The sequence below is a fragment of the Cryobacterium sp. TMT1-62 genome (assembly GCF_004403145.1).
Taxonomy (GTDB): domain Bacteria; phylum Actinomycetota; class Actinomycetes; order Actinomycetales; family Microbacteriaceae; genus Cryobacterium; species Cryobacterium sandaracinum.
On record NZ_SOGZ01000036.1, the window covers coordinates 1 to 56,383 of the forward strand.

The following is a 56,383-nucleotide window of genomic DNA, read 5'->3' on the forward strand; positions in this document are numbered from 1 at the left end:
CGTTGCATCGTGTTGAGTGTGGTAACCCAATCGATACCGGAGGTCCTCACCTTTTTAGCTCACGCCACGCTCACAACCTGTGTGGGAACAACAGCTAGCACCCTCGCGGGGCCCCGGCTACAATATTGGCCATGGAACGCCTGAGCGGAACCCAGAATCAGGGCCCGCGTCGGCGTGCAGCCCCGCCGCTCGACGCGCCGGGGCCCGCCCACCCTGAGATCGCCCGGTGGCGTCCGGCAACGGTGTCGGACGCCGACGACCTGTGGCAGTTCACTTGCGCGGTCGGCAAGGCGGACCATCCGTACCACCTGACGACGCGGGAGGGAATCGAGCGGGACTTCGGTCTGTCGTACTTCCATCCGGAGCGGGATTCCCTGATCGGGTTCGCCGCCGACGGCACCCTCGTGGCGATGGGGATGGTGATGGCGCCGCCGGGCGAGACGCTGGCCCGCGCGATCCTGGTCGGCGGGGTGCACCCCGACTACCGCGGACGCGGAATCGGCCGCGAGCTGCTCGCGTGGCAGCTGGGCCGGGCCGAGCAGCAGCTCGCCACCGACGATCCCTCGGTTCCACGCTGGATCCTCGCCTACACCGAGGAGACCGCGTACCGCAGCACCCGTCTGTTCCGGCGCCTCGGCATGGAATGCGCCCGGTACTTCCAGTCCCTCGAGCGGCGCCTCGACGAGCTGATCCCCGAGATCGACCTTCCGGTTGACATCCGCGTCATCCGGTTTACCTCGGAGCTCTCTGCGGCCGTTCACGAAGCGCGCGACTCGTCGTTCCGGGATCACTGGGCCAGCCAGCCGATGAGCGACGATGCTTGGGACTCCTTCGTGACGAGTCGCAAATTCCGCCCCGACCTCTCATACCTGGCCCTCGCGGCCGGCCCCGACGGCACCCCGAAGGTCGTGGGCTTCACCCTGGCCACGGTCAACGAGGACGACTGGCTGAACCAGGGCTACACCGGCAGCCACGTCGACCTCGTCGGCGTCATCGACGGATGGCGGGGCAAACACATCGCGCGGACCCTGCTGGGCCTGCATTTGCATGCCGCACGCACCGAGGGTCTGGCCCGGGCGACCCTGGTCGTCGACTCCGAAAGTCCGACCGGCGCGCTGAACCTGTACCTCGGCATGGGTTTCACGCCCACCACCCGCAGTCTCGCCTTCACCATTGAGCTCTAGTCCCACCCGGGACCCGCACCCGCCGACCCGGTCGACCCGGCCGACCCGGCCTTGGTCACGGCAGCAGCGGCGGCCGGAAAGAGGGTGACCCGGCAGGGTCGGGCAGGCGATACGCCTCGAGGCCCGGCTGCGGCGGCGGCTCGGCGAGCCGTTCCAGAGCGGCCCGGATGACGTCGGCATAGATCCGACCGCCGGCCGGACCGGGATGGATGTTGTCGTTTGCGAGCACATCCGTGTGCGAGGCGATCGCCGTGCTCCAATCGGCCAGCTCGACCGTGCGGTGCCGGGCAGCGTACTCGGCCAGGCTGGCGTTGACCCCGGCCGTCCAGTCACGTTCGGCGAAGGCAGTGATCAGGATCAGCTCCCGGTCCGGGCCGATCACCGCGCGGATGGCCGCCAGCTGACTCGAACGGATCGGCCCGTTGGTGCCGAGGCCCACGACGACCACCGGCCGGAGCGTGCCGGCCTCGGCTTGGGTGGCCAGGATGTCGGGGGCAGCCCCCATGCCCCGTGAGACGGTGGCATCGATCGCGATCCCCGGGAAGCCGGCCTGCAGCTCGGGGGCCGAGGCGAGCATCACCGAGTCGCCCACGGCCGTGATCAGGTCCCCGGGCGCCGCGCGTTCAATGGCGCTGACGGCCGGCCGGGACGCGCGCCGTGCGTTCTGCACGGCCTGCCGCTGCGCAGCATCCAGTGCCTTCTGGCCGCGTTCGATCTCGCTCTGGGCGCTCGTCTGGGCGGGAGCGGTGAGCAGCGCCGCGGTCGTGCCGGTCGCCAGAAACAGCGCGGCGGCGCCGAACAGGCCGAACCAGACGAGCCTGCCGGGCATGCGGATCGTGCGCGCACCGCTCGTGCTCTGCCGCAGGCGACGGATGCTGCCGCGCACCCCCTTCGTGCGCACGGGAAGTTCCAGCCAGCGGTACGATCCACCGGCCGCCAGCAGCGTCAGCGCGCCCGCCAGCACCCCGACTCCGATGCTCGTCAGCACGGTCGGCGACGCGGCGGCCGCCGGCCACGCCCCCTGGGCGAGCACGAGCACCGGCCAGTGCCACAGATAGATGCCGTAGGAGCGTTCACCCAGGTAGCGCAGCGGCGCGGTATCCAGCGCCTGGCCGAAGCCTGGCCCGCGCACGGCCGCCCAGATCACGACCGCGGTCAGCAGGCTCACCAGCATCAGTCCGCCTCGATAGGTCGCCAGGCCGGTGTCGGGCAGGGCGAACGCCGCCGCCAGAACCCCGGCCAGGGCGAGCCGACCCAGCCACGGCCGCCAGCGGTCGCGCAGGGCGGCGAGGCGGGGTGCCGTGCCGTCCGGGAGGCCCGAACGGCGCAGCAGCAGCGCGAGCGCGGCACCGGTGAAGAGCCCGAAGCTGTGCGTGTCCGAGCCGTAGTACACCCGGGTGGGGTCGGCGGGGTCGTATAGCAGCCCCATCCAGACGGCAGAGGCCAGGGCCAGGCCGGCGACGAGTGCCAGGCGAAGCCGGCCGCTCCTCACCAGCAGCAGGCCGAGGAGAGCGAACGGCCAGATCAGGTAGAACTGCTCCTCCACCGCCAGCGACCACAGGTTGCGGAACAGTTCCGGCGCCGTGGCGCTGAAGTAACTCGCCGACCCGGCGATCGACACCCAGTTGTAGCCGAAGGTGATCGCGCCGAGCAGCTGCCAGCCGAGGCCCACCAGCACGTCGCCGCCGATCAGCCAGGCGGCAGTGCACAGGATCAGCACCAGCGGGACCAGTGCCGGCACCAGGCGCAGCGCCCGCCGTTTCCAGAATCGACCGAGCGCGATCCGCGAGGTTTCGTCCCGTTCGGTGATGAGGAGGCCCGTGATCAGGAACCCGCTGATCACGAAAAAGACGTCGACCCCGATGAATCCGCCGGGAAGCACCGCGGGGAAGAAGTGGAACACCACGACCAGAACGACGGCGATGCCACGCAGGCCGTCGAGACCGGCCAGGCGTTTGGTGGGCACGTTCACGGAGTCCGGATGAGCGTCAGAGGGCGGGGGCGGCAGATTTTCATGACAGGTGGGGACCGAGGTCCGGGTTCTACGATAACCCGGACCGGACCGTACACTTACCTCCGTGATTCTTCCCCCGGCGCCCGACGAGAGCCAAGCAGCGGGCACCACCCGGATCAGGCTCGACATCGCCTATGACGGCACCGGCATGAGCGGCTGGGCGACGCAGCCGGGCCTCCGCACCGTGCAGGGTCAGATCGAGGCCGGGCTGGCCGGCATCCTGCACAGCCACCCGCCGACCCCGATCCTGACCGTGGCCGGGAGAACGGATGCCGGTGTGCACGCGACCGGGCAGGTCGCCCACTTCGATCTGAACCCCGACCAGGCCGACGGCCTCGTGCGCATCTCCCGCGGCAAGGGGCGGCCCCCGACGCCTCTGGCGGTCATGGTGCAGCGGCGGCTCAGCGGCATCCTCGTCACCCAGCCCGAAATCGTGATCACATCCTCCGTGCTCGCCCCGCCCGGGTTCGACGCCCGGTTCTCCGCACTTTACCGGCGCTACGAGTACCGGATCGCCGACTCCGTCGTCGGGCACGACCCGCTGCAGCGGTTCCGCACCACCTGGCACGGCTTCGCCCTCGACGTGGACGCTATGGACGCGGCTGCCGCGACGCTGATCGGCCTGCACGACTTCGCCACCTACTGCAAGCCGCGGCCCGGGGCCACCACGATCCGCACCCTGCAGGAGTTCCGCTGGTACCGCGATCCGGATGGTGTGCTCGTCGCATCCGTTCAGGCTGACGCCTTCTGCCACAGCATGGTGCGCGCGCTGGTCGGGGCCTGCGTCGCGGTGGGGGAGGGGCGGCTGTCCGGGGACCGCCTCGTCGACCTCCGGATCGAGCGGGCCCGCACCAGCGAGTTCAAGGTGATGCCCGCCCAGGGTCTCACGCTGCTTCAGGTCGGCTATCCGGCCGACGAACTGCTCGCCCTGCGGGCCCGCGAAACGCGCGCGCGCCGGGAGCTCATCGACGACACCGAATAATGGTTGAATTGCGCTGCCGGGCCGACGGCGTTAGTGTTATTCCTTGGTGTCTGTGCGTTGCAGCCAGACACACGAACGTGAGCCCTCCATCGATCGTGTTCCCTCTCTGGGAACACACCCGGAGCGGGATTCACGAACACCTCCGTTCGAATAAGAAAGCAGCTAAATAGTGACGCGCACTTACACTCCCAAGGCAAGCGAAGTCCAGCACGACTGGGTCGTCATCGACGCCACAGATATCGTGCTCGGTCGTCTTGCCAGCCACGCCGCCATTCTCCTTCGCGGGAAGCACAAGGCAACGTTCTCTCCCCACATGGATATGGGCGACTTCGTCATCATCATCAACGCCGAGAAGATTGCCCTTACCGGCAAGAAGCTCGACCTGAAGATGGCGTACCGCCACTCCGGTTACCCGGGCGGCCTCACGGCCACCAACTACTCGGAGATGCTCGAGAAGCACCCGACCCGTGCGGTTGAGAAGGCCATCCGTGGCATGCTGCCGAAGAACACGCTCGGCCGCGCCCAGCTGGCCAAGCTCAAGGTCTACGCCGGCCCGGAGCACCCGCACGCCGCGCAGCAGCCGAAGCCGTACACCCTCGCCCAGGTCGCTCAGTAGCGCCGGCCTCCAGACTTTTCGATTCTAAGAAAAAAGGATTCACACCATCGTGGCGAAAATCGCAGATCAGATTGACCAGGCTCCGGAGAGCTACTCGACCGAGACTCCGACCGAGACTGTAACCAAGGCGCCCCGCGCCATCCTCAATGTCCCCGGCGCAGCCGTCGGACGTCGCAAGCAGGCCATCGCCCGCGTGCGCATCGTCCCCGGCTCCGGCACGATCACCGTCAACGGCCGCGAATTCGGGGACTACTTCCCGAACAAGCTGCACCAGCAGCTCATCAACGACCCGTTCAAGGTGCTCGACCTCATCGGCAGCTACGACGTCATCGCCCGCATCACCGGTGGTGGCCCCTCCGGCCAGGCCGGTGCCCTGCGTCTCGGTATCGCGCGTTCGCTGAACCAGATCGACGAAGAGAACAACCGCGCCATCCTCAAGAAGGCCGGCTTCCTCAACCGTGACGCTCGCGTCAAGGAGCGTAAGAAGGCCGGACTCAAGAAGGCCCGTAAGGCTCCGCAGTTCTCCAAGCGTTAAGTCGATTGGCACCGTAGAAAAATGCCTCGACTATTTGGCACGGACGGCGTCCGGGGTCTGGCTAACCGTGATCTCACGGCTGGCCTGGCTCTGGCCCTCGCCCAGGCCAGTGCGGCGGTCCTGACTCAGGGCCGCCGCGCGGAGTTGCGTCGCGCAGAGGGCCGTCGGCCCGTTGCGGTGCTCGCCCGGGATCCTCGGATCTCCGGTGAATTCATTTCGGCCGCGGTCGCGGCCGGACTGGCGAGCTCCGGTGTGGACGTGCTCGACGCGGGCGTCATTCCGACGCCCGCCGCGGCTTTCTTGATCGCCGATATCGGCGCAGACTTCGGCGTGATGATTTCCGCCTCGCACAACCCCGCTCCCGACAACGGCATCAAGTTCTTTGCCTTCGGGGGAACCAAACTTCCCGACGACGTTGAGGACCGCATCGAAGAGCACCTGTCGCTCGACATGCTCACGCCGATCGGCGGAGACGTCGGTCGCATCAGCCGCTTCGCGGACGCCGAGGACCGCTATGTCGTGCACCTGCTCGGAACGCTGCCGCACCGCCTGACCGGCATCCACGTCGTGCTCGACTGCGCGCACGGCGCCGCCGCCGGCGTATCGCCGCAGGTCTTCACGGATGCCGGTGCCACGCTCACGGTCATCGGAGCCGACCCCGACGGCAACAACATCAACGACGGGGTGGGCTCCACCCACCTCGACAACCTATCCCGTGCCGTCCTCGAGGCCGGTGCCGACGTCGGAATCGCCCACGACGGCGACGCGGACCGGTGCCTGGCCGTCGACCGCGACGGCAACATCATCGACGGAGACCAGATCATGGCGATCCTCGCTGTCTCCATGGCCGAGCGCGGGGTTCTGAAGGACCGCACGCTCGTGGCCACGGTGATGAGCAATCTCGGTTTGCGTAAGGCCATGGCGGCCAACGACATCCGCCTGATTGAGGCCAAGGTCGGCGACCGGTACGTGCTCGAAGAGCTCAACGTCGACGGGCTGTCCCTCGGCGGCGAACAATCCGGTCATGTGATCATGACCAAGTTCGCCACGACCGGTGACGGCATCCTGACCGGGCTGCACCTGGTCGCCGAGATGGCACGCACCGGCAAGACCCTCGCAGAGCTCGCCTCGGTGATGACGGTCTACCCGCAGATCCTGGTCAACGTGCGCGGCATCGACCATCACGGGCTGAAATCTAACGAGGTCATCGCGGAGGCTATCCGTGCCGCTGAGGCCGAGCTCGGGGACACCGGACGGGTGCTGCTGCGACCCTCGGGCACCGAGCCCATGGTGCGCGTCATGGTCGAAGCGGCCGATCAGGGCACCGCCGACCGGCTCGCGAACGAGCTGGCCGACATCGTGCGCCTGCAGCTCGCCCTCTAGAGAGTTCTCGCCGCGGCCGCACCCGCGGCCGCACCCTCGGCCGCACCCTCGTTCTCGGCCGTGCCCCGCGCGCCCGCTCCGCCCCGCGCCCCTGACGAATTCGACGGAGATTGTGGCCGAATCGTTCCGAAACAGCCACAGAAACCGGCTTTTCGTCAAAATCTCGGTCGAATTGGTTCACGGCCGGAGTGCCCGGACGTCGAGGGTGCCCGGACGTCGAGGGTGCCTGTGCGGTGACACCCGGCGGAGCGCACTGTGCGGTGACAAACGGCGGGTCACACCTTGCGCAGCAGCACCTTGGAGACGGAGTGGTTCGGATCCTTGCGCAGCACGAGGGTCGCCCGAGAGCGGGTCGGACGGATGTTGCGCAGCAGGTTCGGTTCGTTGATCTCGGTCCAGATTTCCCGGGCCCGGCTCCGCGCCTCGGCCTCGGTCATACTCGCGTACCGGTGGAAGTACGACTTCGGATTACTGAATGCGCCGCGCTGCAGCTTGAGAAAGCGCTCCTCGTACCAGCGAGCGATGTCCTGCGTGCGGGCGTCCACGTATACGGTGAAGTCGAAGAGGTCGCTGACGGCGAGGCCGTGGCCCGGTCCGGGCGGCTGCAGCACGTTGAGACCCTCGACGATCAGGATGTCCGGCTGCCGCACCACGATCTGGGCGTCGGGCACGATGTCATAGCTGAGGTGTGAGTAGAACGGCGACCGCACTTCGGCGGCACCGCTCTTGACCGCGGCCACGAAGCGTAGCAGGGCCCGCCGGTCGTAGGACTCGGGGAACCCTTTTCGGTCCATCAGGCCCCGGCGGGTGAGTTCGGCATTGGGCAGCAGGAAACCATCGGTGGTCACCAACTCGACCCGCGGGGTGTCCTCCCAGCGGGCCAGCAGCTCCCTCAGCAAGCGGCCGATGGTGGACTTGCCCACCGCGACCGATCCGGCGACCCCGATCACGAACGGCGTGCGCTGGGCGCGCTCCCCGAGGAAGTCGCTCGTGGCGCGGTGCAGCTGCCGTGCACCGGCGGCGTAGAGGTTGAGCAGGCGGCTGAGCGGCAGGTAGACATCCGTCACCTCACTGAGGTCGAGCGGCTCACCCAGCCCCCGCAACTGCACGATCTCCGTCTCCCGCAGCGGAAGCCGGGTGGTTGGCGCGAGGGCGGCCCAGTCAGCCCGGTCCAGTTCGACGAAAGGAGTGCTGTGGCCGTTGTTCCAGGGACTCGCAACCGGATCGGACATTTCACCGAGCTTACTCGGACTAATATCGCAGTCATGTGTGGAATCGTTGGTTACGTCGGAGATAACAAGAGCGTTCAGGTCCTGATGGGAGGTCTGCGGCGACTCGAGTACCGGGGGTACGACTCCGCGGGGATCGCTGTCATCGACAGCGAGGGTGCTCTCAATACCGCTAAGCGAGCGGGCAAGCTGGCCGTTCTGGCCGCCGAGCTTGAGACGAACCCGATCAATAATGGGAACACCGGGATCGGTCACACTCGGTGGGCCACCCACGGGGCGCCGAATGACGTGAATGCGCACCCGCACCTGGGTGACAACGGCAAGCTGGCCCTTATTCACAACGGAATTATTGAAAACTTCTCCGTGCTCAAGGACGAACTCCTCGCCGAGGGATTCACCTTCGAGAGTGAGACCGACACCGAGGTCGCCGCGATCCTGCTTGGCCGGGAATACCAGCGCGTCGGCGACCTGGGCGAAGCGTTCCGCGCTGTCGTCTCCCGCCTCGACGGTGCCTTCACCCTACTCGCCGTCCACCAAGACCAGCCCGGCATCGTCGTCGGCGCCCGCCGCAACTCCCCGCTCGTGATCGGCTTGGGCGACGGAGAGAACTTCCTCGGCTCCGACGTCGCCGCTTTCGTCGAGTACACCCGCCGCGCGGTCGCCATCGGCCAGGACCAGATCGTCACGATCACGCCGGACCTCGTCACCGTGACCGACTTCGACGGCAACGCCGTCGAAGTGGAAGAGTTCGACATCGCCTGGGATGCCTCCGCGTCCGAGAAGGGCGGCTGGTCCAGCTTCATGGCCAAGGAGGTCTCCGAGCAGCCGGATGCCGTGCGCAACACCCTGCGCGGGCGCATCCATGAGGGCCAGGCCGTCGTTCCCGAGCTGACCGAATTCGGAGACGACGTGCTCGCCGACATCCGTCGCATCGTGGTCGTCGCCTGCGGCACCGCGGCGAACGCCGGCTACGTCGCCAAGTACGCCATCGAAAAGTGGACCCGGGTTCCGGTCGACATCGAACTCAGTCACGAGTTCCGTTACCGCGACCCGGTGCTGAACCCCGAGACCCTGGTCATCTCGATCAGCCAGTCCGGCGAAACCATGGACACGCTGATGGCGGTCAAGTTCGCCCGGGAAGCGGGTGCGAAGGCCATCTCGATCTGCAACACGCAGGGTGCCACCATCCCCCGCGAGTCGGACGCCGTCATCTACACCCACGCCGGCCCGGAGGTCGCCGTGGCCTCAACGAAGGGCTTCACCGCCCAGATCGCCGCCCTCTACCTCTTCGGCCTGCACCTGGCCCGGGTGCGCGGCAGCCTCAGCGAAGCCGAGTGCGCCGTGCAGATCGCCGAGCTCCAGGCCATCCCGGACAAGCTGGCGACCACGCTGCTGCAGGAGTCGACCGTGCACGAGCTGGCCACCTGGATGGCCGACACGCGTGCCGTGCTCTTCCTCGGCCGCCACGTGGGCTTCCCGATCGCGCTCGAGGGTGCGCTCAAGCTCAAGGAGCTCGCGTACATCCACGCGGAGGGCTTCGCCGCCGGTGAGCTCAAACACGGCCCGATCGCGCTGATCGAGCCCGGCCAGCCGGTCTTCGTCGTTGTGCCGAGCCCACGCGGCTCCGCGCACCTGCACCCCAAGGTGGTCTCGAACATCCAGGAGATACGGGCCCGCGGCGCGCGCATCATCGCGATCGCCGAAGAAGGGGATGTCGCGGTGCTGCCGTTCGCGGACACCGTCATCCGCATCCCGCTGGCCTCGCCGCTGTTCGAACCGCTCCTCGCGGTCGTGCCGCTGCAGATTTTCGCCATGGAACTCGCCACGGTGAAGGGCCTCGACGTCGACCAGCCGCGCAACCTGGCGAAGTCCGTCACGGTCGAGTAGCGCCAGTCCTCGAGTCGGAGTAGCCGGAGGGTGCAGCACAGGGTGCAAGGGTTGACCGGATGATCCGGGGCATCGGGGTCGACATCGTCGACCTCGCTCGCTTCGAACGGCAGGTCTTGCGCACGCCTGGGCTTATTCCCCGGCTTTTCACGGAAGCCGAGCGCGGGTTGCCGATGCACTCCTTGGCCGCGCGCTTCGCGGCCAAGGAGGCACTGATCAAAGCGCTCGGCGACAGTGCCGGCGCCAGCTGGCAGGAGATGGACGTCGTGACCGACGCGCACGGCAACCCGGGATTCGTGCTTCACGGGGCTACCGCGGCGGCACTGACGGCCCGCGGCATCGACACAGTGCACTTGACCATGACTCACGACGCCGGGGTGGCCTGTGCGTTCGTGGTCGCGGAGGGCGGGGCATGACCGGATACCGCGAGGCCGTCGTCGACCTGGGCGCGGTCTACGCCAACGTCGCGCACCTCAGGCAGGTGGCCGGCACCCCGCACCTGATGGCCGTCGTCAAGGCGAACGCCTACGGCCATGGGGCAGTGCCGGTCGCCCGCACCGCGCTCGCCGCGGGCGCCGACTGGCTCGGGGTGGCCGACGTCGACGAGGCGCTCGAGCTGCGGGCCGCCGGCATCGACGCGCCCGTCCTGGCCTGGCTGCACGATCCGGATGCCGATTTCACCGTCGCCATCACCCGGAGCATCACCCTCGGGCTGTCCTCGGCGCGGCAGCTGCGCCAGGTCGCCGAGGCCGCCGCCGCTCTCGGTCGCGTGGCCGACGTGCACCTCAAGCTCGAGACCGGGCTCAACCGCAACGGCGTGAACGAACCGGACTGGGCCGAGACGTTCGCTCTGGCGGCCCAGCTCGAGCAGGCCGGCCGCCTGACCGTGACCGGCATTTTCAGCCACCTGTCGAATGCGTCCCCGGTCGACGACGCCGAGGCGATCGAGCGCTTCGAACGCGGTGTCGCTCTCGCCGCCGACACCGGGCTGACCCCGTCTCTGATCCACCTGGCGTCCACCGCGGCGGCGGTGCGCGTGCCGGCCGCCCGCTTCTCGATGGTGCGGGTGGGCATCGGCATCTACGGTCTGTCGCCGTTCGCGGACCAGACGTCGCAGGATTTGGGCCTCACCCCGGCGATGACGCTGCGGGGGCGCGTCGCCGCCGTGCGCCGCGTGGCTGCGGGGGCCGGGGTGTCCTACGACTACCTGTGGCGGGCACCGGTCGACGGCTACCTCGCCCTCGTGCCACTCGGCTACGCGGACGGCGTGCCCCGCCAGGCCTCCGGAACCGCGTGGGTCGACATCTCTGGACACTCGCATCCGCTGGTCGGGCGCATCGCGATGGATCAGTTCGTCGTCAGCGTCGGCCAGGAACGCGTGGCGGTCGGCGACGAGGTCGTACTGTTCGGCAACCCGGAGACCGGTGTGCCGAGCGCGACCGACTGGGCCGACGCCGCCGGCACCATCAACTACGAGATCGTTACCCGGATCGGCCGCCGGGTTACCCGCAGCTACCGGAACGCGGTCGACGGCGCGGCGGGCGGCACGCGGCCCGGCGGCGGCGTTCGGCCCGGCGGCGGTTCGCGCTGATGCGCGCCGTCATCCCCGACGCCGACAGCATGCACGAGTTCGGCCGCACGGTCGCGGGGCTGCTGCAGGCCGGCGACCTGATCGTGCTGACCGGGCCCCTCGGCGCCGGAAAGACGACCTTCACCCGCGGCCTGGGGGAGGGTCTGCAGGTGCGCGGCTCGGTCACCAGCCCCACCTTCGTGCTGGCCCGCACCCACCCCAGCACGATCGGCGGACCCCCGCTCGTGCACGTCGACGCCTACCGGCTCGGAAGCGCCCTCGAGCTGGATGACCTCGACATCGATTTCGTTCGGTCGATCGTCGTGGTCGAGTGGGGTCGCGGGATGCTCAACGGTATCGCCGACTCCTGGCTCGATATCGAGATCGAACGGCCCGTCGGGGCCTCGCAGGCGGCCGCATCCGTCGTCGCCGACGAGGCCGAGGTGCTTGACCTCGACGAGCCGCGCACGGTCACGGTCACCCCGCACGGCCCCCGCTGGCCGAACGAATTCGACGGAGATTTTGCTCCTACGGGCCCATAGTGGGCCCGATCCGGCTCCAGAGCCCAAAATCTCCGTCGAATTCGTTCAGGGCGGCCGACGAGCAGGCTTGGCGGAGCAGGATCGGCAGCACAGCCCGTCGGCGGCACAGCGCATTAGCGGCACAGCGCATCGGACACAGCGAATAGGCTGGTGAGGTGCTTCTCGCCATCGATACTTCCGCCGGAACGAGCGTCGCGGTCGTGGATCTCGCCCGAGGCGTCATCGCCGAACACGCCACCGACGACACTATGCGCCACGCCGAGGTGGTCGGCCGCCTGATCGCCGACTGCCTCAGCGACGCGGCCGTGCCGATCAGCGGCCTCTCCGCGGTGGTCGGCGGCATGGGTCCCGGCCCCTTCACCGGTCTCCGTGTGGGCATCGCCGCCGCGCGGGTCTTCGCGCTGGGCGCCGGGGTGCCCTTCGTGCCCGTCGTCAGCCACGATGCGCTCGCCTTCGGCCGCTACCAGGCCGGCCACACCGGCCCGCTCGTCGTCGTCACCGACGCCCGTCGCCGCGAGGTGAACTGGTCCGTGTATAGCGGGGCGGATGCCGTGGGTCTCCCGATCCGGGTCGACGGTCCTGGTGTGGCCCGGCCAGCCGTGCTGCGGGAGCCCGGCTGGGCGCACGCTGAGGTGCCCCGCTTCGACGCGGTCGCCGTGTCCGCCGGGGAGCTGGGGCAGGTTGCCGAGCTGATGTGGGCCCACCAGCGCCCGTTCGACGCCGACACGGCGCTCTACCTGCGCTCGCCGGATGTCACCGTGTCCAACGGCCCGAAACGGGTGAGTTGATGATGTGGCAGCTGCGGCGCGCCCGAGCCGCCGATGTGGACGCCATCATGGCGCTCGAGACCCGTATCTTCGTCAACGACGCGTGGTCCGCCGAGGCGATGGCCCAGGACGTGGTCAACCCGAACTGCTACTACCTGGTGGCCTTCCCCCCCGATGAGCCCGACCGGATCGAGGGCTACGCCGGGCTGCAGGCCCTGCAGGGAGCGCGCGAGGGCGACATTCAGACCATCGCGGTCACCCAAGAGACCCGCGGCCACGGCCTCGGCCGAACCCTGATGCTCAGCCTGATCGCCGAGGCCCGGAAGCGGGGCGTGCGCGAGGTGTTCCTCGAGGTGCGCGCCGACAACCCGCCGGCCCAGGAACTCTACCGCCGACTCGGCTTCGAGGAGTTGGGCATCCGCCCTGGCTACTACCAGCCCGACAACGTCGACGCGATCGTGATGCGACTGCACGTGCCTGACGCCGAGATGCAGATGACACCGGCAGAGGCCGCACTGGAGGCCACCGAATGACCGCCCTGAACGCGCAGACCACCCTGAACGCGATGACCGCGCAGAACCGCGCCAACCCGCTCGTGCTCGGCATCGAGACCTCCTGCGACGAGACCGGAATCGGAATCGTGCGCGGAACCACCCTGCTCTCTAACACGATCGCGTCGTCGATGGACGAACACGCCCGCTACGGCGGAGTCGTGCCGGAGGTGGCCGCGCGCGCACACCTTGAGGAGCTCGTTCCGGCGATCCGGGCGGCCGCGCTGGAGGCCGGCATCCGTTTGGAGGACATCGATGCGGTGGCCGTGACCTGCGGCCCCGGTCTGGCCGGCGCGCTCATGGTCGGAGTCGGCGCGGCCAAGGCACTAGCCATCTCGCTCGGCAAACCGATCTACGCGGTCAACCACCTCGTCGGTCACGTCGGGGCCGATGTGCTTCGACTCGGCGCAGACGACTCCACGAAGCCGCTGGAATACCCCACCGTTGCGCTTCTCGTCAGCGGCGGTCACACCTCACTGCTGCTGGTGCGCGATCTGGTCTCCGACGTCGAACTGCTCGGCGAGACCATCGACGACGCGGCCGGCGAGGCCTTCGACAAGGTGGCCCGCCTGCTCGGCCTGCCCTACCCGGGCGGACCCCAGATCGACCGGGCCGCGCGGGAAGGCAATCCCGCGGCCATCCGTTTCCCCCGCGGTCTCAGCCAGACCAAGGACATGGCGAAACACCGGTACGACTTCTCGTTCTCCGGGCTCAAGACCTCGGTCGCGCGCTGGGTCGAGCAGAGACGCGACGCGGATGAGTCGGTGCCGCTGGCCGACGTGGCCGCCAGTTTCCGAGAGGCGGTCGTCGACATCCTCCTGACCAAGGCCGTCGCGGCCTGCGTCGACCTCGGTGTGCCGAGGCTCCTGCTCGGGGGCGGCGTGATCGCCAACGCCCGGCTGCGTCAGGTGGCCCAGGAGCGCACGGATGCCGCCGGCATCGCCCTGCGCATCCCGCCTCTGTCGCTCTGCACCGACAACGGCGCCATGATCGCCGCCCTCGGGGCGCAGCTGATCATGGCCGGGCATGCGCCTTCGTCACTGGAGTTCGGGGCGGACTCCACCCTTCCGGTCTCCGAGATCCAGGTCTGAAACCCCCTCCCACCGGTATTTCGCCACCGGACGGGTATTCTGGCTTCGGCAGGCGACGTTTGTTCGTGCGATCAACACCTTGTCCGACTGGGAGCCAGATTGGCAGCCCAGATGCACCATTCCCGAAGGAGCAATCGACATGACCGACCCCAACGAGCCGCCGGTTAACCCGCCCATGTTCCAGCCGCCGGCGGCGCAGGCCGCTCCGGCCTACGCCCAGCCGGGCTACCCTCAGTCCTACGCGCCGCAGGGCCCGTCCGAGAAGTACAACGTGCTGTCCATTGTGTCGCTCGTGACCTCGGTGCTCGGGATCTCCCTGGTCGGCATCATCACCGGCCACATCGGTCTGAGCCAGATCGGGAAGACCGGAGAAAAGGGACGGGGACTCGCGATTGCCGGCCTCATTGTCGGCTACGCCGGCCTGGCGGCTCAGCTCCTGGCCGTCGTCCTGCTGATCCCGTTGATGATCGCGATCGCGAACGACCCGACCCTGCTCAATACCTACTGACCTGGAGGCCACGGGCAGAAACCCTGCGCGTCGATGACCCGTGACCCGATATGCAATTAGCGACGCCACCCCGTCGTCCGGAAAGGAATGAATTCGCATGAGCGATTCCAACAACCCCAGCAACTCTGACGTGCCCCGCGTGCCTGACGTGCCCCAGGTGCCCGGCGTGCCGGAGGTGCCTGACGTGCCGCAGGTCCCCGATATCCCGCGCGACGAGCAGGGGGCGTCCGCCGCCCCGCCGGCGTACAACGGCCCGACCCCGCCGGCCTCCGTTCCGCCCGCCTTCGGCGCCGCGACCCCGCCGCCCGGCTACGACACCCCGGCGATGACCCAGGCGCCTGCCCATGGCGGCGCGTATTCGTCGCCCTTCGGTGCGGTCGCCGCGAAGCAGCCGATTTTCAGCATCTTGGCGCTGGTCGCCGGCGTTATCGGCGTGCTCGGCTCGCCGATCGTGTTCCTCCCGATTGTGGGTGGCATCCTCGGACTGTTCATCCCCGCCGCCGCGGTCGTCCTGGGCTTCCTCGGTAAGTCGAAGGAGCCGCAGGCGAGGGGCTTCTGGCTGACCGGGCTGATCACGGGGTTCATCGGCGTCGGTCTGGCACTGGTCAGTATCGTGATCTGGTCTGTCTTCTTCGCCACCATCCCCACCTCGTCGTACTGAGCGGAAGATAGCAGCGGGGATGGTTGGGGAGGAACGGGACTGGTCCCGCAACGATGACTTCCGGGTCGACCTCACCCGGCCTCCGGCGCCCGCTCCGGGGGAGCTGGACTACGCGTCGACCATCACAGCCCCTACCGAATGGGTGCCGTACGTCTACACCGACAGCGAGCTGACCGCGCAGGCAGGCCAGGGCGGGCTGTCCATCGCATCGCTCGTCTTCGGGCTGCTGGGGCTGCTGATCGCGGTCTTCGGCGTCTGGGGTGCGGCGCTCTCCCTGGCCGCGGTCGTGCTGGCCGTGATGGCCCGCGTGACCGAGCGCCGTGCCGGCACCGCGTGGGCCTACGGGCTGTGGACCGGGCTGGCCGGGCTGGTCCTCGCGGTCGGGTGGGTGTTGATCGTCACACAGGTGCTGACGGTCGTGCCCGGCTGAGCCATGCTGTCCTTCGCCGCTGGCCTCAGTCGAGTGGCGGAATCCGCTCCACCAGCAGAGCCACCCGGTGGCCGGCGGCCCGGGTGAGCACGAGCGTCGCCGACTCGGGGCCCTTGAGCTTCAGTCGGGTGCGCAGGGTGGCCGGGTCGACGTCCACGCCGCGTTTCTTGATCTCGAGAGTGCCGATGCGGCGTTCTTGTAGGCCCAGCCGCAGCTTCTTCTCGTCGACCGGCAGCACCTCGAGCACCCGGAATGCGGTGGCGAAGGGCGTGCGTTGCAGGGTCTCGGAGGTGAAATACGCGATCCCCTCGCTCAGCATCGACGCGTCGAGCGACCGGGCCAGGTCCCCGATCAGACGTGCACGGATGATCGCGCCGTCCGGCTCGTACAGGTAGTCGCCCAGCACTCCCACCGGGGCATCCGTGCTGTCGTGGGGCGCGGTCAGTTCGTGGATCCCGGTCCGGCCGAGCAGCAGGGCGGAGCGACGGATGCCGGCGCGCGCCAGTGCTCCGAACCACAGCCCCATCTCCACGAGCTTGCCGTCCACGGAGACCCACTGCGACTCGGCCTCCGCGGGGATCAGCTCGCGGTCGTGGCCCGGCCCGAGCTTGACGCCGACGGGCATCCGCTCACTGAGACCGAAGACAAAATCGAGGTGCGGGGAGTAGTCCTCCGGCCGGGTCAGGCGCGAGGTGTTGGAGTGCCCGGCGGTGCGCCGGGCCGGGTCGAGCCAGGCGGCGTCGAAGCCGGCCAGGTCGACGTCTTCCGCGGACGAGTGCAGCACGCTCGCGTTCTCGAACGGAGCCAGGTTGTAGCTGGCGACGGTCGCGGTCACCTCGTCGGCGTCCACCCCCGTCACCGTGAGGTCCATGGCGGCCAGGGCCATGGCGTCGCCTCCGATGCCGCAGCCGAGGTCGACGACCCGGTTCAGGGACGCGCCCGCGAAGCGGCCGGCGTGCAGCGCCGCCACCCGCAGCCGGGTGGCCTGCTCGAGGCCGGCCTCCGTAAACAGCATGCGGCCGGCGAACTCGCCGAACTTGGGCACGGCCCTGGCTCGGAGCCGGGACTGGCTGAGCACCGCGGTGACCAGCTCGGGGCTGTGTCCGGCCTTGCGGAGTTCGCTCACCACCCGCACGACGTCGGCGGCCGCGTCGTACGGCGGCAACGAGTCCAGCAGGCGTAAACCGCCCGGCGATAACAGCTCGACGAGCTCTGAGCGTTCCATCGTGTAAACCTATCAACACGACGCATCTGGCACTCACGTTGCGTGAGTGCCAGATGCGCCCTAAACTCGTCTTGGCACTCTCGCTGTGAGTCTGCTAACTATGTCTTAGCTAAGAAAGAGGTCAACCGTGTCGGTCTCCATCAAGCCGCTCGAGGATCGCATCGTCATCAAGCAGGTCGACGCAGAGCAGACCACCGCATCAGGTCTGGTCATTCCTGACACCGCCAAGGAAAAGCCCCAGGAGGGCGAAGTTGTCGCAGTCGGCCCCGGCCGCATTGACGACAACGGCAACCGCATTCCACTCGACGTCGCCGTCGGCGACAAGGTGATCTACTCCAAGTACGGTGGAACCGAAGTCAAGTTCGGTGGTGAGGACCTCCTCGTCCTGTCGGCCCGCGACGTGCTCGCAGTCGTCGTTCGCTAGCCACACCCACGCAACGGTAGAATCCCGGATGGCCCTGGCCATCCGGGATTCGTCGTTAAGAAAGGTCCGCTGTGGCGCAAGACCCTCTTCCACCCGGGAAAATCCGCGCGGCCCGCCCGGCGCGGTCGGAGCAGAGCAAGGGACTGATCTACGCGGTCCTCGCCTACACCCTCTGGGGCACGCTGCCGCTCTACTTTCTGCTCCTCGCGCCCAGTGGTGCCTTCGAGATCGTGGCCTGGCGGGTTCTCTTCTCCCTGGTGTTCTGCGCACTGCTGATCACGGTCACGCGCAAGTGGAAGTCCTTCCTCGCGCTGCTGCGGAGGCCTCGAATCGTGTTCACCATGGGTCTGGCCGGCCTGCTGATCTTCGTCAACTGGCAGACCTACGTCTTCGCCGCCCTCAGCGGCCACGTGGTCGAGGCAGCCCTCGGCTACTTCATCAACCCGATCGTGACCGTGTTCCTCGGCGTCATTCTGCTGCGCGAGAGGCTGCGCCTGCTGCAGTGGGTGGCCGTGGGAATCAGCCTCGGGGCCGTCGTCGTGCTCACCGTCGGCTACGGCTCGCTGCCGTGGGTGTCGCTCATCCTCGCGTTCTCGTTCGGATTCTACGGATTGATCAAGAAAAGGGTCGGCCGCGACGTCGATGCCGTCGCCGGACTCACCCTCGAAACGGTCTGGCTCGCACCCATCGCCGTGGTGCAGCTGATCGTGGTGGCCTCTGTCTCCGGTCTCACCTTCGGAAGCGTGTCCATCTGGCATACCGTGGGGCTGCTGGCAGCAGGTGTTGTGACCGCTGTGCCGCTGTTGTTCTTCGCCGCCGCGGCCCGGCGCCTGCCTCTGACATACATGGGTCTGATCCAGTACTTCGCTCCGATCCTGCAGTTCCTGGTCGGCGTCTTCGTGCTGCTCGAGCCCATGCCGCCCGAGCGCTGGGTCGGTTTCGCACTGGTCTGGGTGGCGCTGGTCGTTCTCACGACCGACATGGTCCTCACCGGACGCGCGCCCCGGCGTGCGTCCCTTGAACCGGTCTGAGCCCCGCTACGCTCGGGGACGCACCTCGTATGTGAAAGGACACCGGATGCGCACTGCGTCGACTTCCCTGCCCGTCATCCTCGTCGGGGCGCTGGCCTGCGTGCTCCTGCTGTCCGGATGTAGGGCTGAGGTCGCGCCGCCCTCAGTCGAGCCCGCTGCCGCCGCGTCCGTCGTGGTGGCTCCGTCCGGTGACGGGACCGTGCGCCTCGGAACTCTGTTCCCCATGACGGGCCCGGCGGCGGCCAGTGGTGCGGCACAGGTGGCCGGCTCCGAACTGGCCGCCCGGGAGATCACCGAGCAGGGCCGAATTCTCGGGACTCCGATCGAGATCATCCACCGCGACTCCGCCGTCGACCCGGCGACGTCGCTGACCGACTTGTTGGCTCGTGGCGTCGACGTCGTGCTGTGGGACGCCACCGTTCCGATGCCGGGCGATCTGGCGGCCGCCGTCGCGGCGCCGCCGGTGGTACTGCTGTGGCTCGGCGACTTCGCGAACGGAGGCACGCCGCTGGCCGCCAGTGACGGCTTCGCAGCGCGCCTGCGCACCCTCGATCCAGGGCTGGTCGACACTGCCGGCGGCGGTGAAGCCTATGACGGAGTCGTCTTGAGCGCCCTGGCCGCAGCACGGGCCGGAGACGACGGTGCGGCGTCGATCAGGCCCGCTCTCGACCAGGTCAGTACCGGGGCGTTCGCCTGCGCATCCTGGGGAGAATGTGCGGCCGCGCTGGCCGATGCGCAACAGATCGCTTATCAGGGCGTCACCGGCCGCCGATCGTAACGATTTGGTCTGCGTTACACGGATGTAACCCGGTTGCCTTGTTTCGCGCGATTCCTGTCAATAATGTGACAGAACGGCAGTCAATCGACCGCTGTCATTTCTCATTCCTAGTCCCAAGGAGCAACATGAGCGTATTCGCGAAGGCCTCGGCCTCCCGCTCAGTTCGGGCAGTCGTCACTGGAGTCGCCTTGGTCGGCGTCAGTGCACTTCTGCTCACCGGCTGCAGCAGCAACACCACTGAGCCGGCTGCATCGGAAGCCCCCGCCGCGAGCGGAGACGCCCAGGCCATCACGGCCGGCGACCGTGACCTGACCCTGAAGGTCGGCACCATCCTTCCCCAGAGTGGCGCCCTGGCCTTCCTCGGCCCGCCCGAAGAAGCCGGCGTCGCCCTGGCCGTCAAGGACATCAACGACGCGAACCTCGGATTGACCGTTGAGGCCATCTTCCGTGACTCCGGCGACACCACGACGGACACCGCGACCGGTTCGGTGACCGACCTTCTCTCGCAGAAGGTTTCCGCCATCATCGGCGCGGCATCCTCCGGCGTCTCCAAGACCGTGATCGACCAGATCACCGGCGCGGGCGTCGTGCAGTTCTCCCCGGCCAACACCTCGGCGGACTTCACGAAGTACGCCGACAAGGACCTCTACTGGCGCACCGCGCCGTCCGACCTGCTGCAGGGTGAAGTCCTGGGCACCCAGATCGCCGACGACGGCAACAGCACCCTCGGCCTGATCGTGCTCAACGACTCTTACGGCACCGGCCTGGCCGAGTCCACGACGACCGCCTTCGAGGCTGCGGGCGGCGAGGTTGTCGCCACGTCCCTGTTCAACGAGGGTGACTCCAACTTCGCCGCTCAGATCTCCGAAGTGACCGCCGCCAACCCCGACGCGATCGCCCTGATCACGTTCGACCAGGCCAAGGTCATCACCCCCGCACTGGTCGGCTCCGGCTTCCCCGGTGGCAACCTGTACTTCGTGGACGGCAACCTGTCCGACTACAGCAAGGACTTCGACGCCGGCATCATCACCGGTGCCAAGGGCACGCTGCCCGGCCTCGACGTAGGAACCCTCGGCGACTTCACCGATCGTCTCAAGGAGATCGACCCCACCCTGACCGACTTCAGCTACGCGGCAGAATCTTACGACGCCGTCATGCTCGTCGCGCTGGCCGCCTACGCGGCCAACGACGTCTCGGGTGAGGCCATCTCCAAGCACCTCCGCCAGGTCTCTGGGGGAACCGGCGACGGCACCACGGTCTCCGACTTCACCGCGGCGGCTAAAGCCCTCGCGGCCGGCGACCAGGTCGACTACGAGGGCTTCTCCGGCCCGGTCACGTTCGATGAGAACGGCGACCCGACCGAGGCAACCATCGGCGTCTACGAGTACCTCGAAGACAACACGTACAAGCGCATCAACTAGTCACGATTCGTCGCTGACCGGCATTCGATCTGGAAGGGCCCCGACTTCGGTCGGGGCCCTTCTTCGTGCGCCCGGTGACGGCCGTCACCCGGTGACGCCCCTCTCCCGGACACGATCGGCGTCACCGGACACGGAGCACCGGACACACGGAAGCGGCGCCCGAAGATCTCGGGCGCCGCTTCGTCGTGCGGGGCGTGCAGTCGGTGCTGGCGGCTCCGGCTAGTCGTCCTGGCCGAGGGTGCCGAGGTAGAGGCCGATCACCTTGGGATCGTTCAGCAGCTCGCGGCCGGTGCCCGTGTAGGCGTCACGGCCCTGGTCGAGCACGTAACCGCGGTCGCAGATCTGCAGGCACCGGCGCGCATTCTGCTCCACCATGATCGTGGTCACGCCGGCCTTGTTGATCTCCTTGACACGCAGGAACGCCTCGTCCTGGCGCACGGGGGAGAGGCCTGCGCTCGGCTCGTCGAGCAGCAGTACGTGCGGGCCCATCATCAGCGCCCGCGACATGGCCACCATCTGGCGTTCCCCGCCGGACAGCGATCCGGCGCGCTGCTGCAGACGCTTCCCGAGCTCCGGGAAGATCTCCGTGACGAACTCGAGGCGTTCGGTCAGGCCTTTCGGCTTCAGGAACATGCCCATCTCCAGGTTTTCCTGGATCGTGAGCGTGGGGAAGACGTTGTTCGTCTGGGGCACGAAACCGACGCCCTTGGCCACGAGCTTGTTCGCCTTGAGGTTGGTGATGTTCTCGCCGCGAAGCAGGATCTCACCCTCCCGGACCTTGACCTGGCCGAAGATCGACTTGAGCAGCGTGGACTTGCCGGCGCCGTTCGGGCCGATGATCCCGATCAGCTCGCCGTCGTAGGCGGTCAGGGAGCAGGCGTTGAGGATGTTGACGCCCGGCAGGTAGCCGGCCGTCACCGTCTTGACCTCGACGACGGGCTGCCCGGTGGGCGTGTAAGCCGGCGCGGCGGCGGGGCTGGTGTTCGTCAATCGAGCAACTCCTTAATGGCTTCCACATGTTCTGTTTCGGCGGCCGGATCCTCGCCGAGGTCCTCGTCGTGGTGCTGACCCAGGTAGGCGTCGATCACGGCGGGGTTACGCATCACCTCGTGCGGGTCGCCCTCGGCGACCACGCGGCCTTCGGCCATCACGATGACCCAGTCGGCGATGTGGCGCACCATATGCATGTCGTGTTCGACGAACAGAACCGTCATGCCCTCCGCCTTCAGGTTGAGGATGTGGTCCAGTAGCGACTGCGTCAGTGCCGGGTTCACCCCGGCCATCGGCTCGTCGAGCATCACCAGGCTCGGCTCGCTCATCAGCGCCCGTGCCATCTCGAGCAGCTTGCGCTGCCCGCCGGAGAGGCTTGCGGCGTAGTCATCCTTCTTGGTGTCGAGCTTGAACCGTTCGAGGATATCGAGGGCCTGCACCCTGTTCGCCTCCTCCTGTTTGGCCCAGAAGAAGGGGAAGATCGCCCGGAACAGGTTCTCGCCGGCCTGGCCCTTGGCGCCGAGCAGCATGTTGTCCATGACGGTCAGCAGGCCGAGCGCCTTGGTGAGCTGGAAAGTGCGCACCTGGCCCATCCGGGCCACCTTGAACGCGGGCATCCCCGACAGGGGGCGACCCTCGAAGGTCCACGACCCGGTGTCAGGCTTGTCGAAGCCCGTCAGCAGGTTGAACAGGGTGGTCTTGCCGGCTCCGTTGGGCCCGATCAGCGCCGTGATGGCGCCGCGCGGGATCTCGACGTGGTCGACGTCGACGGCCTTGAGACCGCCGAAGGTTCGACTCACGCCGTCGGCAACCAGGATCGGGTCGCGCTTCTTGCAGCCCGGTTCGGCCTCGCCGATGTGCAGGTCGGTCGACTTGACCGGCTTGTTGCTGGGAACGGTGTTATTTGACAAAGGCCAACTCCTTCTTGTTTCCGAAGATGCCTTGCGGTCTGAAGATGACTATAAGCATGATCGCCACTCCGACCAGGATGAAGCGCAGCTGGCCGGCCTGAATGCTGGTGATGAAAGGGATCCAGCCTGCCTCCACCGCTCGGGCGATGAACCCGGAGAAGAAGGAGAGCAGAACCCAGAAGACCATCGAGCCGATGACCGGCCCGAGAATCGTCGACGCGCCGCCGAGCAGGAGGATCGCGTAGATGAAGAACGTCAGGGACGTCTGATAATTCGAGGGCACCACCGCACGGGGAAGCACAAAGATCATTCCGGCGATCGTGCCGAACACGCCACCGAGAATCAGAGACTGCATCTTGTAGGAGTAGACGTTCTTGCCGAGCGCGCGCACAGCATCCTCGTCTTCACGGATTCCCTTGATCACGCGACCCCACGGGCTGCGCATGATCTGCCAGGTGAACAGGCAGGCGAGGGCCACGATCGACCAGGCCACGATGCGCAGCCACCAGTCGTACTCGTTGTACTCGAAGGGGCCGAAGCCGTAGCGCCCCTCCGGGATCGGGTTGAGGCCGGCGAAACCGCCCTTGTAGCCGCTCAGGCCGTTCGCGGAACCCGTGATGGACTGGAACGTGTTCGTCGTGAACAGGAGGCGCACGATCTCGGCCGCCGCGATCGTCACGATCGCGAGGTAGTCCGCGCGCAGGCGGAGCGTCGGGATGCCCAGGACCAGGGCGAAAACGACGGATGCGCCGACCCCCACCAGCACGGCACCCCAGACGGGGAAACCGAAGCTGAGGGTGGAGATGGCGAACCCGTAGGCTCCGAGGGCCATGAAGCCGGCCTGGCCGAAGTTCAGGAGGCCGGTGTATCCGAAGTGGATCGCCAGCCCGAGAGCCGCGAGGGCGTAGGCGGCGGTGGTCGGGCTGATCAGCTCGACGGCTGCGTTGCTAAAGATTGCTCCCCAGTCGATCATCGGATGCCCTTCTAGCCAATTCTCTCTTTGCGACCCAGGATGCCTTGCGGCCGAAGCAGCAGCACCAGGATCAACACGACAAGTGCACCGACGTATTTAAGGTCGGAGGGAAGCAACAGCGTCGACAGTTCGACGAACAGGCCGACGATGATCGAACCGATCAGGGCGCCGAAAGCGGTGCCGAGACCGCCGAGGGTCACGGCCGCGAAGACGAGCAGCAGGATCTGGAAACCCATATCCCAGCTGACGCCCGGGCGGAAGTAGGCCCACAGAATTCCGCTGAGGCCGGCGAGGGCCCCACCGAGCACCCAGACGATCCGGATGACGCCGTCGACGTCGATCCCGCTGGCCGAGGCCAGGCTGGGATTGTCGGAGACCGCGCGGGTGGCCTTGCCGATGCGGGTGCGCAACAGGAAGTAGGAAACGGCCAACAGCACCACGATGCTGATGCCCATGCTGGCCACGTCGATCATCGAGAGCCGGATCGGACCCAGCTGCATGTCGGCGAGGCCGGATCCCGGAAGCTGGCTCGTTCCGCCGCCGACGAAGATCTGGAACAGGTAGCGCAGGGCGAGCGAGAGGCCGATGCTCACGATCATCAGTGGGATCAGACCGACGCCCTTGCGGCGCAGCGGCTTCCAGATCACCGCGTCCAGGCTCCAGCCGAAGCCCGCGCTCAGCGCGACGGCGATGATGATCGCCAGCCAGATCGGCAGGCCGAGCGTGACCGAGAAGAGGAGGGACATCAGCGCGCCGAAGGTGATCATCTCCGCATGCGCGAAGTTGCTCAGCCCGGTGGTGCCGAAGATCAGGGACAGCCCGATCGCGGCGAGGGCCAGGAGCAGACCGAAGTTCAGCCCGTTGACGAACCGATTGATGAACTGGTCAAAGAAGCTCACCGTCGTGCGCGTGCCCTCACCGAGGAAGAAGTTGACCGACTTCACCTTCGTGAGCGCGAATTCCGCCTCGATCACGCTGCCGCCCTTAGCGACGACGACGCCCTCGGGGAGGGTCTCCTCATCGAGGGTGACGGTGTAGGCGGCCTTCTCGGGCACGCCGACCTTCCACTTGCCGTCGGCACCCGTTTCCACGGATGCTTCATAGCCGGCCCCCTCGACGGTGATCAGCACATTGTCGAGCGGTTTCTGGTCGAACTGCACATTGCCGGTGAGTACGAACTCGTACTCATCGGTTCCGACCTCGTCGGCATGAGCCGGACTGGCCGAGACGGTGGCGAATGTGGACATAGTCAGGGCTGCGAAGAGCAGGCCGAAAAAGATCACCAGCATTCTGGGTGAGAATCTGCGAACAGCTTCAGGGGAATTCACTGCACCTCCATGGCGGCACCGTTGGGTCTGTGACCGAGCGTGCCCCGGGTCTCACCTACCAACATCTTTGTTGACAGTAAGTGAAGATTATGTCGCATATGTTCCGACGACGGCCGACACTCCCTAGATTCTCTGCTGAGGAATGCGCAGAGCGCAACGTCGCTTAACATTGAGAAGCCGGTAATCGAGTTGGATGGCCGCGTTTTCTCCACTTTCCTGCATTGTTAAAAGGGGTTTCATGGATCAGCCAGATCCGTTCGGTTTCACCGGGCTTACGTACGACGACGTCCTTCTTCTTCCGGGGCACACCGACGTCATTCCCAGTGAAGCCGGGACAATGTCTCGGTTGACGCGCCGGATCAGCGTGGCCACGCCGCTGCTGTCCAGCGCGATGGACACCGTCACCGAGACCCGGATGGCCATCGCGATGGCCCGTGAGGGTGGCCTCGGCGTGCTGCACCGCAACCTCTCGATCGCGGACCAGGCCGAGCAGGTCGACCTCGTCAAACGCAGCGAATCCGGCATGATTACCAATCCGGTAACAACTTCGCCCGACGCCACCGTTGCGGAGGTCGACGCCCTCTGCGGGCAGTACCGGATCAGCGGTCTTCCCGTCGTCGACGCCGACGGCGTGCTCGTGGGCATCATCACAAACCGGGACATGCGGTTCGTCTCCACCACCAAAAAGCACACGACCCGGGTGCGCGAGGTGATGACGACGGCACCGCTGATCACGGGCAAGGTCGGCATGGCCCCGATGGACGCCGTCGCCATCTTCGCCACCCACAAGATCGAGAAGCTTCCCCTCGTCGACGACCACGGCCGCCTGACGGGCCTGATCACGGTCAAGGACTTCGACAAGAGCGAGGAATACCCCTTCGCCACCAAGGACGATGCCGGACGACTGCGCGTCGGCGCGGCCATCGGCTTCTTCGGCGACGCCTGGCAGCGCGCCACCGCACTTCTCGAGGCAGGCGTCGACGTGCTCGTGGTCGACACCGCCAACGGCGACAGCGCCGGGGTGCTCGAGATCATCCGTCGCCTGAAGTCCGACCCTGCCTTCGAGGGGGTCGACGTGATCGGCGGCAACGTGGCCACCCGCTCCGGCGCCCAGGCCCTCATCGACGCCGGCGTCGACGCGATCAAGGTCGGGGTCGGCCCCGGCTCGATCTGCACCACCCGCATCGTCGCCGGCGTCGGCGTGCCGCAGATCACCGCCGTCTACCAGGCGTCGCTCGCGGCCCGGGAGACCGGCATCCCGGTCATCGCCGACGGCGGGCTGCAGTATTCCGGCGACATCGCCAAGGCACTGGTCGCCGGCGCGGACACCGTCATGCTCGGCTCCCTGCTCGCCGGCTGTGACGAGAGCCCCGGCGAGCTTGTCTTCGTCAACGGCAAGCAGTTCAAGACCTACCGCGGCATGGGCTCGCTCGGCGCGCTGCAGAGCCGCGGCACGAAGACCTCCTACTCCAAGGACCGCTACTTCCAGTCGGATGTCCCCTCCGACGACAAACTCATCCCGGAAGGCATCGAGGGCCAGGTCCCGTATCGCGGACCGGTGTCCGCCGTGGCCTACCAGCTGATCGGCGGCCTGCGCCAGTCCATGTTCTACGTGGGCGCGCGCACGATCGACGAGCTCAAACAGAAGGGTAAGTTCGTACGGATCACGTCCGCCGGGCTCAAGGAGTCGCACCCGCACGACGTGCAGATCGTGGTCGAGGCGCCCAACTACCGCCGCTGACAGTACTCGAGGGCGACTAGGCGGCCGCGGCCAGCCGGGAGACCGCTTCCGCGAGCACCTCAGGTGAACACCCGAAGTTGAGACGCGCGAAGCCCCGGCCCGGTTCGCCGAACATCGGGCCGGGGCTGAGCGCGACCCGGGCCTGCTCGAGTGCGACCAGCGCCGGGTCGTCACCCCAGCCGAGGCTCCGCAGGTCAAGCCAGGCCAGGTAGCCGGCCCCTGGCTGCCGGTAGCCGACCCCGGGCAGTTGCGCGTCGAGCAGCGCGGCGAGCTCGTGCCGATTGTCGTCGAGGGCCGCGATCACCCCGTCCAGCCACGGCTCCCCGTCGCGGAACGCCGCGATGCCGGCGATCAGCCCGAACTGGCTTGTGCGCCAGGACACCTCCTGGGGCAGGGCGGCGAGCTCGGCGCGCATCCGTTCGCCGGCGGTGACGAGAAGCGCGCATTTGAGGCCGGCCAGGTTCCAGGCCTTGCTCGCGCTCGTCACGCAGACGCCGTGGTCGGCGGCCTCGGTGGAGACCGTGAGGTAGGGCGTGAAAGCGGCGTCGGTGTAGGTCAGCGGGGCGTGGACCTCGTCGCTGACGACCGTGACGCCGTAGTGGGCGGCGAGCTCGGACAGCGCCGTAAGGTCCTGGACGGTGTGCGGATGCCCGATCGGGTTGTGCGGGTTGCAGAGCAGCACGCAGCGCACGCCCGATCGGAAGGCGCGCTCGAGGCCGTCCAGGTCGAGGGTCCAGCCGGTCTGACCGGCGAGGAGTGGCACGGCGTGCGGCACCCCGCCGGCCTCGGGCACGAGGTCGAAGAACGGCGGGTAGACCGGGGGAGTGATCACAACCCGGTCGCCGGGCCTGATCAGCATTCGCAGGGTCTCCACGATGGCCACGCTGACATCCGTCGTGGTGGTCACCTGCTCCGGGTCGACCTGCCAGCCCCAGCGGCGACCGGCGAACCCCGCGAAGGCCGCGCCAAGCCCGTTGACCGGTGCGACATACCCGGTGTCGCTGCGCCGCACCGCCGCTGTCAACGCGTCCCGGATAGGTTCGGCGAGCGGAAAGTCGGACTCGGCGACGAAGAGCGGCAGCACATCGGCGGGAAAACTGCGCCATTTCATGCTGGTGCGCTCGCGCAGGAAGGACAGAGGGTCGGCGGTGACGTCCATCACCTCAGGATGCACCCCGCGGCATCCGTCGTCGAGGAGCGCCGCGGCACCTAAACTGAAATCATGGAAATCGAGATCGGCCGCTCCAAGCGCGCCCGCCGCGTGTACGCCTTCGACGACATCGCGATTGTGCCCAGCCGGCGCACCCGCGACCCGGAGGATGTGTCGGTCGACTGGACCATCGACGCGTATCAATTCTCGATCCCGTTCCTCGCGGCGCCGATGGACTCCGTGGTCTCCCCGCAGACGGCCATCATGATGGGTCAGCTCGGCGGCGTCGGCGTGCTCGACCTCGAGGGCCTCTGGACCCGCTATGACAACCCCGAGCCGCTCCTCGCCGAGATCCGCGAGCTGCCCGCCGACCGGGCCACCGCGCGCATGCAGGAGATGTACTCCGAGCCGATCAAGCCTGAGCTCGTCACCGCCCGCCTCGCGGAGATCCGCGCGGCCGGCGTGACTGTGGCCGGCGCCCTGTCGCCGCAGCGCACGCAGGAATTGTACGAGACCGTCGTCGCCGCCGGCGTCGACCTGTTCGTCATCCGCGGAACCACCGTTTCTGCCGAGCACGTCTCGCAGAACCAGGAACCCCTCAACCTCAAGAAGTTCATCTACGAACTCGACGTACCCGTGATCGTGGGCGGGGCGGCGACCTACACCGCGGCCCTGCACCTCATGCGCACGGGTGCGGCCGGCGTGCTCGTCGGATTCGGCGGCGGCGCGGCCTCGACCACGCGCGCCTCCCTCGGCATCCACGCGCCCATGGCCACGGCCGTGGCCGATGTCGCCGGTGCCCGTCGGGACTACATGGACGAGTCCGGTGGACGCTACGTGCACGTCATCGCTGACGGCGGCCTCAACACCTCCGGCGACATCGTCAAGGCCATCGCCTGCGGCGCCGACGCCGTCATGCTCGGCACCGCGCTGGCCCGGGCGACGGATGCCCCCGGCGGCGGCTTCCACTGGGGTGCCGAGGTGCACCACTCGAAGCTGCCCCGCGGCAAGCGGGTCGAGGTGGGAGCCCTGGCGCCGCTCGAGACCATTCTGTATGGCCCGACGCCGATCGCCGACGGCACCGCGAACCTCGTCGGCGCGCTGCGCCGGTCGATGGCGACCACCGGTTACTCCGACCTGAAGGAATTCCAGCGCGTCGAGGTGGTCGTCGCCCCGTACCGGGGGAATTAGACGGTTGTCGCGCCGCACCGAGTGAACTAGCGTCGGTATGAATTAGCGTCAGGTAAGCACCACACCATCCGGAATGGGAGTGAGCACATGGCACCAGGTAATTCGGCGTCGCGATCCACGAAACTGGGTCCGGAGGAACGAGCTGCGGCCCTCGAACGGCTGAAGGGCAAAGAGCTCGACATCCTCGTGGTCGGCGGCGGCATCGTCGGCACCGGAGCCGCCCTGGACGCGGTCACCCGCGGCCTGAGCGTGGGAATCCTCGAGGCCAGGGACTGGGCGTCGGGAACGTCGAGCCGGTCGTCCAAACTGGTGCACGGCGGCATCCGCTACCTGGAACAGGCCGACTTCCGGTTGGTGCGCGAGGCTCTGACGGAGCGTGGCCTGCTCCTGCAGCGCATCGCCCCGCACCTGGTGAAGCCGGTGCGGTTCCTGTACCCGCTCAGGAAGCGCGTCACCGAGCGCTTCTACGTGGGCGCCGGCATGCTCCTCTACGACCTGTTTTCATATACCGGCGGGCGCGCCCCCGGTGTGCCGCATCACCGCCACCTGTCCAAGCGGCAGGTGAAGGGGCTTCTGCCCAGCCTGAACACCGACACGATCGTCGGCGGCATCACCTACTACGACGGGCAGGTCGACGACGCGCTCTACGTGGCCTCGCTCGTGCGCACCGCGTCGTTCTACGGGGCGCACGCGGCCAGCCGGGTGCGGGTCGAAGGATTCATCAAGGTGGGTGAGCGGGTGGTCGGCGTGCACGCCCACGACCTGCAGACCGATGAACGGTTCGAGGTGCGGGCCCGGCAGGTCGTGAACGCCACCGGGGTCTGGACCGACGACACGCAGCGCATGGTCGGCGAACGCGGCACGTTCAAGGTGCGCGCGTCGAAAGGCATCCACCTGGTCGTGCCCCGGGACCGGTTCCAGTCGGCCATGGGGCTGCTGCTGCGCACCGAGAAGAGCGTCCTGTTCGTGATCCCCTGGGGACGACACTGGCTGATCGGCACGACCGACACGGACTGGCATCTGGACAAGGCGCACCCGGCCGCCACCGCCGCCGACATCGACTACCTGCTCGAACACGTGAACGCCGTGCTCCGGGTGCCGCTGACCCGGGAGGACGTCGAGGGAGTCTACGCCGGCCTGCGGCCGCTCCTGGCCGGGGAGTCGGAGAGCACCTCGAAGCTGTCCCGCGAACACCTCGTCGGACACTCCGTGCCCGGCCTGGTGGTGATCGCGGGCGGAAAGTGGACCACGTACCGGGTGATGGCGAAGGATGCGATCGATGCGGCCGTCGACGCCTTCGACGAACGGGTCCCGGCCTCCACCACGGCGGAGATCCCGCTGCTCGGCGCCGAGGGCTACCAGGCCGCCTGGAACAAGCGCGGCCGGATCGCGCGGGCGTTCGGCCTGCACACCGTCCGCGTCGAGCACCTGCTGAACCGCTACGGCACCCTGACCGACGAGCTTCTCGACCTGATCCGCAAGACCCCGTCACTGGCGGACCCGCTGCCGGGGGCCGACGACTACATCGAGGCGGAGGTTGTGTACGCGGCCACGCATATGGGCGCCCTGCACCTCGAGGACGTGCTGGCTCGCCGCACTCGCATCTCGATCGAGGCCTGGGACCGCGGCGTCTCGGCGGCGCCCGTGGCCGCGCGGCTGATGGCCGGGGTGCTCGGCTGGGACGAAGCCCGGGAGACGCGCGAAGTGGGCACCTACCTCAAGCGGGTGGCGGCGGAACGCGCGTCGCAGCAGCAGCCCGACGACGAGTCCGCCGACCGCGTGCGGCTCGAGGCTCCGGACATCGCCGCCACGAAATAGGAGCGAGCCTCTCCTGCCGCCACCCTCGCCCGGCGTCCGCTCCCTGCCTCCGCTTGTCCGCTCGCACCCCGCCGGTGCGTGAACGAATTCGACGGAGATTCTGCCCTGTGGGGCCTGAAAAATGCCCGACAGCGCCGTTCAGAGCAAAATCTCCGTCGAATTGGTTAGGCCGGCAGAGCGCACGCGTGTGGCCAACTCAGGACATCCGTCGCCTGGGCTGCCCGCCCGACACGGACCAGAGCAGAACTCGTGCGGGTGCCCGGGCCCGGCCGGACGGATCTCCTGCGTTAGCCGCAACACCGAGCGGATGTGCCGCAGCGCCTTTGTGGTTCGGGCATCCGCCAGACACTCAGCCCCAGCCCGTACCAATTCGACGGAGATTTTGGCCCGTGCGGGGCAGAAAGCGCCCGACAGCGCCTTCGAGAGCAAAATCTCCGTCGAATTGGTGAGAGCAGTGGGCGGCGCGGCGGCGGGCCGCGGGGCCGCGGGGCTGGCGGCGCGACAGCGGGCGGGAGGCACGCAAACTCGCTCCGGTAGACTGGGCTGACTGCCCACAAACCTCAGGAGTTGCACCATGGTTGACGTTCGGCGGGTCAAACTTCCCGGGGTGGGAGTGCTGCACACCTTCATCACGGATGACGGCGGCAAAGTGGGCGTCATCGCCCACCGCTCGGGGCACAGCGACCTCATCACCTTCGCGGACGACGAGGGCGGCCCCGACGCCGCCAAGGTGTCCCTGCGGCTGAACGAAGACGAAGCGCACACACTCGCCGAGCTCCTCGGCGGCACCCAGATCACCGAGTCGCTCACCGCGCTCGACCAGATCCCCGGCCTCAGCATCGACTGGTTCACCGTCGACTACGAAGACCACATCGCCGGCCAGGCGCTCGGCAACCCCGCCGACCGCGGCATAGCCGGTCTGACGGTCGTGGCCGTCGTCCGCGGGGAGTCCGCGAACCCGGCGCCCGCCCACGACTTCCGTGTCTTCCCCGGCGACACGCTCGTCGTCGCCGGCTCGCCCGAGAAGGTCGCGAAGGCCTTCGCCTTCTTCCGCACCGGCGAGGTTAAGGCCAAGTCCGTCGACGCGCCGCCCGGGGGCTAAACATGCAACTCGGCGAAGACCTCATCACTCTTGGCATCCTGCTCGTCGTTGCCTATCTCCTCGGTCGTGCCGGAAAGCTGATCGGGCTGCCGTCCATCCCCATCTACATGATTGTCGGGCTCCTGGCCAGCCCGAACACCGGCTGGTTCCCGCTGGACTTCCAGTCGGCGGACATCGAACTGATCGCCATTTTCGGGCTGATCCTGCTCCTGTTCAGCCTCGGCCTCGAATTCGACCAGGAGGCGTTCTTCGGCGACGCCGGAAAACTCCTGATTTCCGGCGGCTCCTACGTTCTGATCAACATGGGAGTCGGCTTCGCGTTCGGCCTGATGGTCGGCTGGGGCAGCCGGGAGGCCCTTGTGATCGCCGGAATGACCGGCACCTCCTCGAGCGCCATCATCACCAAGCTCCTGATCGAACTGCGCCGGCTTGCCAACAAGGAAACTCCGATGATCCTCGGCGTGACCGTCGTCGGCGACATCTTCATCGCGGTCTACCTGGCGATCGTCTCCGTCGTGCTCAGCGGCAAGACCGAGGCCTGGCCGATCGTGCTGCAACTGAGCATCGCCTTCCTCTTTCTCGTCGTGATGTTCTCGGTGGCCCGCTGGGGCGCCAAAGTCGTCTCCCGGCTGATGCGCACCAAGGACGACGAACTGTTCACCATCCTCTTCTTCGGGCTCGCCGTGCTCTTTGCCGGGATCGGTGAGATCATCGGCGTGACGGATGCGATCGGGGCCTTCCTGATCGGGGTGGTGCTCGGCGCGAGCACGTACCGCGGCCGGATCGAGCGCGTCGCCGTACCCCTGCGCGACGTGTTCGGGGCTTTCTTCTTCCTCAACTTCGGCCTCGCGCTGAACGTGGCCGAATTCGGATCGGTGATCACCATCGTGTTCGCGGCCGTCGGCATGACCTTCGTGCTCAGCCTGATCTCCGGAATGCTGATGGCGAAACTGCACGGCATGGGCCCGCGGGAGGGACTCAACACCGCGGCCATCTTCGTCAACCGCGGCGAGTTCACGCTGATCCTGGCAACCCTGTCGGTGACCGCGGGTCTCGATCAGCGGCTGCAGCCCTTCGCCGGCCTCTACGTGCTCACGATGGCGATCCTGGGGCCGCTCTTCGCGGCGAACTCCGAGAAGATCGGCGCGGCCCTGCGGCGACGCCGGAAAGCCGTCCCGGCCCGGAAACGCGCCCACGACGTGATGCTGGCGGAGGAAATCGCCCTGGTCGAGGCGGCCACCGCCGCCGACACCGGCACGGATGCCCAACGCGCCGCCGACCGTCTCCTCGCCGACCACCGCCAGCGCCCGACCGCCGCGGCACCCGGCGCGGGGTCGGCCATGGCACCTGCCGACGCGACCGCCGACTCGGAGGCAGATGCCGCCGCGGCCGACGGACCGGCGTCCGCGGCCCCGGACTCCATGCTCGACTTCATCTCCGGCCGGCGTTCGGCCGAAACCGGCCCGGTCGACAAGCCGGCGCGTGACACCGCTTCAGGGGACTACTCATGATCACAACCATGCTCCGGCCGCGCTGGCTGATCGCGCTGCTGCTGGCGCTCGCGATCGCCGCGGCCTTCGCCCTGCTCGGCCGGTGGCAGCTCGAACGCGCCATCGCGTCCGGCGAAGTCGTGGAGCGCAGCACCGAGACCGTGCAGCCGCTCCACGAGGCGGTGTCGCCGGACGGGCCGCCGCGCGAGTCAGCGACCGGCCAGCTGGTCACCGTGGACGGCTCCTTCGTGCCGGGGGACGACGTGCTGATCAGCGAACGCCTCAACGGGGGCGACAGCGGTTTCTGGGTAGTGAGCCGCTTGTCGACGGTGGAAACGGCATCCGTGCCCGTCTCCACCATCGCCGTGGCTCGCGGCTGGGCCGCCACCGAGGAGGAGGCCAGGTCGGCGATCGAGGCGCTCTCGGCGCAGGCCGCCGCGCAGCAGCAGACCGTGACGGGCCGCTTCGTTCCCTCCGAGGCTCCCGTCGTGCCGGACGAGGACAGCGACCCGCGCACCCAGACCACGGTCTCCACCGCCGCGCTGATCAACCGGTGGGCGGACTTCACCGACCAGTCCGTCTACGCCGGCTACATCGTCGACACGGATGCTGCCGCGAACCTCACCGTGATCGACTCGCCCGTGCCCGGCAACGACGCATCGGTCAACTGGCTGAACATCTTCTACGCCCTCGAGTGGGCAGTCTTCGCCGGCTTCGCGGTGTTCCTCTGGTACCGCCTGGTTCGGGACGACTGGGAGCGTCAGCAGGAGCAGGCCGCCATCGACGCGACGGAGGCCGTCTAGAATTGGCCCATGCCACTTGACCCCAAGCCTGCCGACATCCCCAAAATCCCCGGTGCGCTCCGGCTCTACAAGGTTTCCTCGGTCATCACCGGTGTCTTCCTGCTGCTGCTCTGCGTCGAGGTCTTCCTGAAGTTCGTGCTGCAGCTCGAAATCGAAGTCGGCGGCCCGAACGGGATCATCGCCCTCGTCGCCCGGGACTCGGTGACCGCATTCAACCTGAGCACCGGCATCCTGATCGTGCACGGCTGGCTGTACGTGCTCTACCTGTTCAGTGACTTCCAGCTCTGGAGCCTGATGCGCTGGTCATTCCCCAAGTTTCTGCTGATCGCACTCGGAGGCATCATTCCTACCCTGTCCTTCTTCCTCGAGGTGCGCGTCGCGCGCGAGGTCAACGCCTTCCTGGCGACGCACGCCGACTCGTCTGCCGCTGCCGCTGGGGCCGAGGCCCGCTCGTGAGCGCCGCTGTGAGCGCCTCGACCGGTGCCCGCCCCGTTCTGGTGGTCGACTTCGGTGCCCAGTACGCGCAGCTGATCGCGCGCCGGGTGCGCGAGGCATCCGTCTACTCCGAGATCGTGGCCCACTCGATCACCGCGGCCGAGGTCGCGGAGAAGAACCCGCTCGGCATCGTGCTCAGCGGCGGGCCGTCCAGCGTCTACGCCGAGGGTGCCCCCACCTTCGACCCGGACATCTTCGACCTGGGCATCCCGATCCTGGGCATCTGCTACGGCTTTCAGGTGATGGCCACGACCCTTGGCGGCGAGGTGGCCCGCACTGGCCGGAGCGAGTACGGCGCGACCCCGGTCAGAGTCACCGACAGCGGCAACGCGTTGCTGGCCGGGCAGCCGGCCGAGCAGACGGCGTGGATGAGCCACGGTGACTCCGTGTCGAAAGCCCCCGCCGGCTTCTCGGTGCTCGCGTCCACGAGTTCCACCCCGGTCGCCGCCTTCGCGAACGATACGCGCCGGCTCTACGGCGTGCAGTGGCACCCCGAGGTCAAGCACTCCGAATTCGGCCAGAACGTGCTCGAGAACTTCCTGCACCGCGCCGCCGGCATCCCCGCCGACTGGAACAGCGGCAACGTCATCGCCGAACAGGTGGCCCGCATCCAGGCCCAGGTCGGCACCGGCAAGGTCATCTGCGGGCTCTCCGGCGGAGTCGATTCCGCCGTGGCCGCTGCCCTCGTGCACAAGGCCATCGGCGACCAGCTCGTCTGCGTGTTCGTCGACCACGGCCTGCTCCGCCAGGACGAGCGCCGTCAGGTCGAGGAAGACTTCGTCAAGGCCACCGGCGTGCGTCTGGTCACCGTCGATGTGCGTGAGCGGTTCCTGACCGCGCTGGAGGGCGTCAGCGACCCGGAGACCAAGCGCAAGATCATCGGTCGTGAGTTCATCCGCACCTTCGAGCAGGCTCAGGCCGAATTGATCAAGGAAGCGGCGGCAACGAATGAAGACCCGATCCGCTTCCTTGTGCAGGGCACCCTGTACCCGGACGTCGTCGAGTCCGGCGGCGGCAGCGGCACCGCCAACATCAAGAGCCACCACAACGTCGGGGGCCTGCCGGAAGACCTGCAGTTCGAATTGATCGAACCGCTGCGCACCCTGTTCAAAGACGAAGTGCGCGCGATCGGCGCCGAGCTGGGACTGCCGGCCGAGATCGTGCAGCGCCAGCCGTTCCCCGGACCCGGACTCGGCATCCGCATCGTGGGCTCGATCACCCAGGACCGGCTCGACCTGCTTCGCCACGCGGATGCGATCGTGCGCGCCGAGCTGAGCGCCGCGGGCCTCGACCGTGAGATCTGGCAGTGCCCGGTGGTGCTGCTCGCCGACGTGCGGTCCGTGGGCGTGCAGGGTGACGGCCGCACCTACGGGCACCCGATCGTGTTGCGCCCGGTGTCGTCGGAAGACGCCATGACGGCCGACTGGACCCGCCTGCCGTACGACCTGCTGGCGCGGATCTCGAACCGGATCACGAACGAGGTGGACGGGGTGAACCGCGTCGTGCTCGACGTCACGTCCAAGCCGCCGGGGACCATCGAATGGGAGTAGGGGAATGCTGCCGGTTGTGATGCGGGGAGTAAGAGTGTCGCTCCTCAGCTCAAACTATGGGCGGCGGATGCCGGACCCTCCGCTTCGCTCCGGGGCCGGCATCCGCCGCCCATAACTCGACACCCCGCGACACGCCCTCTCCCCGCCTCGCGATCGCTGAGGGACAAGCAACTTTGGGGGTGAGTACGACGAAAGGGCCGCCCCGATGGGGCGGCCCTTTCTGCGTGCGGTCGTGCGGCGGGGTGGGTACTACTCGCGGGCGATGGCGAAGATGCGGAGCATCTCGACGTAGAGCCAGACGACGGTGAGCATGATGCCGAAGGCCCCGGTCCAGCCGTACTTGCGGGGGATTCGGTTGTTGACGCCGCGCTGGATGAAGTCGAAGTCGAGCACCAGCGAGTACGCGGCCATGATCACGGCGAGGACGCCGATCAGGAGGCCGATCGGGATGCCGAAGATCTCGGCGCTGCGAAGACCGAACGCGTTGTCGGTCGCGCCGAAGACCATCATGCCGAAGTTGATCAGCGAGAACACGCCGTAGCCGATCATGGCGATCATGAAGACCTTGGTGGCCTTCTTGGAGGCGCGGATCTTGCCGCTGGCGAAGAGGGCCAGCGTGACGCCGACGACGACGAGCGTGGCGAGCACGGCCTGGGTGACGACACCCGGGTAGATCTGCTCGAAGACGATCGAGATGCCACCGACGAAGAGGCCCTGGGCCGCGGCGTACGCGAGGATCAGGGGCGGCGACGGCTCCTTTTTGAACGCGTTGACCAGTCCGAGGACCAGACCCGCGATCGCGCCGACGATGAGCGGCAGCATCGTCACCGGGGTGACCAGCCAGCCGATGGCTGCGGTCACCAGCAGCAAGGCGAAGCTGAGCACCGTCTTGCGGATGGTGTCGTCGTAGCTCATCCGGTCGGTGTCCTGTGAACCGGCGGAGGGAGCGTTGAACATGCCCTGCAGGTCGCTGTCGGAGAGCACCTTGCCACCTGCAGTGGCGCCAGGAGCGCCGAACGCGGCGTTTCGGGAGAATGCGGGGTTGGAAGATGCCATGGTTGCCGAAGCTCACAATCAAGTGGGTAGGTAGCGGAGCCAACACCGGTAAGTGCTGGACGGTTCCTAGATTCTATTCAGATCTGCTGGGGATCCGCCGTATTCAGGTTTGCGACTCGCGGTGACCGGGGGCGGCGCCCCGCCGACCAGCCGGCCAGCCACCAGGCGAGCCAGGAGGAGGCCGCCGTGGTGATGAAACCGATTAGATAACCGACCCAGTTCTGGTCGTAATTGTTCAGCGCGTCCTTGAGCAGGAAACTCATCGTGATCGACGGGATCAGGGCCAGGTAGCTCAACCACGGGCGGTGCCGCACGAGCAGCCAGCAGGCTAGAAGCACGGCGAAGACACCGTTGAAATCGGCTCCACCCAGCAGCAGGATGCTGCACAGCAGGGCCGGAACCAGAACCGTGAGCCGCCGCCACAGGGCCCCCGGCAGAATCAGCCAGCCCAGCACGTGCAGGGGCGGGCCGATGGCCAGGAAGAACAGGCTGTAGGTACTGGTGAAGTTCGTGGCAAGCACCCCGAGCACGACCAGCGTCAGTCCGGTCGCGTAGCGGGCGCGGTAGCTGCCCCACCGGTGCAGGCGGGTCGGTGGAACGGTCCAGGGTGTCATCGCCTCGATTCTGGCAGTTGCACGCGTAGGGTTGGCAAATGCAGCCGATTGTGATCGGTCACCGCGGGGCGAGCGGTTACCGACCAGAGCACACCCGTTCCGCCTACGAACTGGCCGTCGCTCTCGGCGCGGACGCGGTCGAGCCTGACATCGTCGCCACCCGCGACGGTGTACTGGTGGTGCGCCACGAGAACGAGATCGGGGCGACGACGAATGTCGCAGCGCACCCCGAGTTCGCCGGCCGCCGGGCGACCAAGGTGATCGACGGCATCCGGCTCACCGGCTGGTTCACCGAGGACTTCACCTGGGCCGAGCTGCGCACCCTGCGCGCCCGGGAGCGCCTGCCCGAAGTGCGGAAGGCAAGCGCCACCTTCGACGACCGGTTCCCCCTGCTGCGCCTGCGGGACGTGTTCAAGCTGATGGACCGGCTGTCCGGACGGGTGCGCCGGCCCATCGGCGTCGTCGCCGAGCTCAAGCACGCCACCTACTTCGAGTCGATCGGGCTTCCGCTCGACGAGCTGTTCGCCGCCGAGGTCAACGACGCCGGTTGGAACGCCGGCGACGGCCGCCTCACCATCGAGAGCTTCGAGCGCAGCCTCCTCGACAAGGTCTACGCGCGCGGCATCTACGGCAAGCGTGTCTTCCTGCTCGAGGCGCGCGGCAAACCCGCCGACGAGGTCGCGCTGCTCGGGCCGAAAGCGCCCCGCTACGCCGACTACCTCTCCGACACCGGGCTCTACGGGCTGAGCGGCACGGTCGACGGGATCAGCGTGCCCAAATCCCTCATCCTGGCCACGGATGCCGATGGTCACGTCTCCGGCGCCTCCGACCTGGTCGACGCCGCGCACGCCGCGGACCTGGAGATCTACTGCTGGACGCTGCGCCCGGAGAACCGGTACCTTGCGAAGACGTTCCGCCGTGGGCGGCTGCGGGCCGACTTCGGAAACTGGCAGGCCGAGTTCCGCACCATCCTCGGCACCGGGATCGACGGGGTCTTCGCCGACCACCCCGACCTGGCGGTGCTCGTGCGGGACGAGCTGGCCGCGGAGGACTGACCGGGGCGCTGCCCCGCACCGGGGCGGTGTCAGACGCAGCACCTAGAATTGGGAGCGATATGACGACCCTCTTCGACCCGGACCACACGCCCGCCCGCCAGGTCCCCTCCGCGGTGCCCATCATCCTGGACGGAGCGGCTCCGCGCGACCGAGAGAGTCCACTGCTCGAAGGGCTCAACCCCCAGCAACGCGAGGCCGTGCTGTACCGCGGACCGGCGCTGCTGATCATCGCGGGCGCCGGCTCCGGGAAGACCAGCGTGCTCACCCGCCGCATCGCCAGTCTGCTGGAGAGCCGCGAGGCCTGGCCGAGCCAGATCCTCGCCATCACCTTCACCAACAAGGCCGCGGCGGAGATGCGGGAGCGGGTGCGGGCGATCCTCGGCCAGGGGGCCGACGGCATGTGGATCAGCACCTTCCATTCCTCCTGCGTGCGCATCCTGCGCCGCGAAGCGGAAAGCGCGGGCCTCTCCGCCACGTTCAGCATCTACGACTCGGCCGACACCAAGGTCACGCTCAAGCGCATCATCAAGGCCCTCGACGCCGATACGCTCGGCTTCACGCCCGGTAATGCGTCAGCGAAGATCTCCAAGCTCAAGAACGAGCTCGCGGACGCCGACTCCTACGCCCGCAACGCGAACATGAGCGACCCGCAGGAGGTCATGTTCGTCGAGATCTTCCGGCAGTACACCCATCGGCTGCGCGCGGCCAACGCCCTCGACTTCGACGACCTGATCGGCGAGACGGTCTACCTGTTCCGCGCGTTCCCGAAGGTCGCGGCCCTCTATCGGCGCCGGTTCCGCCACATCCTGGTCGACGAATACCAGGACACCAACCACGCGCAGTACTCGCTGGTGCGCGAGCTGACCCGTCCCGTCGAGCCCGACCTGGCCGAGGAGATGGAGGCGACCGGTGTGCACGTGCGCAACCTGCGCGACGCCTCCGGCGGCATCCCGGGAGCCTCGCTCACCGTGGTCGGCGACTCCGACCAGTCGATCTACGCCTTCCGAGGCGCGGACACCCGCAACATCAGCGAGTTCGAGCGCGACTTTCCGGGCACCAGGGTGATCCTGCTCGAGCAGAACTACCGCTCGACCCAGAACATCCTCTCGGCCGCCAACGCGGTGATCGGCCACAACTTCGACCGCACAGACAAGAAACTGTGGAGCGCGGGCGGCGACGGCGAGAAGATCGTGGGCTACACGGCCTATTCCGGTCACGACGAGGCCCAGTTCGTCTCGGACGAGATCGAGGTGCTGCACCGCGCCGGCATGGCCTACCGCGACATGGCCGTGTTCTACCGCACCAACGCGCAGACCCGTGCGCTTGAAGAAATCCTGGTGCGCTCCGCGGTGCCCTACCGGGTCGTCGGCGGCACCAAGTTCTACGAGCGGGCTGAGATCAAGGATGCGCTGGCATACCTGATCGCCGTCGCGAACCCGAACGACGAACTGGCGCTGCGTCGCATCCTGAACACCCCCAAGCGCGGAATCGGCCCGGCCACCGAGACGGCGCTGGCGAGCTTCGCGGAGGCGAACCAGATCAGCTTCCGGCAGTCGATGCGCGACTGCGCATCGCTGGGCCTCGGCCCCAAGGTGACCGGGGCCATCCTGAAGCTGGCAACCTTGCTCGACGAGGCGGCGCTGAAGCTCGACCCGGAGAACCCGGCCGGCACGGCGAACGTGTCCGAGCTGCTTACGTTCCTGCTCGATGGCAGCGGACTGCTCAGCCTGCTGCGAGGCAGCCGCGACCCGCAAGACGAGGCGCGCGCCGAGAACATCGAGGAACTCGTCGCCCAGACCAAGGACTTCAACAAGGAGAACCCCGACTCGGGGCTGGTCGACTTCCTCACCCAGGTGTCCCTGGTCGCCGCCGCCGACGACCTCGACGACGCCTCCGGAACGGTGTCCCTGATGACCCTGCACACGGCGAAGGGACTCGAATACGAGGCCGTGTTCCTGACCGGCGTGGAGGAGGGCCTGCTGCCGCACCAGATGTCGGCCAACGAGCCCGGCGGGCCCGCCGAGGAGCGGCGCCTGTTCTACGTGGGCATCACCCGAGCCCGCCAGAGGCTCTACCTCTCCCTGGCGATGACCCGGGCCCAGTTCGGCGACATTAACGTGGCCATGCCCAGCCGCTACCTGCAGGAGATCCCCGTCGACCTGATCGACTGGAAGCAGTCCCCGGGCATGGCGAACTCCCGCGGCGGTACCCAGCCCCGGGCGCTGAACGCGAGACGCGACGGGTTCGGCGGCGGGTTCGCGGGGCGCGGTGACCCGCAGGCGCTGCCGCCCGCGCCGAAGAAGAAGACCGAATGGGCCAGCCGGGTGCCGAGCCAGGTGCGCGACAACGGTGACCTCACCCTGATGCAGGGCGACCGCATCCGTCACGTCGATTTCGGCGACGGCCGCGTCAACCAGGTCACCGGTGACGGCACCAAGCGCATCGCGCACGTCCAGTTCGACACGGCGGGCGCAAAGAAGCTTCTGATCAAGATCGCGCCGATCGAGAAGCTCTAGTGGCGGAGCCGCGTGCCGCGGGTCCCGGCGCGCCGGGCCCGGGCAGACCGGAGACCCTGCTCGAACGCGTGAAATCGGTGCGCGCCCTCGACCTCGAGGTGGCGTCCCGGGCCAGCATCGCCGTGGTCGTGCCACTCGTCGTTCTCGTTCTGCTGGGCCGGATCGACTGGGCCGCCTACGCGTCGTTCGGGGCGATGACGTCGCTCTAAGGCCGGAGCGAGCCGTACCGGATTCGCGCGCGCACGGTCAGCGTCGCCGCGGCCTTCCTGCTGGTCAGCGTCGCCGCTGGGCTCGTGATGAGCGTGGCCGAGGCAACCCTGCCGGCCCTGGTGCTCGGGCTCCTGCTCGTGATCACGGCGGGGATCCTGCTGGCATCGACGTATGGCTTGTTCCCCGGCACGCCGATCTTCTTCGTCTTCGCCTACCTGGTCTGTGCGCAGGTGCCCGCGCCGGTCGACGAGATGCTGCCGCGCCTGTTGGTGGCAGTGACGAGCGCCGCGCTGGCCTGGCTGCTCACCATGTCCGGCTGGGCGTTTCGGCGCCTGGTCGGAGACCGCTCCGGCGACCTGTTCAAGGAGCTGCCGCGCACGCCGCTGCTGCGACCGGCCGCGTTCCGCGACGTCCAGGTGTGGCTCACCATCCTGCAGCACCAGGTCGGCGTGCTGCTGGCCGGCGGGCTCGCCCTCTTCGTGAGCATCGGGCACCCCTACCGGGCAGTGGTGAGCGTGGTCGCCGTGCTCCCGCCGCCCCGTGCCGCGCACTCCATCTCCCGGGCGGTGCACCGCATCATCGGTACCGCGCTCGGAGTGGCGGTGACCGCCCTCGTGCTGCTGCCCGGGCCATCCGTCTGGGTGCTGATCGCGGTGATCGCGATCGGCCAGTTCGGCGCGGAAATCCTGATCGGCAGGCACTACGGCGCCGCCCTGCTGTTCGTCACGCCATTGGCGCTGACCGTGGCTCACCTGGCCGACCCGGTCGCCGTGCCGACGCTGCTGGTCGACCGGGTGGTGGAAACCGCGCTCGGCGGCGTGGTCGCGGTGCTGATCGTGCTCGCGGCGCGCGGCCTCGCCCGGCAGCATTCGCGTCGGCTCGGTGGACAGCGTCCACCCCTGAACGCTTAGGAACTGCACAGGTTGCTCCCAGCTTTTCGATAGCCCGTCGATTGGTACGCTCGCGAGGCTCTTCGCATGAGCATCGACACCCGCACCACCCCGCCGCGTCGGCGCACTGCTCCCGCGCCGCGTGTGCGCCCCGAATACCGGCAACGGATGCGGCTGGCTGACACCCTGCAGGTTCTCTGTACCGTCTCCGTCGCCCTCGTCATCGCCCTGTTCCTGGCCGATGGCGGCGCTGCCCGCTTCGCCACCCCCGCAGACGTGCTCACCTCCCTCGGCGTGCTGGCCGGACTGATCGGCACAGACCTGCTCCTGATCATGATGCTGCTGGCCGCACGGTTGCCCGCCATCGACCGGGCCTTCGGCCACGACGGTGCGATGGCCCTGCACCAGTCGCTCGGTAAGCCGGCGCTCTCCCTGATCCTCGCGCACGCCGGGCTTTTGATCGTGGGCTACGCGCTGGCCGGCGAGATCAGCGTCGTCGCCGAGGTGTGGCGCATGCTGACCGTGCTGCCGGACATGCTCCTGGCCGTCATCGGCCTCGGACTCCTGGTGCTGGTGGTCGTCAGCTCGATCGTGATCGTTCGGCACCGCCTGCCGTACGAGGTGTGGCACATCGTGCACCTGCTCTCCTACGTGGCCGTGCTGGCGTCGCTGCCGCACCAGCTCACCGTCGGGGCCCTCCTGGTCGCCGGCTCGCCGCAGTGGTTTTACTGGCTGGCCCTGTACGTGGGGGTGGCCGGCTCGATCCTCGTCTTCCGGGTCATCCTGCCGGTCGTCCGCTCGCTGAGGGCCCGGCTGCGGGTGGAGGGCGTCGACCGGGTCGCCGACGGCGTCGTCTCGATCCGTGTGTCCGGCCACCGCCTGGCCCGGCTTCAGGCCGACGCCGGGCAGTTCTTCATCTGGCGGTTCTGGACTCCCGGGCTCTGGTGGCAGGCGCATCCGTTCTCCCTCTCGGCCGCGCCCACCGGCAACTCCCTGCGCATCACGGTGCGCTCCCTTGGCGACGCCTCTGCCGCGCTCGGCGGCCTGCGCCGGGGCACCCGGGTGAGCGTCGAGGGCCCATACGGACTGTTCACCGACCGGGCCAGAACGTCACCGCGGATCGTGCTCGTGGCCGCCGGTATCGGCGTCGCCCCGATCCGCTCCCTGTTGGAGACGGCGAGTTTCCTGCCCGGGCAGGCCACGGTCATCCTGCGCTCCCACACGCTCGCAGACAGCTACCTGGCCGACGAACTCGCCGAGTTGTGCCGGGCGCGGGGTGCGGAGTTCCGCGTCATCGTGGGGAAGCGGCCGCCGGGTGTGGGGAGTTGGCTGCCCGCCGACGCGGTGGCGGGCCCGGTGAACCTGCTGACCCTGGTGCCGCGGCTGCGTGACGCGGACGTGTATGTCTGTGGTCCACGGCGGTGGACTGATGAGGTCGTGCGGGATGCCCGCTCGGCCGGCCTTCCCCCGCGACAGATTCATTTCGAAAGGTTTGACTGGTGAGAATTCGAGCAGCGGCTGCGGCCGCCCTGGCTTCCGTTTCCGTTCTGTCGGTGGGTTGGCTCGTCGGAGCCCCCGCCGTGCAATCCCTGCAGGCCACGCTGACGACGACCCTGACGAGGCCGCCGTCCAACGAAACGACGGGCGTGTCCTCGACGGGTGGTGGCACGGGCGGTGCGACGACCACGATCGACGCGTCGGCACCTGTCGCCGAGGCGCTCGCGCCCACCAGCGTCACCGGCACGTTCGAGGGCTCAGCCGTGCAGACCCGGTTCGGCCCGATGCAGGTGTCGGTGACCATCGACAACGGCACGATCACCATGGTCACCCCGCTGCAGCTGACCAATGACGACCGGAAGTCGGTCCAGATCAGCAACCGGGCGGCCCCGATCCTGCGGGACGAGGTGCTCGCCGCGCAGTCCGCCAACGTGGCGAACGTCAGCGGCGCGACGTACACGACCCAGGGGTACCTCCGTTCGCTCCAGGCAGCCCTCGATGCCGCACAGTTGTAGCGCGGTGGCCGGTCACACGGCGATCACGGCCCTGAGCACGGGGACCGTCATCAGCATCCGTCTCGGTGACGGCGCCGCCCCGCACGACGACGCCCGCCTGGCTGCTGCCCGGAACGCGGTCGTGGAGGTGTTCCGAGGCTGGAACGAACGCTTCAGCCTGCACCGGGAGGGGTCGGAGCTCAGCCGCGTCAACCGTGGCGAGCTGCGGCTCACCCAGGCCGGGCACGAACTCCGCGACTGCTACGCGCTCGCCCTGGCGTGGCGGGACCGCACCGACGGGGTCTTCACCCCGCACCGCGCCGACGGCGCCATCGACCTGTCCGGCATCGTCAAGAGCCTCGCGATCGCGGAGGCCGGAGACCTGCTGAACCGAATCGGAGCCCGGGGCTGGTCGCTCAACGCAGGCGGGGACATCCTCGTCGGCGGTGACCGGGCGCCCGGCCTCGGCTGGTCGGCCGGGATCGTCGACCCTCTGGACCGAGGAACCCTGCTCGCCACGGTGCCGCTGACCCTGCCGGTGCGGGCCGTGGCCACCTCGGGCAGCGCGGAGCGCGGCGACCACATCTGGACCACCGTCGATGGCGGGGTGTCGCCCTACCGCCAGGTCACCGTCTTCGCCCGGGACATCGTGACCGCGGATGTGCTGGCCACGGCCATCGTCGCCGGCGGGCAGGCGGCACTGGACCGCAGCACGGAGGCTTTCCCGATCGATGTGCTGGCGGTGCTGCGCGACGGTTCGCTGCTGGCCACGCCAGGCCTGCGGGCAGCGTCGGGCCTGCGGGCAGCGTCGGCCTGACCGGGCTCGCGGGCGCGGGGCCTGTCGCCCTGCCTGGATGCCCTTCCTTGTCGCTTGCGGCTCGGGAGCGTAGCGTTGCCGCCGCGGGGATGCCCAAACGGGGCGGCTCCCATCAAGCTGGAGGTGTCATCATGGCGAGCGACCCGGAGGGACTCTGGCCGCGGCGAGCGGATGCGACGAGCGACGGACTCGACGAAGACCGCGAGATCGATGACATCGAACTGACCCTCGACAAGGATGTGCCGCTCGCCGAGCACGGAGATGCGGTGTGGATGATCGACGCCGACCAGCGCCCGGTTGAGCTTGACGACGAGGACGACGACCGGGGAACCGAGGAGCCCGGCGAGCCCGGCGAGCCCGGACCCCGGGAGTAGCCGGCCTCGTCAAACCGATTGGTTCTGTCGCTCTCGGAAGATCAGAGCCGACCGCACCGCGTGGCGCCGTTCACCCCCGGAGGAGCGCCGTGCCCGCGGCGAACCAATTCGACGGAGATTCTCCTGAAAAACGGCTTTTCGAGGGTAATCAGGGCCGTTTCTGGCAAAATCTCCGTCGAATTCGTTCAGGCCGGAGACGCTGAAGCGCCGCGTACTCGAGAGACTCGCCGAGCCGTGAGTTCGGCTCCTCAACCCTGTGGCCCGTGGGGAGAGGAGCTCTGCTCACCGTTCGGCGAGCGTACGTGCGACGGAGCGGCTACGCGACGGCGCGGGTGCGAGCCTGCCGGTGGCGGAGGAGCACCGCGAGCCCGCGCCAGCCGAGCAGGAACACCCCGAGCACGACGGTCGCCACGACGACGAAGCTGAATTCCGTTCCCTGCCCGCTCACGGTGCGCAGCAGCATCCCGACGCCGACGGCGAAGAGCCAGATTCCGGTGCCTGTCCAGACGATCTTTTGCGGGCTGCGCCAGGCGCGCATGACGAGCCAGCCCACGAGGAGACCGCCAAGGAAGGGCAGCCCGGTGATCAGGGTGCCGAGAATATCCTCTTGGTGGCTGGCCCGGCCGATCAGCACGAAGACCAGCACCAGGGCGGCGTCGAGTCCCGCCGCGAGGAGGAGACTGGACCGACTGCTCTGCTGGATTGCCATGCTTCCAGCCTACGGGGGCCCGGAGGGTCAGACCGCGTTGCCGATCCGGCCGCGGTGCCGATCAGACCGCGTTGCCGATCAGACCGCGGTGCCGAGCAGGGAGCCGATCGCCCAGGTGACTCCGAGCGCGAGCAGGCCGCCGACGAGCACCCGGGAGATCGCGCGGGCTTTCGGACTGCCGCCGAGGTAGGAGCTCAGCCAGCCGGTGATGACCAGGGCGATCGCGACGGCGAGGAAAGTGGCCGGAAGGCGCCACTCCGGCGGCGGCAGCAGCACCGCCAGCAGTGGCAGGCTCGCACCGACCGTAAACGCGATGGCGGAGGCGTAGGCGGCGTGCCACGGGTTCGACAGCTCGTCGGCGCCGATGTGGAGTTCCACCTCGAGGTGCGCGGCGAGGGCGTCGTGCGCGGTCAGCTCGAGGGCCACCTGCTTCGACGTCCGGGGGGTGAGCCCCTTTGCCTGGTAAAGGTCGGCCAGTTCGGCGAGCTCCTGCTCGGGCATGTTCTCGAGTTCCCAGGTCTCCTTGGCGATCAGGGCGCGCTCGGTGTCGCGCTGGCTGCTCACCGAGACGTACTCGCCCAGGGCCATCGAGATCGCGCCGGCGAGCAGGGCGGCGACACCCGCGATCAGGATCGCCGAGGCATCCGTGGTCGCCGCCGCGACGCCGACCACCAAGGCCGCAACCGACACGATGCCGTCGTTGGCTCCGAGCACGCCGGCCCGCAGCCAGTTCAGGCGCGAGGCATGGTCGGCGGAGTGGGGATCGACGCCGTGTTCGGGTTCAGTCATGACTGAATCCAAGCAGGCGGATGCGCGCCGCGCCAGCAAGGACTGGCTTGCCTCACGGCGGCAACTTCACGGCGACCGACGTGCGGCGCACGGCGTGTTCGCGATGTCGGCGGGGACCGATAGAGTTTCAAATGGTACGTATGTCTTGATGTCGAGCTATCTGCGGCGCGGGCATCCGTGCCCTTGCCCCTCAAGACCTTGCAGGAACGCTACGACGCGGATTGGAAGAGCAGCGTGGATCTTTACGAATATCAGGCACGAGACCTGTTTGAACAGTATGGAGTCCCGGTTCTGCCGGGCATCATCGCGGACACTCCGGAGGAGGTGCGTGCCGCGGCCGAGAAGTTGGGCGGCGTTGTTGTCGTCAAGGCCCAGGTCAAGGTCGGCGGCCGCGGCAAAGCCGGCGGCGTGAAGGTGGCGAAGACCCCCGACGACGCTGAAGCCGCCGGGCGCGCCATCCTCGGACTCGACATCAAGGGCCACACCGTCAACCGGGTCATGGTGGCCGGCGGAGCCCGTATTGCGCAGGAGTTCTACTTCTCCGTGCTGCTGGACCGCACCAACCGCTCCTACCTCTCGCTCGCGAGCTACGAGGGTGGCGTGGAGATCGAGGTTCTCGCTGTCGAGAAGCCCGAAGCGCTCGCCTACACGGCCATCGACCCGATTGCCGGGATCGACCTGAACACGGCCCGTCAGATCGCGGTCGACGCGAAGTTCCCGGCCGACCTCGTCGACAAGGTCGCACCCGTCTTCGTGCAGCTCTACAACGTATTCACCGGTGAAGACGCGACCCTGGTCGAGGTCAACCCGCTCGTGCTGACCGAAGAGGGCGACGTCATCGCCCTCGACGGCAAGGTCACGATCGACGAAAACGCCGGCTTCCGCCACCCGAGGCACGCCCTCCTCGAGGATGCGGCCGCTGCCGACCCGCTCGAGGCGAAGGCCAAGGAGAACGACCTCAACTACGTCAAGCTCGACGGCGAAGTGGGCATCATCGGCAACGGCGCCGGACTCGTGATGAGCACCCTGGACGTCGTCGCCTACGCCGGCGAAAACCACGGCGGCGTCAAGCCTGCCAACTTCCTCGATATCGGGGGCGGAGCATCCGCCGAGGTCATGGCCGCCGGTCTCGACGTCATCCTCGGTGACCCGCAGGTCAAGGCCGTGTTCGTCAACGTCTTCGGCGGCATCACCGCCTGTGACGCTGTGGCCAAGGGCATCGTGGGCGCGCTCGCCGAACTGGGCAGCGCCGCCAACAAGCCGCTCGTTGTGCGCCTCGACGGCAACAACGTCGAGGAAGGCCGTCGCATCCTCACCGAGGCCAACCACCCGCTCGTCACACTGGCCGCCACCATGGACGAGGGTGCCGCCAAGGCCGCCGAACTCGCCCACGCCGCGAAGTAAAGGATTTTCGAACATGTCAATCTTCCTCAACAAGGACTCCAAGGTCATCGTGCAGGGCATCACCGGCGGTGAGGGCACCAAGCACACCGCCCTCATGCTGAGGGCCGGCACCCAGGTCGTCGGCGGCGTGAATGCTCGCAAGGCCGGCACCACCGTCGTGCACGGCAGCGTTGAGCTGCCCGTGTTCGGCACGGTTGCCGAGGCGATCGAAAAGACGGGCGCGGATGTCTCCATCGCATTCGTGCCGCCGGCCTTCACCAAGGACGCCGTCATCGAAGCCATCGACGCCGGCATCCCGCTGCTCGTCATCATCACCGAGGGTGTGCCCGTGCAGGACTCGGCCGAGTTCTGGGCCTACAACAACGCCAAGGGCAACAAGACCCGCATCATCGGTCCGAACTGCCCCGGCATCATCACCCCCGGTGAGGCGCTCGTGGGCATCACGCCGGCGAACATCACCGGCAAGGGCCCGGTCGGCCTCGTCTCCAAGTCGGGCACCCTGACCTACCAGATGATGTACGAACTGCGCGACCTAGGCTTCTCCACCGCCATCGGCATCGGCGGCGATCCCATCATCGGCACAACGCACATCGACGCGCTCGAGGCGTTCGAGGCTGACCCCGAGACGCTCGCCATCGTCATGATCGGAGAGATCGGCGGCGACGCCGAGGAGAAGGCGGCAGAGTACATCAAGGCCCACGTCACCAAGCCCGTTGTCGGCTACGTAGCCGGCTTCACCGCCCCCGAGGGCAAGACCATGGGCCACGCCGGCGCCATCGTCTCCAACGGGGCCGGAACCGCCCAGGGCAAGAAGGAGGCCCTCGAGGCCGCCGGGGTCAAGGTCGGCAAGACGCCGAGCGCGACCGCCACCCTGCTGCGTGAGGTTCTCGCGGCGCTGTAACCGGCATCGCTGCACAAGCACCGAACGACAGGGCCCGCCTCACCAGGCGGGCCCTGTCGCGTTGTCGGCCGCGGCCGACGAGCCTGCCTGCCGTGCCTCTGCCTGCCGCCTGCCGTGCCTCTGCCTGCCGCCTGCCGTGCCTCTGCCGCCCTGCCTCTGCCGTGCCCGGGGCCCGAACGAATTCGACGGAGATTTTGGTCAGAACCGGACCGAAATATCTGTTCCAGCCTGGATCGAGCAAAATCTCCGTCGAATTCGTCACCGCGCGGCGGGGGGCAGGGGAGCCGGGGCGGCGGAAACGGTAGGCTCCGATCGGATGAAACGCTTAACGACCGCCCTGCTTGCCGCGCTCGACGCGCTCATTGTCGTAGCCATCGGGGTCGGCATCGCGCTCGTTCCGCTCACGGTTCTGTGGGCCACGCAGTTCGACATGGCCGTCAACTGGCTTGTGTTCTGGCGTGCCGCGGTCGACGTCTGGCTCGTCGGCAACGGCGTCGACCTGGTCGTCCAACTCGACCCGACTCTCGTCGCCGCCCTGAACCTGCCCGGCTCGGACGCCGCGTTCCCGATCACGATCGCACTGCTGGGCTTCGCGCTGATGGCCGTGCTCTTCGGCTTGCGCACCGGCCGCCGGGCGGCGGAAACCCCCTACCGCTGGGTCGGGGTGACGGGCGCCATCGCCGGCTACGCGCTGCTGACCGCTCTGCTCGTGCTGTCGACCGGCACGGATGCCGTGCGCCCCCAGACGGTACAGGGTCTGGTTCTGCCTCCGCTCATCTTCGCCGCCGGCGTTCTGATCGGCGCCGGCCAGGGTCAGCTGGACCGCCTGATCGGCAGCATCCCCGGTCTGCCCGGCCGCCTCCCGGGAGTCGTCCGGGGCGCGGGCCGCGGCGCAACCGGCAGCAGTGCCGACAGCGCCGGCAACGTCGCCAGCGTCAGCGGTTCCGGCGCCGGCAGCAGCGCCGGCAAGAGCGTCCACGGCCTCAATGACACCAGCAACACCAGCAACACCAGCAACACCAGCAGCAACACCAGCAACATGGGCGCCGCAGCCGGCCTGCTCCCGGTCGCGGTGCGCGCGGGCGCCGCCGCGGCGCTGCGGAGCGGAACGGCCGCGGCCGCCGGTATCCTCTGCGTCTCCGGGATCACCGTTTTCGTGCTGATCCTAACCAGCTACGCCACCATCATCGGACTCTACGAGACCGTGCAGGCAGGCGTCCTGGGCGGCATCGCGCTCACACTCCTGCAGCTTTCGCTGATCCCGAACCTGGTTATCTGGGCCGCGGCCTGGTTTGCGGGACCCGGCATCGCGGTAGGCGTGGGCACCAGCGTGTCCCCGGTCGGCACCTCGCTCGGCGCCGTACCGGGCCTGCCGATCCTTGGCGTGCTGCCGCAGGGCAGCCTGGCGTTCGGGTTTGTCGGCCTGCTCGTGCCGCTGCTGGTCGGTTTCCTCGCCGCCGTCATCCTGAGGCAGCGGGCGACCGCGGATGTCCCTCCTTCCATCTCGGAACGGCTCCTCACGGGCCTCGGCACCGGGTTCGTCGCCGGTGTGCTGCTCGGGCTGCTGGCCTGGTGGTCGGGCGGAGCTCTCGGCCCGGGCCGTCTTGTCGAGGTCGGCCCGAACCCGCTGCTGGTCGGGGCGTTGGTCGCGCTCGAGGTCGGCATCGCGGCCTGCCTCGGTCTCCTGACTCCCGCGCCCACGGTCGGCGAGAACGGCTCCGGGCGCGGTGCGACGGGCGAAATGCCGGGAACGAAGCCGGGCACGAAGCCGGGCACAAAGCCGGGCACGAAGCCGGCAACCGCTTCACGTGCGGCGCGCAGTGGGGATACCGGGGTCGGTCGTCTCCTCGGCCGGCTGCGCGACGCGCTCCCTCGCCGGTAGGCTTCTCCCGTGCTGAACTTGGTCGTACTGATCTCCGGCGGGGGATCCAACCTTCGCTCCCTGCTCGAGGCCTGCCGCGCCGCCGAATACCCGGCCCGCGTGGTGGCCATCGGCTCCGACCGGGACGCCGACGGGCTCGTGCTCGGCGAGGAATACGGCATCTCCACGTTCACGGTGCCGTACACGTCGCATCCGTCCCGGGAGGCCTGGGGCGACGAGCTCCTCGCGCAGATCCAGCAGTGGGACGCCGACCTCATCGTGCTCAGCGGCTTCATGCGCCTGCTGCCGCCCCGGGTGGTGGCGGCGCTGACCCCGAACCTGCTCAACACGCATCCGGCCTACCTGCCCGAATTCCCCGGGACGCACGGGGTGCGTGACGCGCTCGCCGCCGGGGTCGCCGAAAGCGGCGCCAGCCTGATCGTGGTTGACACCGGCGTCGACGACGGACCGATCATCGCGCAGGAACGGGTGCCGGTGCTGCACGGTGACACCCAGGCATCCCTGCACGACCGCATCAAAATCGTCGAGCGTCGCCTGCTGGTGCAGGCCGTGCTCGATATCGCCAACGGACACGTCGATCTCAAGGAGTATCCCCACATATGAGCGGTCCCACTAACGCCCCGAGCCTGTACCGCCACCGCGACGTCGTGCCCGTGCAGCGCGCCCTCATCTCGGTGAGCGACAAGACGGGTCTGGTCGAACTGGCCGCAGCTCTCGCGGCGACCGGCGTCGAAATCGTATCGACCGGTTCAACGGCCGCCTTCATCCGCGCCGCCGGCCACGACGTGACGGATGTCTCCGCCGTCACCGGCTTCCCCGAATCCCTCGACGGCCGGGTCAAGACCCTGCACCCGGGAGTGCACGCCGGTATCCTCGCCGACCTGCGCCTCGAGGCGCACGAGGCGCAGCTCGCCGACCTCGGCATCGCCGCATTCCAGCTCGTCGTCGTGAACCTGTACCCGTTTGTCGAGACCGCCCTGTCGGGTGCGGTCCCGGCCGACGTGATCGAGCAGATCGACATCGGCGGCCCGGCCCTCGTGCGCGCCGCGGCCAAGAACCACGCCAACGTCGCCATCGTGGTGGACCCCGACAACTACGACGAGATCATCGCAGCCGTCGAGGCCGGCGGCACCCCGCTGACGCTGCGCCAGAAGCTGGCCTCGCTCGCCTTCGAGCACACCGCCGGCTACGACCTGAGCGTCTCCGCCTGGTTCACGGAGAACGTCTACGACCAGTGGCAGGATGACGCAGCGGCCCTCGACGAGGAGATCCTCGAGGAGTTCGACGCCGTGATCGGCGACGCCCTCTCCGAGGAGATGCCGTTTCCCGAGACCCTCGTCATCGAGGCCACCCGCAGTGCGGTGCTCCGCTACGGCGAGAACTCGCACCAGGCCGCGGCCCTCTACCTCGGCGAGGGCGGACAGGGCATCGCGCAGGCCGTGCAGCGCCACGGCAAGGAGATGTCGTACAACAATTACGTCGACGCGGATGCCGCCGTGCGCGCCGCCTACGACTTCGTCGCACCGGCCGTCGCCATCATCAAGCACGCCAACCCCTGCGGCATCGCCGTCGCCAACCCCAAGGCGCCCGACGCGATCGCCTCCGCGCACCACCGCGCGCACGACTGCGACCCGATCTCCGCGTTCGGCGGCGTCATCGCGGCCAACCGCACGGTCACCCTCGGTATGGCCGAGACCGTCAGTCAGATCTTCACCGAGGTGCTCGTCGCCCCGGGTTTCGAACCGGCCGCGTTCGAGCTGCTCAGCGCCAAGAAGAACATCCGCCTGCTCGAGCTTCCGGTTGACTACCACCGATCCTCGCTCGAACTGCGCCAGATCTCTGGCGGCCTGCTCGTGCAGGAGTCCGACACGTTCGACGACCTCGACTCGTCGACCTGGGCCCTCGCGGCCGGCGACGAGGTCGACGCGGCCACCCGGGCGGACCTCGAGTTTGCGTGGAAGGCCTGCCGCTCCGTGAAGTCGAACGCCATCCTGCTGGCGCGCGGCGGGGCATCCGTGGGCGTCGGAATGGGCCAGGTCAACCGGGTCGACTCCTGCCACCTCGCGGTGCTGCGGGCCGGCGACCGGGCGGCCGGCTCGGTCGCGGCCTCGGACGCGTTCTTTCCGTTCGCGGACGGCCTGCAGGTGTTGCTCGACGCGGGCGTCACCGCTGTTGTGCAGCCCGGCGGCTCCGTGCGCGACGCCGAGGTCATCCAGGCGGCCGCGGATGCCGGCGTCAGCATGTACTTCACCGGGGAGCGCCACTTCTTCCACTAGGCGTTCATCGGGGCAGCCCCGGTGCGGCCACGGAATCTGGCACGATTGAAGGAACCGTGGCTTCGCCAGACCCGTCCCGGCAGGAAGGAACGCCGTGCCAGACCTCGAGGGATTCATCCAGACCGGCTACCTCGTCGCCCTGGCGGTCGCGGTCGTGGCCGCGGTGGCGATCACGGCGATCGTCGCCCTGGTCTTCCGGGTGGTGGGCCGGAAGGAAGCCTGGGCGCGCACGCTGGTCGGCCTGGTCAGGGTGCCGTTCCGGTTGACGCTGCTGGTGGGCGCGATCTGGACCGTTAACACGCTGTTCCTGCAGACCTCCGAGGGGATCGAACGACTGGTCGACTTCTTCTTCCGGGCCCTCTTCATCGCCGCGTCCACCTGGCTGGTCTGCGCGCTGCTCTACTTCTTCGAGGAGGTGGCGGCCGCCCGCTACCGCATCGACGTGCGCGACAACCGCGTCGCGAGAAGGGTGCGTACCCAGCTGCGGATGCTGCGGCGCATCGGCGTCGTCGTGATCGTCATCTGCGCGATCGGGGCAGTGCTGCTCAGCATCCCCGGCGCCGCGACCCTGGGCGCGAGCCTGTTCGCCTCAGCCGGTCTGCTCAGCGTCGTGGCCGGCCTGGCCGCGCAGTCCACTCTCGCGAACGTGTTCGCCGGCATCCAGCTGGCCTTCAACAACGCCCTGCGGGTCGACGACGTGGTCATCGTCGAGACCGAGTGGGGCAAGATCGAGGAGATCACCCTCACCTACGTGGTCGTGCACATCTGGGACGACCGCCGCATGGTGCTGCCGTCGACCTACTTCACCACCAACCCGTTCCAGAACTGGACCCGGCACAACAGCGAGTTGCTCGGCGCGGTCGAGTTCGACCTCGACTGGCGTGTCGACCCAGCCGGCATGCGCGTGGAACTCGACCGCATCGTCGCGCAGACCGAGCTCTGGGACGGCCGCGTGGTCGTACTCCAGGTGACGGATGCCGTGGGCGGCTTCGTGCGCGTGCGCGTGCTGGTCTCCGCCGCCGACGCTCCCACCCTGTTCGACCTCCGCTGCCTCGTGCGCGAGAACCTGATCGACTGGCTCAACACGCACAACCCCGAGGCACTGCCGGTGGGACGGATGGAACTGCGGCGTGAACCCCCGCGTGCGGAGGTTCCCGCGCGCGCCGCGCCGTCGGCCCACCCCGTCACCGCGCCCATCGGGCTGTTCTCCGGCGACGAGAACGCCAAGGCGCGGGCGGCCGAGTTCACCGCGACCATCCCCGTGCAGGAGGGTCCGGCCGAGAAGCGCTGACGCGCCGCCGGTCACGACGCGCAGTCGGGGAGTCGCGCGGCTATTCTGGTGCAGTCGACGCGTCACGATCGCGGCGGCACAGCCAGCCCACAAGGCCGACCAGCGAGGAGAACCACCCCATGACGCTCACGCACCCCACCACCTCGCTGGATGCCCTGATCGGCCTCCCATTCACGCACGAGCGCGTGTTGATCACCACCGGCATCCGTTCGGGCCTCGTGATCACCGTGGCCGTGCACTCCACCCGGCTCGGCCAGGCCCTCGGCGGCGCCCGCCTGTGGCAGTACGAGAACTGGACGGATGCCGTCGCCGACGCCCTGCGCCTGTCCGCGGCCATGACGCTGAAGAACGCGGCCGCCGGGCTGAACCTGGGCGGCGGCAAGTCCGTGATCCACGTGCCGCTCGGCACCGAGTTGAGCGAGGCGGAGCGGCGTGACGTCATGCTCGACCTCGGCGACGCCATCGAAAGTCTGGACGGCGCGTACATGACGGCCGAGGACGTCGGCACGAACGCCGAGTCGATGGCCATCGTGAAGGAACGCACCGACCACGTCTGCGGTCTCCCGGCCGCCAGCGGGGGCGTGGGCGAACCGGCCGACGCGACCGCGGCCGGGGTCTACGCCAGCGTGCTCGCCACCCTCGACGCCCTGTTCGGCAGCCGCGAGGTGTCCGGCCGGCACATCGTCATCTCCGGCCTCGGCCAGGTCGGCGGCCGCCTTGCCGGCGAGCTCGCCGCCGCCGGGGCACGCCTCACGGTCAGCGACGTCAACCTGGGCAAGCAGCAGGTCGCCGCCGGCCTCGGCGCGACCTGGGTCCCCGTCGACGAGGTGCACCACGTGCCGGCCGACCTGTTCGTGCCCTGCGGGCTCGGCGGGGTGCTCACCGCCCGGGTGATCGGTGAACTCAATGTGCTCGGGGTGGTCGGGGCCGCCAACAACCAGCTCGCCCAGCCGGAGGGTGCCGCCCAGCTGGACGCGCGGGGCATCCTCTGGGCACCCGACTTCGTTGTGAACGCCGGCGGCGTCATCTACCTGGCCCTGGCCTCGGAGCCGAACGCCGACCGGGCCGTCGTGACCGAGCGGGTCGCCGCGATCGGCGATGTCGTCGCGCAGATCTTCACGGATGCCCGCGAGCAAGGCATCACAACGCTCGCCGCCGCCGAGCGCCTCGCTGCCGCGCGGCTGGACGCCGCCCGCCCGCGGTAGCCGCCCCGGGCGGCTCCCCGGTCGCTTCGCCG

54 protein-coding genes are annotated in these 56,383 nt (G+C 68.3%); 42 read left to right on the forward strand and 12 right to left on the reverse strand.

Features of this window, described 5'->3' with window-relative positions; all coding sequences use genetic code 11:
• Positions 1 to 131: 131 nt before the first annotated feature.
• Entirely contained in the window at positions 132 to 1,184 is a 1,053-nt protein-coding gene (locus E3T34_RS10665; RefSeq protein ID WP_104100943.1) for a GNAT family N-acetyltransferase, read from the forward strand.
• Positions 1,185 to 1,239: 55 nt separating this feature from the next.
• On the opposite strand, the gene E3T34_RS10670 is transcribed toward E3T34_RS10665, so the two are convergent.
• Positions 1,240 to 3,150: an acyltransferase family protein gene (locus E3T34_RS10670; RefSeq protein ID WP_241977392.1), complete on the reverse strand. Its 1,911-nt coding sequence runs from the start codon at positions 3,148 to 3,150 to the stop codon at positions 1,240 to 1,242.
• A gap of 196 nt (positions 3,151 to 3,346) precedes the next feature.
• Between E3T34_RS10670 and E3T34_RS10675 the strand changes: the two genes are divergently transcribed.
• From E3T34_RS10675 to glmM, 4 genes are all read left to right on the forward strand, one after another.
• Positions 3,347 to 4,180, forward strand: coding sequence for a tRNA pseudouridine(38-40) synthase TruA (locus E3T34_RS10675; protein WP_104171773.1), 834 nt, complete (start codon positions 3,347 to 3,349; stop codon positions 4,178 to 4,180).
• A gap of 169 nt (positions 4,181 to 4,349) precedes the next feature.
• Positions 4,350 to 4,796 carry a 50S ribosomal protein L13 gene (gene rplM / locus E3T34_RS10680; RefSeq protein ID WP_104100940.1) on the forward strand — a complete coding sequence of 149 codons (447 nt, stop codon included), beginning with the start codon at positions 4,350 to 4,352 and terminating at the stop codon, positions 4,794 to 4,796.
• Between the two features lie 49 nt (positions 4,797 to 4,845).
• Positions 4,846 to 5,331 carry a 30S ribosomal protein S9 gene (gene rpsI / locus E3T34_RS10685; RefSeq protein ID WP_104100939.1) on the forward strand — a complete coding sequence of 162 codons (486 nt, stop codon included), beginning with the start codon at positions 4,846 to 4,848 and terminating at the stop codon, positions 5,329 to 5,331.
• A gap of 21 nt (positions 5,332 to 5,352) precedes the next feature.
• Positions 5,353 to 6,714 (forward strand): phosphoglucosamine mutase, encoded by a 1,362-nt coding sequence (gene glmM, locus E3T34_RS10690; RefSeq protein WP_134342968.1) that lies wholly within the window; start codon positions 5,353 to 5,355, stop codon positions 6,712 to 6,714.
• A 275-nt stretch (positions 6,715 to 6,989) separates the two neighbouring features.
• On the opposite strand, the gene coaA is transcribed toward glmM, so the two are convergent.
• Positions 6,990 to 7,946: a type I pantothenate kinase gene (coaA, locus tag E3T34_RS10695; protein ID WP_104100937.1), complete on the reverse strand. Its 957-nt coding sequence runs from the start codon at positions 7,944 to 7,946 to the stop codon at positions 6,990 to 6,992.
• Positions 7,947 to 7,979: 33 nt separating this feature from the next.
• Here coaA and glmS point away from each other — a divergent pair, with 33 nt between their 5' ends.
• The 10 genes from glmS (at position 7,980) to E3T34_RS10745 (ending at position 15,950) form a co-directional block, all read left to right on the forward strand.
• Entirely contained in the window at positions 7,980 to 9,830 is a 1,851-nt protein-coding gene (gene glmS, locus E3T34_RS10700) for a glutamine--fructose-6-phosphate transaminase (isomerizing) (RefSeq protein WP_134342969.1), read from the forward strand.
• Positions 9,831 to 9,889: 59 nt separating this feature from the next.
• Positions 9,890 to 10,246: a holo-ACP synthase gene (locus tag E3T34_RS10705; RefSeq protein WP_104100935.1), complete on the forward strand. Its 357-nt coding sequence runs from the start codon at positions 9,890 to 9,892 to the stop codon at positions 10,244 to 10,246.
• On the forward strand, positions 10,243 to 11,421 hold the full coding sequence (gene alr, locus E3T34_RS10710) for an alanine racemase (protein WP_134342970.1): 1,179 nt from the start codon (positions 10,243 to 10,245) through the stop codon (positions 11,419 to 11,421). The genes E3T34_RS10705 and alr overlap by 4 nt, the downstream gene beginning before the upstream one ends.
• The gene (gene tsaE / locus E3T34_RS10715; protein WP_104100933.1) at positions 11,421 to 11,942 is read left to right on the forward strand and encodes a tRNA (adenosine(37)-N6)-threonylcarbamoyltransferase complex ATPase subunit type 1 TsaE; all 522 of its coding nucleotides are present in this window, start codon (positions 11,421 to 11,423) and stop codon (positions 11,940 to 11,942) included. Before alr ends, tsaE begins: the two co-directional genes overlap by 1 nt.
• Positions 11,943 to 12,097: 155 nt before the next feature.
• Positions 12,098 to 12,730, forward strand: a complete 633-nt coding sequence (gene tsaB, locus E3T34_RS10720) for a tRNA (adenosine(37)-N6)-threonylcarbamoyltransferase complex dimerization subunit type 1 TsaB (RefSeq protein WP_134342971.1) — start codon at positions 12,098 to 12,100, stop codon at positions 12,728 to 12,730.
• Positions 12,730 to 13,242, forward strand: coding sequence for a ribosomal protein S18-alanine N-acetyltransferase (rimI, locus tag E3T34_RS10725; protein WP_134342972.1), 513 nt, complete (start codon positions 12,730 to 12,732; stop codon positions 13,240 to 13,242). The genes tsaB and rimI overlap by 1 nt, the downstream gene beginning before the upstream one ends.
• Positions 13,239 to 14,351 carry a tRNA (adenosine(37)-N6)-threonylcarbamoyltransferase complex transferase subunit TsaD gene (gene tsaD, locus E3T34_RS10730; protein WP_134342973.1) on the forward strand — a complete coding sequence of 371 codons (1,113 nt, stop codon included), beginning with the start codon at positions 13,239 to 13,241 and terminating at the stop codon, positions 14,349 to 14,351. The genes rimI and tsaD overlap by 4 nt, the downstream gene beginning before the upstream one ends.
• 139 nt (positions 14,352 to 14,490) lie before the next feature.
• Positions 14,491 to 14,859 carry a DUF4190 domain-containing protein gene (locus E3T34_RS15865; RefSeq protein WP_166784853.1) on the forward strand — a complete coding sequence of 123 codons (369 nt, stop codon included), beginning with the start codon at positions 14,491 to 14,493 and terminating at the stop codon, positions 14,857 to 14,859.
• Positions 14,860 to 14,956: 97 nt separating this feature from the next.
• The gene (locus E3T34_RS10740) at positions 14,957 to 15,520 is read left to right on the forward strand and encodes a DUF4190 domain-containing protein (protein WP_134342975.1); all 564 of its coding nucleotides are present in this window, start codon (positions 14,957 to 14,959) and stop codon (positions 15,518 to 15,520) included.
• Positions 15,521 to 15,539: 19 nt separating this feature from the next.
• A complete protein-coding gene (locus E3T34_RS10745; protein WP_134342976.1) occupies positions 15,540 to 15,950 on the forward strand; it encodes a DUF4190 domain-containing protein in 411 nt (136 codons plus the stop codon).
• A gap of 25 nt (positions 15,951 to 15,975) precedes the next feature.
• On the opposite strand, the gene E3T34_RS10750 is transcribed toward E3T34_RS10745, so the two are convergent.
• On the reverse strand, positions 15,976 to 17,175 hold the full coding sequence (locus tag E3T34_RS10750; protein ID WP_104100926.1) for a methyltransferase domain-containing protein: 1,200 nt from the start codon (positions 17,173 to 17,175) through the stop codon (positions 15,976 to 15,978).
• 127 nt (positions 17,176 to 17,302) lie between these two features.
• Here E3T34_RS10750 and groES point away from each other — a divergent pair, with 127 nt between their 5' ends.
• From groES to E3T34_RS10770, 4 genes are all read left to right on the forward strand, one after another.
• Positions 17,303 to 17,599: a co-chaperone GroES gene (gene groES, locus E3T34_RS10755; protein ID WP_066597535.1), complete on the forward strand. Its 297-nt coding sequence runs from the start codon at positions 17,303 to 17,305 to the stop codon at positions 17,597 to 17,599.
• Between the two features lie 101 nt (positions 17,600 to 17,700).
• Entirely contained in the window at positions 17,701 to 18,630 is a 930-nt protein-coding gene (rarD, locus tag E3T34_RS10760) for an EamA family transporter RarD (protein ID WP_134342991.1), read from the forward strand.
• A 46-nt stretch (positions 18,631 to 18,676) separates the two neighbouring features.
• Positions 18,677 to 19,408, forward strand: coding sequence for an ABC transporter substrate-binding protein (locus E3T34_RS10765; RefSeq protein WP_134342977.1), 732 nt, complete (start codon positions 18,677 to 18,679; stop codon positions 19,406 to 19,408).
• Positions 19,409 to 19,533: 125 nt separating this feature from the next.
• Positions 19,534 to 20,829 carry an ABC transporter substrate-binding protein gene (locus E3T34_RS10770; RefSeq protein WP_104100924.1) on the forward strand — a complete coding sequence of 432 codons (1,296 nt, stop codon included), beginning with the start codon at positions 19,534 to 19,536 and terminating at the stop codon, positions 20,827 to 20,829.
• A 219-nt stretch (positions 20,830 to 21,048) separates the two neighbouring features.
• Here the strand turns inward: E3T34_RS10770 and E3T34_RS10775 are convergent, their stop codons facing one another.
• From E3T34_RS10775 to E3T34_RS10790, 4 genes are read right to left on the reverse strand one after another with little or no spacing between them, the layout of a single operon-like run.
• Positions 21,049 to 21,819, reverse strand: a complete 771-nt coding sequence (locus E3T34_RS10775; RefSeq protein ID WP_104171787.1) for an ABC transporter ATP-binding protein — start codon at positions 21,817 to 21,819, stop codon at positions 21,049 to 21,051.
• The gene (locus E3T34_RS10780; protein ID WP_104194003.1) at positions 21,816 to 22,730 is read right to left on the reverse strand and encodes an ABC transporter ATP-binding protein; all 915 of its coding nucleotides are present in this window, start codon (positions 22,728 to 22,730) and stop codon (positions 21,816 to 21,818) included. Before E3T34_RS10780 ends, E3T34_RS10775 begins: the two co-directional genes overlap by 4 nt.
• A complete protein-coding gene (locus tag E3T34_RS10785) occupies positions 22,720 to 23,700 on the reverse strand; it encodes a branched-chain amino acid ABC transporter permease (RefSeq protein WP_104101024.1) in 981 nt (326 codons plus the stop codon). The genes E3T34_RS10780 and E3T34_RS10785 overlap by 11 nt, the downstream gene beginning before the upstream one ends.
• 14 nt (positions 23,701 to 23,714) lie before the next feature.
• Positions 23,715 to 24,992, reverse strand: a complete 1,278-nt coding sequence (locus tag E3T34_RS10790) for a branched-chain amino acid ABC transporter permease (protein ID WP_104100921.1) — start codon at positions 24,990 to 24,992, stop codon at positions 23,715 to 23,717.
• Positions 24,993 to 25,269: 277 nt separating this feature from the next.
• Here E3T34_RS10790 and guaB point away from each other — a divergent pair, with 277 nt between their 5' ends.
• Entirely contained in the window at positions 25,270 to 26,772 is a 1,503-nt protein-coding gene (gene guaB, locus E3T34_RS10795) for an IMP dehydrogenase (protein WP_134342978.1), read from the forward strand.
• 16 nt (positions 26,773 to 26,788) lie between these two features.
• Here the strand turns inward: guaB and E3T34_RS10800 are convergent, their stop codons facing one another.
• The gene (locus E3T34_RS10800) at positions 26,789 to 27,931 is read right to left on the reverse strand and encodes a MalY/PatB family protein (protein WP_134342992.1); all 1,143 of its coding nucleotides are present in this window, start codon (positions 27,929 to 27,931) and stop codon (positions 26,789 to 26,791) included.
• 63 nt (positions 27,932 to 27,994) lie between these two features.
• On the opposite strand from E3T34_RS10800, the gene E3T34_RS10805 reads away from it, so the two are divergent.
• The 7 genes from E3T34_RS10805 to guaA all read left to right on the forward strand — a co-directional run bounded on the left by E3T34_RS10805 (position 27,995) and on the right by guaA (position 36,371).
• Complete coding sequence (locus E3T34_RS10805) at positions 27,995 to 29,113, forward strand: GuaB3 family IMP dehydrogenase-related protein (RefSeq protein WP_104100918.1); 1,119 nt, start codon at positions 27,995 to 27,997, stop codon at positions 29,111 to 29,113.
• Positions 29,114 to 29,200: 87 nt separating this feature from the next.
• On the forward strand, positions 29,201 to 30,931 hold the full coding sequence (locus tag E3T34_RS10810) for a glycerol-3-phosphate dehydrogenase/oxidase (RefSeq protein WP_134342979.1): 1,731 nt from the start codon (positions 29,201 to 29,203) through the stop codon (positions 30,929 to 30,931).
• A 574-nt stretch (positions 30,932 to 31,505) separates the two neighbouring features.
• Positions 31,506 to 32,033 carry a cation:proton antiporter regulatory subunit gene (locus tag E3T34_RS10815; RefSeq protein ID WP_104100916.1) on the forward strand — a complete coding sequence of 176 codons (528 nt, stop codon included), beginning with the start codon at positions 31,506 to 31,508 and terminating at the stop codon, positions 32,031 to 32,033.
• Between the two features lie 2 nt (positions 32,034 to 32,035).
• Positions 32,036 to 33,544, forward strand: a complete 1,509-nt coding sequence (locus E3T34_RS10820) for a cation:proton antiporter (RefSeq protein ID WP_134342980.1) — start codon at positions 32,036 to 32,038, stop codon at positions 33,542 to 33,544.
• Complete coding sequence (locus E3T34_RS10825; protein WP_104100914.1) at positions 33,541 to 34,326, forward strand: SURF1 family protein; 786 nt, start codon at positions 33,541 to 33,543, stop codon at positions 34,324 to 34,326. The genes E3T34_RS10820 and E3T34_RS10825 overlap by 4 nt, the downstream gene beginning before the upstream one ends.
• 9 nt (positions 34,327 to 34,335) lie before the next feature.
• Positions 34,336 to 34,782: a DUF3817 domain-containing protein gene (locus E3T34_RS10830; protein WP_134342981.1), complete on the forward strand. Its 447-nt coding sequence runs from the start codon at positions 34,336 to 34,338 to the stop codon at positions 34,780 to 34,782.
• On the forward strand, positions 34,779 to 36,371 hold the full coding sequence (guaA, locus tag E3T34_RS10835) for a glutamine-hydrolyzing GMP synthase (protein WP_233191399.1): 1,593 nt from the start codon (positions 34,779 to 34,781) through the stop codon (positions 36,369 to 36,371). The genes E3T34_RS10830 and guaA overlap by 4 nt, the downstream gene beginning before the upstream one ends.
• A gap of 249 nt (positions 36,372 to 36,620) precedes the next feature.
• Here the strand turns inward: guaA and E3T34_RS10840 are convergent, their stop codons facing one another.
• Together E3T34_RS10840 and E3T34_RS10845 are read right to left on the reverse strand one after the other, a co-directional pair.
• A complete protein-coding gene (locus tag E3T34_RS10840) occupies positions 36,621 to 37,427 on the reverse strand; it encodes a Bax inhibitor-1/YccA family protein (protein ID WP_104100912.1) in 807 nt (268 codons plus the stop codon).
• Between the two features lie 77 nt (positions 37,428 to 37,504).
• Positions 37,505 to 38,041 carry a hypothetical protein gene (locus E3T34_RS10845; RefSeq protein WP_134342982.1) on the reverse strand — a complete coding sequence of 179 codons (537 nt, stop codon included), beginning with the start codon at positions 38,039 to 38,041 and terminating at the stop codon, positions 37,505 to 37,507.
• Between the two features lie 38 nt (positions 38,042 to 38,079).
• Here E3T34_RS10845 and E3T34_RS10850 point away from each other — a divergent pair, with 38 nt between their 5' ends.
• The 8 genes from E3T34_RS10850 (at position 38,080) to E3T34_RS10880 (ending at position 45,894) form a co-directional block, all read left to right on the forward strand.
• Positions 38,080 to 39,096, forward strand: a complete 1,017-nt coding sequence (locus tag E3T34_RS10850) for a glycerophosphodiester phosphodiesterase family protein (protein WP_134342983.1) — start codon at positions 38,080 to 38,082, stop codon at positions 39,094 to 39,096.
• A 59-nt stretch (positions 39,097 to 39,155) separates the two neighbouring features.
• Positions 39,156 to 41,612, forward strand: a complete 2,457-nt coding sequence (locus E3T34_RS10855) for an ATP-dependent helicase (protein ID WP_104100909.1) — start codon at positions 39,156 to 39,158, stop codon at positions 41,610 to 41,612.
• Positions 41,612 to 41,821: a hypothetical protein gene (locus E3T34_RS16545; RefSeq protein WP_241977394.1), complete on the forward strand. Its 210-nt coding sequence runs from the start codon at positions 41,612 to 41,614 to the stop codon at positions 41,819 to 41,821. The genes E3T34_RS10855 and E3T34_RS16545 overlap by 1 nt, the downstream gene beginning before the upstream one ends.
• 87 nt (positions 41,822 to 41,908) lie before the next feature.
• A complete protein-coding gene (locus E3T34_RS10860; protein ID WP_241977396.1) occupies positions 41,909 to 42,733 on the forward strand; it encodes an FUSC family protein in 825 nt (274 codons plus the stop codon).
• 66 nt (positions 42,734 to 42,799) lie between these two features.
• Entirely contained in the window at positions 42,800 to 44,215 is a 1,416-nt protein-coding gene (locus tag E3T34_RS10865; protein ID WP_233191398.1) for a ferric reductase-like transmembrane domain-containing protein, read from the forward strand.
• Positions 44,212 to 44,724 carry an FMN-binding protein gene (locus E3T34_RS15870; protein ID WP_166785885.1) on the forward strand — a complete coding sequence of 171 codons (513 nt, stop codon included), beginning with the start codon at positions 44,212 to 44,214 and terminating at the stop codon, positions 44,722 to 44,724. The genes E3T34_RS10865 and E3T34_RS15870 overlap by 4 nt, the downstream gene beginning before the upstream one ends.
• A gap of 4 nt (positions 44,725 to 44,728) precedes the next feature.
• Positions 44,729 to 45,520: an FAD:protein FMN transferase gene (locus E3T34_RS10875; protein WP_241977395.1), complete on the forward strand. Its 792-nt coding sequence runs from the start codon at positions 44,729 to 44,731 to the stop codon at positions 45,518 to 45,520.
• Positions 45,521 to 45,651: 131 nt separating this feature from the next.
• On the forward strand, positions 45,652 to 45,894 hold the full coding sequence (locus E3T34_RS10880) for a hypothetical protein (RefSeq protein ID WP_134342985.1): 243 nt from the start codon (positions 45,652 to 45,654) through the stop codon (positions 45,892 to 45,894).
• Positions 45,895 to 46,210: 316 nt separating this feature from the next.
• Here the strand turns inward: E3T34_RS10880 and E3T34_RS10885 are convergent, their stop codons facing one another.
• Both E3T34_RS10885 and E3T34_RS10890 read right to left on the reverse strand, forming a co-directional pair.
• Positions 46,211 to 46,603, reverse strand: a complete 393-nt coding sequence (locus E3T34_RS10885; RefSeq protein ID WP_134342986.1) for a DUF3054 domain-containing protein — start codon at positions 46,601 to 46,603, stop codon at positions 46,211 to 46,213.
• Between the two features lie 78 nt (positions 46,604 to 46,681).
• Positions 46,682 to 47,392: a VIT family protein gene (locus E3T34_RS10890; RefSeq protein ID WP_104171802.1), complete on the reverse strand. Its 711-nt coding sequence runs from the start codon at positions 47,390 to 47,392 to the stop codon at positions 46,682 to 46,684.
• 234 nt (positions 47,393 to 47,626) lie between these two features.
• Between E3T34_RS10890 and sucC the strand changes: the two genes are divergently transcribed.
• The 7 genes from sucC to E3T34_RS10925 all read left to right on the forward strand — a co-directional run bounded on the left by sucC (position 47,627) and on the right by E3T34_RS10925 (position 56,351).
• A complete protein-coding gene (gene sucC, locus E3T34_RS10895; protein WP_104171905.1) occupies positions 47,627 to 48,796 on the forward strand; it encodes an ADP-forming succinate--CoA ligase subunit beta in 1,170 nt (389 codons plus the stop codon).
• Positions 48,797 to 48,809: 13 nt separating this feature from the next.
• Complete coding sequence (sucD, locus tag E3T34_RS10900; RefSeq protein ID WP_104100903.1) at positions 48,810 to 49,697, forward strand: succinate--CoA ligase subunit alpha; 888 nt, start codon at positions 48,810 to 48,812, stop codon at positions 49,695 to 49,697.
• A gap of 316 nt (positions 49,698 to 50,013) precedes the next feature.
• Entirely contained in the window at positions 50,014 to 51,579 is a 1,566-nt protein-coding gene (locus E3T34_RS10905; protein ID WP_174843136.1) for a DUF6350 family protein, read from the forward strand.
• A gap of 9 nt (positions 51,580 to 51,588) precedes the next feature.
• Positions 51,589 to 52,182, forward strand: coding sequence for a phosphoribosylglycinamide formyltransferase (gene purN / locus E3T34_RS10910; protein WP_134342987.1), 594 nt, complete (start codon positions 51,589 to 51,591; stop codon positions 52,180 to 52,182).
• Positions 52,179 to 53,855, forward strand: coding sequence for a bifunctional phosphoribosylaminoimidazolecarboxamide formyltransferase/IMP cyclohydrolase (gene purH, locus E3T34_RS10915; protein ID WP_134342988.1), 1,677 nt, complete (start codon positions 52,179 to 52,181; stop codon positions 53,853 to 53,855). Before purN ends, purH begins: the two co-directional genes overlap by 4 nt.
• A 94-nt stretch (positions 53,856 to 53,949) precedes the next feature.
• On the forward strand, positions 53,950 to 55,146 hold the full coding sequence (locus tag E3T34_RS10920) for a mechanosensitive ion channel family protein (RefSeq protein ID WP_134342989.1): 1,197 nt from the start codon (positions 53,950 to 53,952) through the stop codon (positions 55,144 to 55,146).
• Positions 55,147 to 55,265: 119 nt separating this feature from the next.
• A complete protein-coding gene (locus E3T34_RS10925; protein ID WP_134342990.1) occupies positions 55,266 to 56,351 on the forward strand; it encodes a Glu/Leu/Phe/Val dehydrogenase family protein in 1,086 nt (361 codons plus the stop codon).
• Positions 56,352 to 56,383 lie beyond the last annotated feature (32 nt).

Bases quoted from the DNA above. Each gene is read 5' to 3' on its own strand.
- E3T34_RS10860 (WP_241977396.1), top strand. From the start codon at position 41,909: ATGAGCGTGGCCGAGGCAACCCTGCCGGCCCTGGTGCTCGGGCTCCTG.
- glmS (WP_134342969.1), top strand. From the start codon at position 7,980: ATGTGTGGAATCGTTGGTTACGTCGGAGATAACAAGAGCGTTCAGGTC.
- E3T34_RS10810 (WP_134342979.1), top strand. From the start codon at position 29,201: ATGGCACCAGGTAATTCGGCGTCGCGATCCACGAAACTGGGTCCGGAG.
- sucD (WP_104100903.1), top strand. From the start codon at position 48,810: ATGTCAATCTTCCTCAACAAGGACTCCAAGGTCATCGTGCAGGGCATC.
- E3T34_RS10850 (WP_134342983.1), top strand. From the start codon at position 38,080: ATGCAGCCGATTGTGATCGGTCACCGCGGGGCGAGCGGTTACCGACCA.
- E3T34_RS10820 (WP_134342980.1), top strand. From the start codon at position 32,036: ATGCAACTCGGCGAAGACCTCATCACTCTTGGCATCCTGCTCGTCGTT.
- E3T34_RS10815 (WP_104100916.1), top strand. From the start codon at position 31,506: ATGGTTGACGTTCGGCGGGTCAAACTTCCCGGGGTGGGAGTGCTGCAC.
- E3T34_RS10885 (WP_134342986.1), bottom strand. From the start codon at position 46,603: ATGGCAATCCAGCAGAGCAGTCGGTCCAGTCTCCTCCTCGCGGCGGGA.
- E3T34_RS10765 (WP_134342977.1), top strand. From the start codon at position 18,677: ATGCGCACTGCGTCGACTTCCCTGCCCGTCATCCTCGTCGGGGCGCTG.
- E3T34_RS10770 (WP_104100924.1), top strand. From the start codon at position 19,534: ATGAGCGTATTCGCGAAGGCCTCGGCCTCCCGCTCAGTTCGGGCAGTC.
- E3T34_RS10805 (WP_104100918.1), top strand. From the start codon at position 27,995: ATGGAAATCGAGATCGGCCGCTCCAAGCGCGCCCGCCGCGTGTACGCC.
- E3T34_RS10890 (WP_104171802.1), bottom strand. From the start codon at position 47,392: ATGACTGAACCCGAACACGGCGTCGATCCCCACTCCGCCGACCATGCC.
- tsaD (WP_134342973.1), top strand. From the start codon at position 13,239: ATGACCGCCCTGAACGCGCAGACCACCCTGAACGCGATGACCGCGCAG.
- E3T34_RS10830 (WP_134342981.1), top strand. From the start codon at position 34,336: ATGCCACTTGACCCCAAGCCTGCCGACATCCCCAAAATCCCCGGTGCG.
- E3T34_RS10840 (WP_104100912.1), bottom strand. From the start codon at position 37,427: ATGGCATCTTCCAACCCCGCATTCTCCCGAAACGCCGCGTTCGGCGCT.
- E3T34_RS10880 (WP_134342985.1), top strand. From the start codon at position 45,652: ATGGCGAGCGACCCGGAGGGACTCTGGCCGCGGCGAGCGGATGCGACG.
- tsaE (WP_104100933.1), top strand. From the start codon at position 11,421: ATGCGCGCCGTCATCCCCGACGCCGACAGCATGCACGAGTTCGGCCGC.
- purH (WP_134342988.1), top strand. From the start codon at position 52,179: ATGAGCGGTCCCACTAACGCCCCGAGCCTGTACCGCCACCGCGACGTC.
- E3T34_RS10845 (WP_134342982.1), bottom strand. From the start codon at position 38,041: ATGACACCCTGGACCGTTCCACCGACCCGCCTGCACCGGTGGGGCAGC.
- E3T34_RS10705 (WP_104100935.1), top strand. From the start codon at position 9,890: ATGATCCGGGGCATCGGGGTCGACATCGTCGACCTCGCTCGCTTCGAA.
- E3T34_RS10855 (WP_104100909.1), top strand. From the start codon at position 39,156: ATGACGACCCTCTTCGACCCGGACCACACGCCCGCCCGCCAGGTCCCC.
- rimI (WP_134342972.1), top strand. From the start codon at position 12,730: ATGATGTGGCAGCTGCGGCGCGCCCGAGCCGCCGATGTGGACGCCATC.
- E3T34_RS10750 (WP_104100926.1), bottom strand. From the start codon at position 17,175: ATGGAACGCTCAGAGCTCGTCGAGCTGTTATCGCCGGGCGGTTTACGC.
- coaA (WP_104100937.1), bottom strand. From the start codon at position 7,946: ATGTCCGATCCGGTTGCGAGTCCCTGGAACAACGGCCACAGCACTCCT.
- E3T34_RS10800 (WP_134342992.1), bottom strand. From the start codon at position 27,931: ATGGACGTCACCGCCGACCCTCTGTCCTTCCTGCGCGAGCGCACCAGC.
- E3T34_RS10865 (WP_233191398.1), top strand. From the start codon at position 42,800: ATGAGCATCGACACCCGCACCACCCCGCCGCGTCGGCGCACTGCTCCC.
- guaB (WP_134342978.1), top strand. From the start codon at position 25,270: ATGGATCAGCCAGATCCGTTCGGTTTCACCGGGCTTACGTACGACGAC.
- E3T34_RS10740 (WP_134342975.1), top strand. From the start codon at position 14,957: ATGAGCGATTCCAACAACCCCAGCAACTCTGACGTGCCCCGCGTGCCT.
- E3T34_RS10675 (WP_104171773.1), top strand. From the start codon at position 3,347: ATGAGCGGCTGGGCGACGCAGCCGGGCCTCCGCACCGTGCAGGGTCAG.
- E3T34_RS10825 (WP_104100914.1), top strand. From the start codon at position 33,541: ATGATCACAACCATGCTCCGGCCGCGCTGGCTGATCGCGCTGCTGCTG.
- E3T34_RS10790 (WP_104100921.1), bottom strand. From the start codon at position 24,992: ATGCTGGTGATCTTTTTCGGCCTGCTCTTCGCAGCCCTGACTATGTCC.
- E3T34_RS10925 (WP_134342990.1), top strand. From the start codon at position 55,266: ATGACGCTCACGCACCCCACCACCTCGCTGGATGCCCTGATCGGCCTC.
- E3T34_RS15865 (WP_166784853.1), top strand. From the start codon at position 14,491: ATGACCGACCCCAACGAGCCGCCGGTTAACCCGCCCATGTTCCAGCCG.
- E3T34_RS10665 (WP_104100943.1), top strand. From the start codon at position 132: ATGGAACGCCTGAGCGGAACCCAGAATCAGGGCCCGCGTCGGCGTGCA.
- alr (WP_134342970.1), top strand. From the start codon at position 10,243: ATGACCGGATACCGCGAGGCCGTCGTCGACCTGGGCGCGGTCTACGCC.
- glmM (WP_134342968.1), top strand. From the start codon at position 5,353: ATGCCTCGACTATTTGGCACGGACGGCGTCCGGGGTCTGGCTAACCGT.
- E3T34_RS10905 (WP_174843136.1), top strand. From the start codon at position 50,014: ATGAAACGCTTAACGACCGCCCTGCTTGCCGCGCTCGACGCGCTCATT.
- E3T34_RS10745 (WP_134342976.1), top strand. From the start codon at position 15,540: ATGGTTGGGGAGGAACGGGACTGGTCCCGCAACGATGACTTCCGGGTC.